At 62.5% G+C, this 55,333-nt stretch carries 61 protein-coding genes (1 of these 61 cut by a window edge); 28 read left to right on the forward strand and 33 right to left on the reverse strand.

From position 1 onward, the window contains the following. Positions 1-295 precede the first annotated feature (295 nt). From RF638_RS09095 to RF638_RS09120, 6 genes are all read right to left on the reverse strand, one after another. Positions 296-1,216, reverse strand: coding sequence for a sulfite exporter TauE/SafE family protein (locus RF638_RS09095; RefSeq protein ID WP_095797071.1), 921 nt, complete (start codon positions 1,214-1,216; stop codon positions 296-298). Between the two features lie 220 nt (positions 1,217-1,436). Next, the gene (locus RF638_RS09100; RefSeq protein ID WP_368841820.1) at positions 1,437-3,302 is read right to left on the reverse strand and encodes a DNA/RNA non-specific endonuclease; all 1,866 of its coding nucleotides are present in this window, start codon (positions 3,300-3,302) and stop codon (positions 1,437-1,439) included. 170 nt (positions 3,303-3,472) lie between these two features. Beyond that, positions 3,473-5,692, reverse strand: coding sequence for a catalase (locus RF638_RS09105; RefSeq protein WP_368841821.1), 2,220 nt, complete (start codon positions 5,690-5,692; stop codon positions 3,473-3,475). Positions 5,693-5,765: 73 nt separating this feature from the next. Continuing rightward, positions 5,766-6,425 carry a hypothetical protein gene (locus RF638_RS09110; RefSeq protein WP_368841822.1) on the reverse strand — a complete coding sequence of 220 codons (660 nt, stop codon included), beginning with the start codon at positions 6,423-6,425 and terminating at the stop codon, positions 5,766-5,768. Positions 6,426-6,451: 26 nt separating this feature from the next. After that, positions 6,452-7,201, reverse strand: coding sequence for an alpha/beta fold hydrolase (locus tag RF638_RS09115; protein ID WP_095797066.1), 750 nt, complete (start codon positions 7,199-7,201; stop codon positions 6,452-6,454). 87 nt (positions 7,202-7,288) lie between these two features. Next, the gene (locus tag RF638_RS09120) at positions 7,289-8,266 is read right to left on the reverse strand and encodes a GlxA family transcriptional regulator (RefSeq protein WP_259915820.1); all 978 of its coding nucleotides are present in this window, start codon (positions 8,264-8,266) and stop codon (positions 7,289-7,291) included. Positions 8,267-8,368: 102 nt separating this feature from the next. On the opposite strand from RF638_RS09120, the gene RF638_RS09125 reads away from it, so the two are divergent. Both RF638_RS09125 and RF638_RS09130 read left to right on the forward strand, forming a co-directional pair. Beyond that, a complete protein-coding gene (locus RF638_RS09125) occupies positions 8,369-8,986 on the forward strand; it encodes a hypothetical protein (RefSeq protein ID WP_143469933.1) in 618 nt (205 codons plus the stop codon). Between the two features lie 161 nt (positions 8,987-9,147). Beyond that, on the forward strand, positions 9,148-9,726 hold the full coding sequence (locus RF638_RS09130) for a dihydrofolate reductase family protein (protein WP_368841823.1): 579 nt from the start codon (positions 9,148-9,150) through the stop codon (positions 9,724-9,726). Here RF638_RS09130 and RF638_RS09135 read toward each other — a convergent pair. Continuing rightward, on the reverse strand, positions 9,710-10,027 hold the full coding sequence (locus RF638_RS09135; protein ID WP_368841824.1) for a helix-turn-helix domain-containing protein: 318 nt from the start codon (positions 10,025-10,027) through the stop codon (positions 9,710-9,712). The two genes, RF638_RS09130 and RF638_RS09135, sit on opposite strands and share 17 nt — an antisense overlap. Before the next feature lie 39 nt (positions 10,028-10,066). Next, entirely contained in the window at positions 10,067-10,573 is a 507-nt protein-coding gene (locus RF638_RS09140; RefSeq protein ID WP_368841825.1) for a hypothetical protein, read from the reverse strand. 87 nt (positions 10,574-10,660) lie between these two features. On the opposite strand from RF638_RS09140, the gene RF638_RS09145 reads away from it, so the two are divergent. Both RF638_RS09145 and RF638_RS09150 read left to right on the forward strand, forming a co-directional pair. Continuing rightward, a complete protein-coding gene (locus RF638_RS09145; RefSeq protein ID WP_315277625.1) occupies positions 10,661-11,242 on the forward strand; it encodes a dihydrofolate reductase family protein in 582 nt (193 codons plus the stop codon). A 160-nt stretch (positions 11,243-11,402) separates the two neighbouring features. Then, positions 11,403-12,197 (forward strand): hypothetical protein, encoded by a 795-nt coding sequence (locus RF638_RS09150; RefSeq protein WP_368841827.1) that lies wholly within the window; start codon positions 11,403-11,405, stop codon positions 12,195-12,197. 40 nt (positions 12,198-12,237) lie between these two features. Here RF638_RS09150 and RF638_RS09155 read toward each other — a convergent pair whose 3' ends face one another. From RF638_RS09155 to RF638_RS09170, 4 genes are read right to left on the reverse strand one after another with little or no spacing between them, the layout of a single operon-like run. Next, positions 12,238-12,909 (reverse strand): GNAT family N-acetyltransferase, encoded by a 672-nt coding sequence (locus RF638_RS09155; RefSeq protein ID WP_368841828.1) that lies wholly within the window; start codon positions 12,907-12,909, stop codon positions 12,238-12,240. After that, positions 12,906-13,829, reverse strand: a complete 924-nt coding sequence (locus RF638_RS09160; RefSeq protein ID WP_368841829.1) for a phosphotransferase family protein — start codon at positions 13,827-13,829, stop codon at positions 12,906-12,908. The genes RF638_RS09155 and RF638_RS09160 overlap by 4 nt, the downstream gene beginning before the upstream one ends. A 19-nt stretch (positions 13,830-13,848) precedes the next feature. Next, positions 13,849-14,508 (reverse strand): response regulator, encoded by a 660-nt coding sequence (locus RF638_RS09165; protein WP_368841830.1) that lies wholly within the window; start codon positions 14,506-14,508, stop codon positions 13,849-13,851. After that, positions 14,505-15,698 carry a sensor histidine kinase gene (locus tag RF638_RS09170; RefSeq protein ID WP_368841831.1) on the reverse strand — a complete coding sequence of 398 codons (1,194 nt, stop codon included), beginning with the start codon at positions 15,696-15,698 and terminating at the stop codon, positions 14,505-14,507. Before RF638_RS09170 ends, RF638_RS09165 begins: the two co-directional genes overlap by 4 nt. A 154-nt stretch (positions 15,699-15,852) precedes the next feature. Between RF638_RS09170 and RF638_RS09175 the strand changes: the two genes are divergently transcribed. From RF638_RS09175 to RF638_RS09195, 5 genes are all read left to right on the forward strand, one after another. Next, the gene (locus RF638_RS09175) at positions 15,853-16,275 is read left to right on the forward strand and encodes a hypothetical protein (protein WP_368841832.1); all 423 of its coding nucleotides are present in this window, start codon (positions 15,853-15,855) and stop codon (positions 16,273-16,275) included. 146 nt (positions 16,276-16,421) lie between these two features. Then, positions 16,422-17,774 (forward strand): multicopper oxidase family protein, encoded by a 1,353-nt coding sequence (locus tag RF638_RS09180; RefSeq protein WP_368841833.1) that lies wholly within the window; start codon positions 16,422-16,424, stop codon positions 17,772-17,774. A gap of 50 nt (positions 17,775-17,824) precedes the next feature. Then, positions 17,825-18,373 (forward strand): hypothetical protein, encoded by a 549-nt coding sequence (locus RF638_RS09185; RefSeq protein ID WP_368841834.1) that lies wholly within the window; start codon positions 17,825-17,827, stop codon positions 18,371-18,373. A 65-nt stretch (positions 18,374-18,438) separates the two neighbouring features. Beyond that, positions 18,439-18,933, forward strand: coding sequence for an SRPBCC family protein (locus RF638_RS09190; RefSeq protein ID WP_368841836.1), 495 nt, complete (start codon positions 18,439-18,441; stop codon positions 18,931-18,933). A gap of 167 nt (positions 18,934-19,100) precedes the next feature. Then, positions 19,101-19,268, forward strand: a complete 168-nt coding sequence (locus tag RF638_RS09195; RefSeq protein ID WP_016995665.1) for a hypothetical protein — start codon at positions 19,101-19,103, stop codon at positions 19,266-19,268. Between the two features lie 87 nt (positions 19,269-19,355). On the opposite strand, the gene RF638_RS09200 is transcribed toward RF638_RS09195, so the two are convergent. The 6 genes from RF638_RS09200 to RF638_RS09225 form a co-directional block, all read right to left on the reverse strand. Further along, positions 19,356-19,613: a type II toxin-antitoxin system RelE/ParE family toxin gene (locus RF638_RS09200; RefSeq protein WP_016995664.1), complete on the reverse strand. Its 258-nt coding sequence runs from the start codon at positions 19,611-19,613 to the stop codon at positions 19,356-19,358. After that, the gene (locus RF638_RS09205) at positions 19,610-19,873 is read right to left on the reverse strand and encodes a type II toxin-antitoxin system Phd/YefM family antitoxin (RefSeq protein ID WP_095797058.1); all 264 of its coding nucleotides are present in this window, start codon (positions 19,871-19,873) and stop codon (positions 19,610-19,612) included. The genes RF638_RS09200 and RF638_RS09205 overlap by 4 nt, the downstream gene beginning before the upstream one ends. A gap of 78 nt (positions 19,874-19,951) precedes the next feature. After that, positions 19,952-20,569, reverse strand: coding sequence for a bifunctional 2-polyprenyl-6-hydroxyphenol methylase/3-demethylubiquinol 3-O-methyltransferase UbiG (locus tag RF638_RS09210; RefSeq protein ID WP_095797057.1), 618 nt, complete (start codon positions 20,567-20,569; stop codon positions 19,952-19,954). A gap of 109 nt (positions 20,570-20,678) precedes the next feature. Further along, complete coding sequence (locus RF638_RS09215; protein ID WP_259915826.1) at positions 20,679-21,239, reverse strand: dihydrofolate reductase family protein; 561 nt, start codon at positions 21,237-21,239, stop codon at positions 20,679-20,681. Between the two features lie 123 nt (positions 21,240-21,362). Then, positions 21,363-21,875 carry a nucleoside deaminase gene (locus RF638_RS09220; RefSeq protein WP_368841838.1) on the reverse strand — a complete coding sequence of 171 codons (513 nt, stop codon included), beginning with the start codon at positions 21,873-21,875 and terminating at the stop codon, positions 21,363-21,365. A gap of 42 nt (positions 21,876-21,917) precedes the next feature. Next, positions 21,918-23,486 carry a nucleobase:cation symporter-2 family protein gene (locus RF638_RS09225; RefSeq protein ID WP_238663194.1) on the reverse strand — a complete coding sequence of 523 codons (1,569 nt, stop codon included), beginning with the start codon at positions 23,484-23,486 and terminating at the stop codon, positions 21,918-21,920. A gap of 397 nt (positions 23,487-23,883) precedes the next feature. On the opposite strand from RF638_RS09225, the gene RF638_RS09230 reads away from it, so the two are divergent. Together RF638_RS09230 and RF638_RS09235 are read left to right on the forward strand one after the other, a co-directional pair. Beyond that, positions 23,884-25,311 carry an 8-oxoguanine deaminase gene (locus RF638_RS09230; protein ID WP_095797054.1) on the forward strand — a complete coding sequence of 476 codons (1,428 nt, stop codon included), beginning with the start codon at positions 23,884-23,886 and terminating at the stop codon, positions 25,309-25,311. A 121-nt stretch (positions 25,312-25,432) separates the two neighbouring features. Then, on the forward strand, positions 25,433-25,687 hold the full coding sequence (locus tag RF638_RS09235; protein WP_368841839.1) for a hypothetical protein: 255 nt from the start codon (positions 25,433-25,435) through the stop codon (positions 25,685-25,687). Positions 25,688-25,725: 38 nt separating this feature from the next. Here RF638_RS09235 and RF638_RS09240 read toward each other — a convergent pair whose 3' ends face one another. Then, on the reverse strand, positions 25,726-26,334 hold the full coding sequence (locus RF638_RS09240; protein WP_368841840.1) for a DinB family protein: 609 nt from the start codon (positions 26,332-26,334) through the stop codon (positions 25,726-25,728). A 44-nt stretch (positions 26,335-26,378) separates the two neighbouring features. Here RF638_RS09240 and RF638_RS09245 point away from each other — a divergent pair, with 44 nt between their 5' ends. After that, a complete protein-coding gene (locus RF638_RS09245) occupies positions 26,379-27,338 on the forward strand; it encodes a helix-turn-helix transcriptional regulator (protein ID WP_368841841.1) in 960 nt (319 codons plus the stop codon). 30 nt (positions 27,339-27,368) lie between these two features. Here RF638_RS09245 and RF638_RS09250 read toward each other — a convergent pair whose 3' ends face one another. The 3 genes from RF638_RS09250 to RF638_RS09260 all read right to left on the reverse strand — a co-directional run bounded on the left by RF638_RS09250 (position 27,369) and on the right by RF638_RS09260 (position 29,623). Continuing rightward, entirely contained in the window at positions 27,369-27,863 is a 495-nt protein-coding gene (locus tag RF638_RS09250; RefSeq protein ID WP_368841842.1) for a methylated-DNA--[protein]-cysteine S-methyltransferase, read from the reverse strand. Then, entirely contained in the window at positions 27,860-29,353 is a 1,494-nt protein-coding gene (locus tag RF638_RS09255; RefSeq protein WP_368841843.1) for an Ada metal-binding domain-containing protein, read from the reverse strand. Before RF638_RS09255 ends, RF638_RS09250 begins: the two co-directional genes overlap by 4 nt. Before the next feature lie 69 nt (positions 29,354-29,422). Then, positions 29,423-29,623, reverse strand: coding sequence for a hypothetical protein (locus tag RF638_RS09260; protein ID WP_095797280.1), 201 nt, complete (start codon positions 29,621-29,623; stop codon positions 29,423-29,425). A gap of 161 nt (positions 29,624-29,784) precedes the next feature. Here RF638_RS09260 and RF638_RS09265 point away from each other — a divergent pair, with 161 nt between their 5' ends. After that, positions 29,785-30,798 carry an NADP-dependent oxidoreductase gene (locus tag RF638_RS09265; protein ID WP_368841845.1) on the forward strand — a complete coding sequence of 338 codons (1,014 nt, stop codon included), beginning with the start codon at positions 29,785-29,787 and terminating at the stop codon, positions 30,796-30,798. A gap of 56 nt (positions 30,799-30,854) precedes the next feature. Here the strand turns inward: RF638_RS09265 and RF638_RS09270 are convergent, their stop codons facing one another. The 4 genes from RF638_RS09270 to RF638_RS09285 all read right to left on the reverse strand — a co-directional run bounded on the left by RF638_RS09270 (position 30,855) and on the right by RF638_RS09285 (position 33,276). Beyond that, positions 30,855-31,406, reverse strand: coding sequence for a TspO/MBR family protein (locus tag RF638_RS09270; protein WP_368841846.1), 552 nt, complete (start codon positions 31,404-31,406; stop codon positions 30,855-30,857). A gap of 50 nt (positions 31,407-31,456) precedes the next feature. Beyond that, complete coding sequence (locus tag RF638_RS09275; RefSeq protein WP_368841847.1) at positions 31,457-31,945, reverse strand: hypothetical protein; 489 nt, start codon at positions 31,943-31,945, stop codon at positions 31,457-31,459. A gap of 34 nt (positions 31,946-31,979) precedes the next feature. Further along, entirely contained in the window at positions 31,980-32,717 is a 738-nt protein-coding gene (locus RF638_RS09280; protein ID WP_368841849.1) for a glycosyltransferase family A protein, read from the reverse strand. A 106-nt stretch (positions 32,718-32,823) separates the two neighbouring features. Beyond that, on the reverse strand, positions 32,824-33,276 hold the full coding sequence (locus RF638_RS09285) for a pyrimidine dimer DNA glycosylase/endonuclease V (RefSeq protein WP_344225191.1): 453 nt from the start codon (positions 33,274-33,276) through the stop codon (positions 32,824-32,826). A 115-nt stretch (positions 33,277-33,391) separates the two neighbouring features. Between RF638_RS09285 and RF638_RS09290 the strand changes: the two genes are divergently transcribed. The 3 genes from RF638_RS09290 to RF638_RS09300 all read left to right on the forward strand — a co-directional run bounded on the left by RF638_RS09290 (position 33,392) and on the right by RF638_RS09300 (position 35,248). Further along, the gene (locus tag RF638_RS09290; RefSeq protein WP_368841911.1) at positions 33,392-34,060 is read left to right on the forward strand and encodes a DedA family protein; all 669 of its coding nucleotides are present in this window, start codon (positions 33,392-33,394) and stop codon (positions 34,058-34,060) included. A gap of 55 nt (positions 34,061-34,115) precedes the next feature. Then, positions 34,116-34,511 carry an SdpI family protein gene (locus RF638_RS09295; RefSeq protein ID WP_368841850.1) on the forward strand — a complete coding sequence of 132 codons (396 nt, stop codon included), beginning with the start codon at positions 34,116-34,118 and terminating at the stop codon, positions 34,509-34,511. 119 nt (positions 34,512-34,630) lie between these two features. Then, a complete protein-coding gene (locus RF638_RS09300; RefSeq protein WP_368841851.1) occupies positions 34,631-35,248 on the forward strand; it encodes a TetR/AcrR family transcriptional regulator in 618 nt (205 codons plus the stop codon). A 16-nt stretch (positions 35,249-35,264) separates the two neighbouring features. Here RF638_RS09300 and RF638_RS09305 read toward each other — a convergent pair whose 3' ends face one another. Next, the gene (locus RF638_RS09305) at positions 35,265-36,803 is read right to left on the reverse strand and encodes a PTS ascorbate transporter subunit IIC (RefSeq protein ID WP_368841852.1); all 1,539 of its coding nucleotides are present in this window, start codon (positions 36,801-36,803) and stop codon (positions 35,265-35,267) included. An 18-nt stretch (positions 36,804-36,821) separates the two neighbouring features. Further along, a complete protein-coding gene (locus tag RF638_RS09310) occupies positions 36,822-37,643 on the reverse strand; it encodes a PTS sugar transporter subunit IIA (RefSeq protein WP_368841853.1) in 822 nt (273 codons plus the stop codon). 96 nt (positions 37,644-37,739) lie between these two features. Between RF638_RS09310 and RF638_RS09315 the strand changes: the two genes are divergently transcribed. The 8 genes from RF638_RS09315 (at position 37,740) to RF638_RS09350 (ending at position 47,898) form a co-directional block, all read left to right on the forward strand. After that, complete coding sequence (locus tag RF638_RS09315; protein ID WP_368841854.1) at positions 37,740-38,933, forward strand: PLP-dependent aminotransferase family protein; 1,194 nt, start codon at positions 37,740-37,742, stop codon at positions 38,931-38,933. Positions 38,934-38,992: 59 nt separating this feature from the next. Further along, positions 38,993-39,817: a MerR family transcriptional regulator gene (locus RF638_RS09320; RefSeq protein ID WP_368841855.1), complete on the forward strand. Its 825-nt coding sequence runs from the start codon at positions 38,993-38,995 to the stop codon at positions 39,815-39,817. 161 nt (positions 39,818-39,978) lie between these two features. Next, on the forward strand, positions 39,979-41,691 hold the full coding sequence (locus RF638_RS09325) for a choline/carnitine O-acyltransferase (RefSeq protein WP_368841856.1): 1,713 nt from the start codon (positions 39,979-39,981) through the stop codon (positions 41,689-41,691). A 50-nt stretch (positions 41,692-41,741) separates the two neighbouring features. Next, positions 41,742-42,710 carry a LysR substrate-binding domain-containing protein gene (locus RF638_RS09330; protein WP_368841857.1) on the forward strand — a complete coding sequence of 323 codons (969 nt, stop codon included), beginning with the start codon at positions 41,742-41,744 and terminating at the stop codon, positions 42,708-42,710. 131 nt (positions 42,711-42,841) lie between these two features. Further along, positions 42,842-44,227, forward strand: coding sequence for an MFS transporter (locus RF638_RS09335; protein WP_368841858.1), 1,386 nt, complete (start codon positions 42,842-42,844; stop codon positions 44,225-44,227). A gap of 18 nt (positions 44,228-44,245) precedes the next feature. Continuing rightward, on the forward strand, positions 44,246-46,000 hold the full coding sequence (locus RF638_RS09340; RefSeq protein ID WP_368841859.1) for an amidohydrolase: 1,755 nt from the start codon (positions 44,246-44,248) through the stop codon (positions 45,998-46,000). Then, positions 45,993-46,793, forward strand: coding sequence for an SDR family NAD(P)-dependent oxidoreductase (locus tag RF638_RS09345; RefSeq protein ID WP_368841860.1), 801 nt, complete (start codon positions 45,993-45,995; stop codon positions 46,791-46,793). The genes RF638_RS09340 and RF638_RS09345 overlap by 8 nt, the downstream gene beginning before the upstream one ends. Before the next feature lie 112 nt (positions 46,794-46,905). Then, complete coding sequence (locus tag RF638_RS09350; protein WP_368841861.1) at positions 46,906-47,898, forward strand: DUF368 domain-containing protein; 993 nt, start codon at positions 46,906-46,908, stop codon at positions 47,896-47,898. Here RF638_RS09350 and RF638_RS09355 read toward each other — a convergent pair. Together RF638_RS09355 and RF638_RS09360 are read right to left on the reverse strand one after the other, a co-directional pair. Continuing rightward, complete coding sequence (locus RF638_RS09355) at positions 47,895-48,332, reverse strand: PaaI family thioesterase (RefSeq protein WP_368841862.1); 438 nt, start codon at positions 48,330-48,332, stop codon at positions 47,895-47,897. The two genes, RF638_RS09350 and RF638_RS09355, sit on opposite strands and share 4 nt — an antisense overlap. A gap of 147 nt (positions 48,333-48,479) precedes the next feature. Further along, entirely contained in the window at positions 48,480-48,638 is a 159-nt protein-coding gene (locus RF638_RS09360) for a hypothetical protein (RefSeq protein WP_368841863.1), read from the reverse strand. Between the two features lie 420 nt (positions 48,639-49,058). Here RF638_RS09360 and mgtE point away from each other — a divergent pair, with 420 nt between their 5' ends. Both mgtE and RF638_RS09370 read left to right on the forward strand, forming a co-directional pair. Next, a complete protein-coding gene (gene mgtE / locus RF638_RS09365) occupies positions 49,059-50,420 on the forward strand; it encodes a magnesium transporter (RefSeq protein ID WP_238663199.1) in 1,362 nt (453 codons plus the stop codon). A gap of 113 nt (positions 50,421-50,533) precedes the next feature. Then, positions 50,534-51,610, forward strand: coding sequence for a 2,3-butanediol dehydrogenase (locus RF638_RS09370; protein WP_368841912.1), 1,077 nt, complete (start codon positions 50,534-50,536; stop codon positions 51,608-51,610). 57 nt (positions 51,611-51,667) lie between these two features. Here the strand turns inward: RF638_RS09370 and RF638_RS09375 are convergent, their stop codons facing one another. Continuing rightward, positions 51,668-52,624 (reverse strand): MFS transporter, encoded by a 957-nt coding sequence (locus tag RF638_RS09375; protein WP_368841864.1) that lies wholly within the window; start codon positions 52,622-52,624, stop codon positions 51,668-51,670. A gap of 121 nt (positions 52,625-52,745) precedes the next feature. On the opposite strand from RF638_RS09375, the gene RF638_RS09380 reads away from it, so the two are divergent. Together RF638_RS09380 and RF638_RS09385 are read left to right on the forward strand one after the other, a co-directional pair. Continuing rightward, entirely contained in the window at positions 52,746-53,351 is a 606-nt protein-coding gene (locus tag RF638_RS09380; protein ID WP_368841865.1) for a TetR family transcriptional regulator, read from the forward strand. Positions 53,352-53,456: 105 nt separating this feature from the next. Then, positions 53,457-54,422 (forward strand): helix-turn-helix domain-containing protein, encoded by a 966-nt coding sequence (locus tag RF638_RS09385; protein WP_016996083.1) that lies wholly within the window; start codon positions 53,457-53,459, stop codon positions 54,420-54,422. Between the two features lie 37 nt (positions 54,423-54,459). On the opposite strand, the gene RF638_RS09390 is transcribed toward RF638_RS09385, so the two are convergent. After that, positions 54,460-54,834, reverse strand: a complete 375-nt coding sequence (locus RF638_RS09390) for an FAD-dependent oxidoreductase (RefSeq protein WP_368841866.1) — start codon at positions 54,832-54,834, stop codon at positions 54,460-54,462. Then, positions 54,780-55,333, reverse strand: the 3' portion of a protein-coding gene (locus RF638_RS09395) for an NAD(P)/FAD-dependent oxidoreductase (RefSeq protein ID WP_368841867.1). It continues 457 nt past the right edge of the window; 554 of the gene's 1,011 nt are visible here — the last part of the coding sequence; its start codon lies beyond the right edge, outside the window; it ends in the stop codon at positions 54,780-54,782. Before RF638_RS09395 ends, RF638_RS09390 begins: the two co-directional genes overlap by 55 nt.

The raw sequence follows: 55,333 nt of genomic DNA on the forward strand, positions 1-55,333 counted from the left end.
CGCATCATTGGCTATGCGCCCCGACCGATCGCGGCGTGAACACCCAGCACCACGCTCAAAGTTGAAGAGCCCCAATGCCTACTGCGACTGCCTGAGCCAATCTACTGGTGTTGATGCGCATGATGACGACTCCTTGATGGATTGCCTGTGGACTTCCATCAGGCCCCAACCACACGGAAGTAGCAATCTTTCTTGCCGAGCCAGCAAGAAAGATGGCTCAGAGGCGTGGCCCTCATACAGCCGCGACTGGCCGAGGGAAGCGTGGTTCCCTCTCAGCCGAGCGGCGTCGTTGGCCTTACTGGTTGACCAGCACCTTCTCCGGCTCGTCGGGGGAGCGCTCGGCCTTGCGGTCGGCCAGCTCGCGGCGAACCACCCACACCATGCCGGCGATCCACAGTGCGGCCAGCGCACCCAGGATCGAGTAATCGGCGCCGGCCCCGGGGAGGACGGACTGCACGGCGTCGAGCCCCAAGAGCGTGCGAACGTTCGTGAAGATGATCAGGCCGCCCGCGGCGATCGCCAGAATGCGCGGGGCGAGCAGGCGCACGAGATACGCGGCGATCGGCGCGGCCAGCACTCCCCCGATCAGCAGTGCGATCACGAAACCGAAATCAATGCCCTGGCTACCCAGTGCCAACAGGAAGCCCGCGGACGCGCCCAGGCTCACCACGAACTCGGACGTATCGATAGAGCCGATGACCTTGCGCGGAGCGATCTTCCCCGAGGCCAACAGCGTGGGGGTACCCACCGGACCCCAACCGCCACCGCCGATCGCGTCCATGAAGCCCGCGACCGTGGCCAGCGGGATCAACAGGAAGCCGGGAACCTTGCCCTTGAAGTCCGGGCGACGGTCCGGGATGGTCAGGAAGCGCCACACCACAAAGATGCCCAGGGCTAGCAGCACCATGGACATCACCGGCGCCGCGGCAGCTCCCGAAAGGGTGAGCACGTGAGCCCCGAAGAACGCTGCGATGCCGCCGGGCACCGCCATGAACCCGACCACGCGCCAGTCGATGTTGCCGAACTTCCAGTGCGATACACCCGAGGCGAGCGTGGTGCCCACCTCAGCCAGGTGTACCGTGGCCGAGACCGAGGCGGGAGCCAAACCCACGGCGAGAAGCAGCGTGGATGAGGTCACGCCGTAGGCCATGCCCAGGGACCCGTCCACGAGCTGCGCCCCGAATCCCACGAGGGCGAGCAAGATGAGTGTTCGCACGGAAGCTCCTGCCGCGAAAAAGATGAGTTGGCTCCATCCAAAACCCCCACGTCAGCTCACTCAATATTTGTTGAGAAGTGCGTCCTCGCATGTAGAACCGTGACAATCACTTGACTTGGACGGCCCCGGGGTGCGTGGTCCGCGCCACAGCCCGTTCGGCGCGGTTTCCTGCCCGGTGCCGACGAATCGACGACGCCGCTCGGTCACCACACGACGTCGGTCACCACACGACGTCGCTGGGGGACTCCACGACCCGCGGTTCCGCCAGCGCCTCGGGAGCCGGCTGCTCCGTGAGCGCGGGAGCAAACTGCACGCCCGTGCGCTCGGTCAACTCATCCAGGGTCAACTGGTAAGTCTTGAACTCTTGCAGGTCCAGTGTCTCCAACCGGTCCAAGTTCTGGGTCAGCAGGAACGCCTTGGTGGTGAGCTGCCCGTCGGTCGTGTAGGCCAGGACCTTCCAGAACTCTCGAGGGACGCGCACGCCGCGGTATTCGCGGTCGTCATCGTGGAACACCGGCCCGCCGAAGACGCTCAGTCGCAGTCGGTCCACTTCGACCTGGTCGTAGACGGTGTCCTCGAGGCGGCCCCACAGGCCGCCGCGTGAGGATTGATTGAAGCTGTTGATCTGCGGGGAAATGTTGGTGAAGTAGAACGAGTCCTCGTTGGCTTGCTGCGCCTCCGCTCGCGGGCCCCAGGTGAGGTCCGCACGGCGCGCGAGGTGCCCGCGGTCCAGGTCGTTGGCCTTGTACACTTCGTCGCCCATCTGGTGCTCGGCATCGATCTGCGGGTCCAGCTGGAATTTGATGGAGCTGCGGGAGAGCTTCTTGAGTGACTCCTCATCGATGTTCCACGCAACCCACCGTGCCAGCCGTCGTGACGCACTCATGGTCAGAGAGAAGTGCGTGTGGTGAACGACCTCGCTACCGTCCTTGACCGGTGCGATGTCATCCGCGAGATCGGCGCTCAGGGTGGGCAGAGCGACGTCGTCCCCCAGGAAACTCGAATCGAAACCATGGCCGGGGGCGGCCGCGGCCTCCGCGCGGACCGTTTCGTACGTGATGGGGCTCAGGCTGATGTCGAGCTTCTCGAAGACCGAGGCCGGGAGGCACGCGATGGCGGATTCCGCGCCGCCGCCGGCGTCACCCGCGAAGTGCAGGCCGGCCATCACACGGGAGGTGCGACCATTGCCGCTGCGGAACATCCACACAGAGCCGGAATCGCCGCCCTCGCTCAGTTCCAACTCCTCGCCGCGGGAGGAGTCGGGGCCGATCTCGAAACCGCCGATGTTCCGTTCGCCGAAACCCTCGCCGTAATCGAGTTTGGTGAGCACGTCCACGCGCCGGACCACGCCGTACGTGACGCCGCTGGTGCGCCCGGATTTGACCACTTTGTCACCGAGCTCGGGATCGCCGATCTCCTCAGGGATCACGTCCGGCTCCAGGATGGTCGGGTCGAAGCGACGATCGGTGAGTGACGTGATGGCGCAGTCACCGGCCGGCCCCAGGTGGGAGCGCACGAGCTCGCCCAGAGCGTTTTGGCCCACGCGGTTGTCGTCAAAGGTGCCCGGCTGAACCGTGCGCGCACCGATCTGGCTACCCGGACCGTGCAACACATGCCAGTTGCTCAGTGCATAAGGAGTGCCGTCCTCGCGGCCGTAGACGATCGCGCCCAGGGTGCCCGCGGATGTGGTCACATTGCTGATGCTCACGCCCGGTACCACCGGATCGTGCCGCCGGGTCCTGATCTTGGGCGCGACCTCCGGCACCAGCACGTAGCTCGGGACGTAGCTGACCTCGAGCACATCGGTGGGCACGGTCAGCTGTTCCACCTCGATGCTGTCCGGGAGGGCATGCGTGCCTTGCCGCGCCAGCTCATCCATCGGCAGTTTGCGATGCACCGTGAACTGCACCGCGATCTGATCGGTGGTCTTACCGTCCACCACCTTGTATCCGACCCCGATCGAACTGACATTGGGGTCCTTCAAATACGCCTGGCCGCGCACCCGAATGAACTCGCGCAGAGTCCTGGTGTCCTTGGCCGAAAGGTTTCCGAGTTTCCGCTCTCCGGCGGGCTGTGAATTCGACATGCAGACACTGTGCCTCCACAGCCTGACAGTCGGGTGACTAGGAGCTTAACGGGACGACGGCGCTCGCGGGATGTCGCACGGTTGTCACCTTCCACGGGCAGAAAGTTGCCGCCCCACTGCATGCGCAGGGAGGCGGCAACTGTCTTCACTAGCTCAGGTCAGGCGGCTGTTTAGGCCAAACGACCCGTGGTCGGGAAGCGGTCCCAGGCGCGGTGCTGGCTGAGCAGTTCCATGATGGTCTTGAAGACCTCCACGGGGTCGCTGCCCGTTTCCACGCCGACGCTGTCATCGAGCTTGAGGGTGGTCAGCACATCGCTGCCCGAACCCCATGCGCCCAGTGCCTTGGCCTGACGCCACACTTCCTGCAGGAGCAGGGCAACGCGGGGGTCGAGACCTTCGGGCCCGGCTGCGGCGGCCTTGGCGTCCAAACCGTGGTGGGCGTCGTCGCCGGGGGCCGCGTTGGAGGCGACCAGAACGGCGTCGAACTCGATGGAACGCGCGGTCAGGTAGGTGCGCTGGGCAACCACGCCGCCCCCGACCTCGCCACCGGTGGGCGCGATGACCAGCGGCACCATGTCCGCCTCGTCCACGGCAATGATGAGGCTCTTGAGCGCGGCCACGTCAACGTCCGGACCCACGACAATGCCGATCTGACGGCCCTCGGTGGGCCAGGTCTTGCCCACCTGGGTGAACGCGGCGGAGGGCTCCACGTCCTTGGCCGGAGCTTCGGTGGGCTCCGGCTCGGGCAGACCGAGCATCGTGGCCACGTTGCGACCCAGGTCCGGATCGATCGCGGCCAAGTGACGGAGCTGGCGCACACGAATGTTCTCGTCCCAGCACTTGCCGAGTTCGAAAGCGTAGGCCTGCGCCGTGTGCTCACGTTCGACTTCGGACAGCGACAGCCAGAACAGGCGCGGGTGGCTGAAGTGATCCTCGAAGGACTGCGGGCGCTTGCGTTCCTTGACGGATGCGGCCACCGGCTGCGGGTAGTCAATGAACGGGCGGGCGTCCGCGGGAGTCTCGAACGGGTTACCGCCGTCCAGCGAATTGGGACGGTAAGGGGCCACGCCACCGTGCACCGCGGTCTGGTGCATGCCGTCGCGCAGCATGTCGTTGACCGGGGCGTGCGAACGGTTGATGGGTAACTGGTTCCAGTTGGGGCCGCCCAAACGGGTGATCTGGGTGTCCAGGTAGGAGAACAAGCGGCCCTGCAGCAGCGGGTCGTTGGTGACGTCGATGCCGGGGACCAGGTTGTTCGGGTTGAACGCGATCTGTTCGGTCTCGGCGAAGTAGTTCGTGGGGTTCTTGTCCAGCGTCATCAGGCCGATCGGTTCCACCGGAACGAGTTCCTCGGGCACGATCTTGGTGGGATCCAGCAGGTCGATGCCCTGGAAGGTCTGGTCATCGTTGTCCTCGAACACCTGCACGCCCAATTCCCACTGCGGGAAGGCGCCGGCCTCGATGGCATCAGCCAGATCGCGGCGGTGGAAATCGGGGTCCGCGCCGTTGATGAGCTGAGCTTCTTCCCAGGTCACGGAGTGCACGCCCAAGCGCGGCTTCCAGTGGAACTTCACCAGCACGGTTTCCCCGCCCTCGGCGATGAGGCGGAAGGTGTGCACACCGAAGCCCTCCATCATGCGGAAGGAGCGCGGGATGCCGCGGTCGGACATGTTCCACAGCGTGTGGTGCTGGGCCTCGGTGTGGAGGGACACGAAATCCCAGAACGTGTCGTGGGCGGACTGAGCCTGCGGGATCTCGCGATCCGGTTGGGGTTTGGCGGCGTGCACGACGTCCGGGAACTTAATGGCGTCCTGGATGAAAAACACGGGCATGTTGTTGCCCACCAGGTCCCAGTTGCCCTCGTCCGTGTAGAACTTGGTGGCGAAACCGCGGGTGTCACGGGCCAGGTCGCCCGAGCCGCGGGAGCCGAGAACCGTGGAAAAGCGCACGAAAACCGGAGTTTCCTTGTCCTTGGCGAACAGACCGGCCTGGCTGATCTTGGATGCTGTGCCGTAGCCGCGGAACGTTCCGTGGGCGCCGGCACCGCGGGCGTGCACCACGCGCTCGGGGATGCGCTCGTGGTCGAAGTGGGAGATCTTCTCGCGGAAGTGGTGATCCTGCAGCAGGATCGGGCCGCGGGCCCCGGCCTTCAAGGACTGGTCGGAGTTGGTCAAACGAGCGCCGTGAGCGGTGGTGAGGTACTCACCCTGCTGGGCATTCGCGGTCTTCGGCACACCGGTCTTCGCGCCGGTGGGTGTGACCGTTTCCGGGCCGGACTGATCGGCCTTGGGGGGAAGCGGCGGGCGGGGAGTCGTGGGTTCTTCAACGGATGCCGGTTCGACGCCGGGGACACCGGGGACCTGCGGAATGTTGTTCTCGTTCGTGGACAAAACAGACCTCCTAGGACTGAAAAGGATCAGTACCTTTTGTCTACCAGGTTCCGGCTGCGATTTGGCAGGGTGCTTATGGAATTTGCGGATTATTCCCAGGGCGGACGTGGACGCGCACAGTGCTCGTCAAAGCCGTGAGGCTCGGTTTCCGTGGCGTTGAGCTGAACCCGAAGTCCGGTGGCGGCGTCATGTCCGTCATGGCGCCCAGAGGTGCGCCGTCCCAGGTTGCGGTCGACTCGCTCAACCCGTGGAGGTCACTGGCGGAGTACCACTCGAGCCGGTCGTTACCCGCGGTTCCCAGCGTCCGCACGCCGGGCATGATCCGGCGGGCGACGACGTCGCTGGCTCGAGTGAACGTCAACGTCCGGCCGATCGGGGCGGGCACGGCCCGCAGGACATATCCCAGGAGATCCCGCGGACCCACGGTGAAGTCCCAGGTGAGGGGCCCGGCAGCCACGTGCCACATTGAGTTCTGAGCGGTGCCGGTGCGTTGGGCGTGTACGGGCAGGATCCGAACGTCGTCGAACTCGTAGGTGCCGGCCACGAAGTCCGCGACCCATTCGTCCGGGGCGAGCAGTTCACGCCGACCGTCCGGGTGGGCGACCATGACGTCAGCGAACGGGCCGTGGGGTGTGCGGGTCCAGCAGCCGAGGACCAGGCGGGTGCCGCCGGAGGTGCCGGCTCCGGCAATGTGGCCGTGAAAACGGTGGCGGGTGGAGCGGATATGGGTCATGGGGCCAGCGTAGGGGCAGCGGGTGGTCAGTCGAGCGACTCGACGAGCTCGGTGATCAGCTCGATGACGTCCCGGGGGCGTTCTAGCATGGGCCAATGCCCGGAGTCCATGATGCGGATGTCCCACGTGGCCGCGTCCGGTGTTCGCAGGACGGCCGGGATGTTGGTCGCCGCAGAGGCTACGAACAGCGCTTTCTGCTGGGTGACGGGATGGTCCAGGCGGGCGGGGTCGAGCACGGTGTGTCCGGGGTGCGGGGTGAACCGTTCCAGGAGGAACTCTCGGTCCTGCGGAATGAGCCCCGGTTCGAGCTCCAGCGCTTGCCGGGGCGGCGGTGCCCAGTGGAAGGGGTAACCGGTGCCGTTCTCGATGTCGGATCGTTCCCGGGCGCGCTCGGCCGGGTCCGAACCCCAGTCGTCGATCAGGCTGCGCCCGTTGACCGGTAGGAAACTGTCGAAATGAATGGACGAGATCACGCGGTCCGGCAGGCGGTCAGCCACGTGGCCGACAACTATCCCGGAATAGGAATGGCCCACCAGAACCACGGACTGGTCCGGCCATTCGAGAATCACATTGGCGACCTGGGTGACATGTTTTTCGAGCCGAACGGAGCCGACATGGTGAGCCACGGCCCCGGGTTCCAGGCCATCCAGAGTGAGGGACGCTGCCTCCAACCCTTGGGCACGGAGTTGGTCGACCGTGGGCTCCCAGATCCACCCGCCCATCCAGGCTCCGGGGATCAGGAGAATACGGGGTGCGGAGTTGTTGTGGGTGCTCATGTTTGAAGATTAGATCCGTGAATCAGGTGACCGGGCGGTAGCCAGTCGGTCCGTCCAGATTCCTGGGGCACATGTCCAACCGGCCCATCAGTGTTCGGCTAGCGGTCGTCCGACACGGTCCCGATACGCACTGGGTGAGGTGTCGTACTGACTCACGAAACTCTGGCGCAGGGCTTCCACGGACCCGAAACCGCAACGGCGTGCGATCTCGGAGATGGGTAAGGCGCTGGTGTCGAGGAGTCTCGCGGCGGCGTCGTTGCGTATCCGGCGCACAAAACGCGCCGGTGAATCGCCCAGGTGCGCATCGAAAAGGCGCGCAAGGTGCCGTGGGCTCACGCCCACGTGATCGGCGACGGCCGTGATGGTCAGATCCTCGTCCAGGTGGGTGGTGATGAAGGCGACCGCCGCGTGGACGATCTCGCTGCCCTCACCGGACGTGGCCGTGAACATGCTCATTTGTGCTTGATTGCCCGGCCGCTGCAGATAGGTCACCAGGTCACGGGCGACCTGACTCGCGAGACCGACACCGTGGTCCTCCTCGATGAAGGCCAGCGTCAGATCCAGCGCGCTGGTGACCCCGGCGGCGGTTGCCACTGAGCCGTCGCGAATGAAGATGGGATCGGGGTCCACCGTGACCTGCGGGTATTTGCGCACCAGGTCGGCGGCGAATCGCCAATGCGTGGTGGCTCGCTTGCCGTCCAAAAGACCGGCCGCGGCCAGAACGGTGGCACCCGTGCACACTGAGGCGACCCGGCGGCTCGAATCAGCCAACCTCCGGACGTGCCGCAGCAACGGTTCACTGTCGGCGGCGCGCAAATGCCCCACGCCGCCGGCCACGATCAAAGTATCGAGTGGGCCCAGCAGATGCTCGACGGCGCCGTGCGCTTGCAAGGTCAGGCCGGTATCGCACCTGATGGGCGCCCCGTGAAGACTGACAACCTGCACCTGGTACGGATTGCTGGGCCGGCCGATGAGATTGGCCAGGTACAACGGCGTGGTGATGCAGGCGACGTCCAGAAGTTCGGTGTGGTCGTAGGTGATCACTGCTGTCTTACGATCGGCCATCAGATTCCCCCGTCCGAAGCCGTAGGACGAGTATCCCAGGATTCCGGACCGGATATAAGAGCTACCGGCCGGTCACCGTCCGCACGCTCCTAACCTCCAAGCATGAACATGCATACCGTTACCGCTCGTACCGATCGGCGTTCCGATACGCCGACGACGCCCTGGCCAGTTCAGCTGGCACGCACCGTTGTTAGGCGCTGGCCTTTGCTGTTGGGCGTGGCTTTCGCGGTCTTCAACTTGGTGACCGACGACAACTCCAACGCGCTCGGCGCACTCATGGTGCTGCTGGTGGCGACCACGGCCTATGTGGTCATCGCGGCCCTCGACAAGCCCAGTTGGTCCTGGTCGGTCCTGGGAGTTCTCGTGGTTGTTGTCGTCGCTCTTCGATTGCTGTCCGACAACGTGGCCCTCGAAATGGGGGTGTTCGCCTTGGTGATTGTTGGCTCCATCATTGCGGGGTTGATCCGAGGCCTGTGGAAACGGTCTGGGGCCTACCGCTGGCAGCCGTTTGCCGCCGTCGGATTTCTCGCCGTGGGATTGATTGCGCTGTGGCTTGACCCTGTTGGCGGTCGCGTACTCGTGGGTGTCGGGCTGATCGGCCACGCCATCTGGGATGTGGTCCATTGGCGGCGCCACGCGGTCGTATCGCGGTCCCTGGCCGAATGGTGCGCTGCTCTGGATCTGACCCTCGGGGCCGGAATCCTGCTGATGCTCGCGTGAGCGGGCATCCATTGTTCTGAGCAGAACATCATGATGTCACCCGTCACCACCGACCTCGCCCTCATGGATCACCGTGAGCGACTGATCACCGCGGAACGTATTCGCCAAGTCCGGATTGCCCGGGCCCTCCGCCTCAGCCACAAGAACAACGAGGAATCGTCATGGGAAAGATCGTCGTCAGCAGCCTCGTCAGCTTGGACGGGTACACCGAAGGACCCGGCGGAGACGTAATGGCCATGCCCATGGACATGGCCTTCGGCAACCAGAACGCCGAGCGGATGGCCGCGGCCAGCTCGCTCCTGTTCGGGGCCACCACCTTCCGTGGCATGGTCAGTTACTGGCCCCATCAGGTCGACAATCCCGACGCAGGCGAAGACGACCGGTTCATTGCCCGACGATATGCGGACGGCATTCCGATCACGGTTGTTTCCGATTCGCTGACTCCGGAAGAGACCGAGCCTTATCGCGAGCAGACGACCATTGTTCCGCGTTCGGGTCTCGCTCAGCGGGTTGCTGAGCTGCGAGAACAAGAGGGCGAGGCGCTCGTCTTCGGCAGTCGAACGGTCTGGACGGAACTCATGGCCCAGGGACTCGTGGACGTCCTGTATTTGATGGTCGGTCCCAAGATCGTCGCGGGAGACCACCGGGTGTTTGAAGGGGTTCCCGAAACCAACGCGCACCTGCTGGACGCTCGACGCTTGCCTGGATCAGAAATCGTTCTGCTCACGTATGGTTTCTAAGCGCATATCCGAAGTCACCGGGTTGCACCCCGAGGGCGGTGAAGGCCGTGGGGCGCCGAGACGTGGACAACGACAGTGGGGTTTCCCCTGAAAACTGCAATACCTCGCGGCACAAATGACTTTGATCCGATAGCCCGTGACGCTGTGCGACGTCACTGAGTTGCCAGGCGCCAAGCTCCGCGTGAATGTGTTCGAAGCGGATCAACCGTGCTACCTCCTTGAGAGAAACACCGGTTACTGTCTTGAATAACTGACCGAGATGGCGCACGCTCCAGCCCGAGCGTTGCGCGAGTTCGCCCACTCGAACCTGCCCGCCAGAGAGCTGGAGTTCATTCCAGGCCTACGTCACCAACGGGGCGGCAGCGAACCCGATCCCAGCGTGGCGGACGAGTTCACGATCTACCGCCGCGAACCGTTGTGGCCAGTTAGTAAAGTCTGTCATTCTATCGGCCAAGTCGTGGGCCCACTGCGGAACCAGTTCATCAGCAGACGCCACGATCCTCGCTGTTTCGGTGCCCGGAATGCCTAGCAGCTGATAAGCACCCATCGGAGACAGGTAGATCTGAATTGACGTGTGGCGGCCAAAAAATACCGTCTGCACCGGGGCAGTGCTGAGCCCCGCCAAAAACGTGCGGTGAGCGACGTCGGCATCTAAACCCGCGTGCAATGGGCGGATATGCAGTGGCGAAGTGAGCGAGATTTCGAGAATCAACAAGCTGCTGGCTGGTTGTATCCGTGCACGCCCGCCAGGGGGAGCTACGTCGTCGTGTCCCACGATGCCCACAATCACCCCGCGAAGTGAGGGCGGAACCTGATGTCGGACGATCGTGGGTTGGTCCACGTTCATGCCCGCCTACTTTCCGTGCCGATTTATGCAATACCACGGGGGAGGCGCGTTCCTACCGTGGAAGTACAACGACGAAAGGATGCTGTCATGGGCAATCTGATGTTAATTGAGTTTCTAACGGTCGACGGGGTCATGCAAGGCCTCGGCTCTCCGCAGGAAGACACGGAGGGTGGCTTCACCCACGGGGGATGGGGTGCTCCGTTCGCCGAGAGCATCCATCAGGTCGTGGCACCCTCAGGCTTGGGCAATACGTCCAGCTATCTGTTCGGTCGTAAGACCTACGAGAAAATGGCTGCCTTCTGGCCGTTCCAACCGGACGACAATCCGATGGCCGCTCACCTGAACGCGACGCCCAAATACGTGGCCTCCCGCACCCTTCATGACGTTGCGTGGGCCGGTACAACCGTTCTGTCGTCCGATTTCAGCGCTGCCGTACGGGAACTCAAGGAAACGGAAGCCGGAGAGATCGCTGTGTTGGGGAGCGGGAATCTCTGTCGTCAGTTGTTGGCCGAGAACCTGGTCGACGAGCTGCGCCTCTTCATCCATCCCCTCCTGCTGGGAGCCGGCAAGCGCCTGTTCGGCGAGCTCCCAATGCCCAAAAACCTTGAACTGAAGTCCGTGGCCCAGACCGATCTGGGAACCATTGCGCTGGTTTACGGGGTTCAGTGAGTTGCTTCGACACTGAGTGATGAAGGTGCTCGCGGCGTTGTTTCGGTCGCTCAGCAGAACCACCCATTGTCGAATTCGACCGTAAGGTCTAAAATTTGACCAAGCGGTCAGTTCCGTTCAGAAAGGGCCGACCCCGCGCATCCGTTAGGGATGATCCGTGATGAGTTCACTTTCCGATTCACCGCAATATCTCATTGGTCCTCAGCTGTATCCCGCCTTCGTCAGACTCGCGCGTTGGATGCTTCCCATGGCGCTGGTTGTTGCGGCGGTGGTGAACGCCGCGGTGTACCTGGCCGTTGAGCCCACACCCGTGATCGGCGAATTGATCGCGGTCGCGGCGGCGAAGGCCATCATGGCGACCCTACTCACCGTGGCGATCTTGGCAGCACTGTTCGCACTTCTTGAGCGAGTGCTATCGCCGGAGCAACTGGCCCGGATCGTGCCAGCGGAATCGTCCAAGGTTCGAGGTGACCACGGCCGTGGTGTATTTCTACACACCACGCATCCCGGACTCACCGAGACTGTCGGGTCATTGGTTTTCATCGTGTTTCTCGCGCTCATCCCGGTGATCCCCACATCATTCGTTTACGCGGGCCAGCTCAATGACGGCGGCAGCTTCCTCAACCCTGACCTCTGGAACGTCTGGCTACCGGTGTACTACGGCTTCCTCGTGGTCTTCGCCGCTGCAGAAGTATGGAAACTTCGAGCGCGGAAATCGACCGCGGCCATGCGAGTCGTGAATCTCGTAGCGACCCTCGCCTTCGCCGCGTTCCTCACCGCCGCTGTCCTCACCATGGACATTGTGGATCCAGTCATTCTCGACGACGCCGCCTGGTCACGTTCCTCGTGGGCGGACCCCGCGTTGGTGGTCGTGATCTGGGCCGTCACGTTGTGGAGCGTGATCACTGCGGCTCGTACCCGGGGAGTCTCCGACAAGCGGCTAAGTCTGAGGTGAGGAACGTGTTGATGGTCGGCTGACCCTCAGCGGGTTCGTTTCACGGGACTATTGGTGATCTCCGCATGAACCAATTGGGAACTCCGAGCACGGGGCCCTCATCCACGATTTCGTAACCCAGGCGGCGGTAGAAATCGACATTGACCAACTTGTCTGTCTCCAAGTAACCCACCAGCCGTGACTGATCCAAAAGTTGGCAGTGCTCTCGGACGACTATTGATCCGAAACCGTTCCCTTGCAGACTCGGTTCCACTGCAACCGGGCCGAGATGGACATGGTCCTCCGTGGGATCGTGTCTTGCCCAATTTTGGATCCACCTTTGTACGCGTACAGCTGTTCTTGGGCCCAACATTGCTACTTGGGGCCCTGCTCGAAGTATTTGTCCCGGCGTCATCTGACATGTCCCCACCGCGGCCTCCCCAGCCACGGCGAGTAGGGTGTCCTGCTGCTTGACGCCAAAGAGGCGCAGGGTTGGTTTCGTGTTCAATAGCGCACCGATCAACCGAGCGTGACAGGCCAAGCGACGCGCTGGATCAGTTCCATAGGCCGCAACATGGAGTGGATTGTCACGCATCCCTCGTGCGACAAGCTCGACCACGGCCGGGAACTCCGCCCTTTTCAACTCAACAATCTTTATTCCATGTGACTCTCGTGGGTCGGGGTGGTCATTCGGGGTAGATGGAATGTTCATTTGACGCACCTTCAGCTTCATGACTTGAGTGGATCTTGTCCCTCAAGCGAACCGATACAGGCAGGAGGCACCGGGTCTTCTCCCGTGGGACGAATAACCTGGTCGAAACACTGGCGTGCTTCCGACCAGGTGGTCCTACCGACTTCGAAATGGTCTGTGAGCGAGTACACGCTGTACCACTCCCAGTACGTCCACGCGCGATCCAAGAACGTCGAGTCTTTCGGACCGGCGTACTTGGAGTAGACAGCTTCCACCATGCTCGGGCCGAACTCGAACAGCCTGGAGAAGTCCATCGCCGGCTCTCCGATACACATGTCACTGAAATCTATGACTCCCAAGCGCGACGTGGTGGAATCCCATAGCAAGTGCGAGCTGTACAAGTCATTGTGAATAAGAACCGATATGTGGTTCTTGGGTTGAATCTCTTCAACGTCATGAAGTATTCGATCAATAGTCGCGAGCTCGAACGGCGTCATTTTGAGACGCAAATGCTTGCGCACCAAGTTAAGAACATCTTGCCGATCTTGTGCGAGATCTGTGGGCGGCACCCGCCCCAGAGGTGTTCCCTGAATGGGCAAAGAGTGCAGAGATGACAGAAAATCGGCCAGTTGGTCTGACGCCGCAACTGTGGCTTCTGGCGTCAACGAAGCAATTTCAGCGACAGTCAGCGGACGCCCCGGTAGCAGGGGGTACCCGGCGAACGAGTGATCAGGTGCAACCCAGTTGTATCGGGGGATTCTGGCCGTGAGGCGATCCGCTAGAAAATTCAGTACGTCGATTTCTGTCCGAAGAGAATGTAGGTAGGCCGGATCTATGGGAAAGCGGAAAACGAGCGCCCCATCCAGAATGACCACAACGTGGTCCCAACCGTCCGTGATTCGTTGCGTGCGAGTCCACGACAGATCTGGGAATACTTCTGAAATTATCTGGAGCTCTCTCATCGTGGAAGACCTTTCCTACTCAGTCACCTGGGGTGATGAGTCCGGATTCGTACGCGAGTATCACTAATTGCGACCGATCGCGGGCATCGAGCTTGGCGAGGAGCCTGGAGACGTAAGTCCGAGACGTGGATGGTGAGAGAAACAACTTTCGAGCGATTTCCTCATTGGAGAGTCCCCTCCCTACTTCTAAGAGCACTTCACGCTCACGCTCGCTCAGGGATTGCAAGGGGGTGTCGTCGAGAACGGTCTCCGGGCGAGCCGCAATTCTGCTCAAGACGGTGCGTGTCACCGCAGGTGAGAGCAGTGCCTCACCATGAGCCACCAGACGGATAGCCTGCCGCAATTCCGCGGGCGAGACGTCTTTGAGTAAGTACCCGGCCGCGCCAGAGTGGATGGCCTCGAAAACGTGTTCGTCTTCGTCGAATGTAGTGAGAACTAGCACCCGAACATCTCGTAAGGCAGTGTCCGCGACGATGGCGCGCGTGGCTGTCAGCCCGTCCATCTCTGGCATGCGGATGTCCATGAGGACTACATCTGGGTGGAGCTCTCGAACTCGAGAAAGCCCAGACCGGCCGTTCGCAGCCTCGCCCACAACGGTAATGTCGCCGTCTCTTTCGGCTAGCGCGCGCAACCCGGTGCGAACTAGTTCCTGGTCATCTACCAACACCACGTTGATCACGTGTTCAGCCTCCTGGGTAGTGTGGCGCGTACTTGGAAGCCACCCTCTATCCGGTTACCCACCGTGACGTTGCCACCCAGTAAGTTGGCGCGCTCGCTCATTCCCCGCAGGCCACGTCCTCGTGACTCTTGTGAACGGCTATCGGTCACGCCTTGACCGTCATCTGTGACTGTGAGTTCGAGGGCATCGTCCCGCAACAAGGCTTCGACGGTCACTTCGGCAGCGGCCGAATGACGCATGACATTGGTTAGAGCTTCCTGAGCGATTCTGAACGCGGCCGCGTCAATGGTCGCGTCCAGGTCGCCAGGGCTCAGGTCGATATGGGCCGTGACATTCACCCCGGTATTGCGCACCTGGGAGACTAGCTGAGAAATGCTAGTCATTCCGATGCCGCTTCGCTCTGTTGATTCTGTTTCGGGCCCCCGCAGCACCTTGACCGTGTTTCTCAGCTCACGCAACGTCGCAGAGTTTGCCGCCTGGATCTGTTCAATGGCACGCATCACGGCGTCGTCGTTGCGGCCCACTGCCTCGGAAGCCACGTTGCTGTGCACAGCAATCACGGACAATGTGTGCCCGATGGTGTCATGAAGATCTCGAGCGATCCCTGCCATCTCAGCATGCAGGCGGACCTCGGCATCCTGTCGCTCACGGGCAGCTGTGAGCGCACGTAGCTTCTCCTGATGAGATCTGATTTCACGCCGGGAACGGACACTCACCCCGAGAGCAATAGCCGCAGCCACAAGTGCGATATTTGTGAGCATCTCGTAGCTGTACAGAAAATCAGTCGGAAGCCCATCCCTGATACGGGCGTAAGCGGATACGGATACCAATACCCCGCCGGTCGCGATGGCGGATCGAGTGCAGCCGGCTTCCGCGGCGGAGTACAAAGCGGCCGCGGCAGGAAGGGCCAGGCCAATGGGTGGCAACTGGAACGGATAGTAAAGAAAAATCCCGAGAACGGTCAGCACTAACACCAATCGGGGTGCCCGGCGGCGTGCCAAAAGTATGACTCCGAATCCCACCGCGAACGTGTAGGCCAAAGGCCCTGCTCGACCGGTTCTCTCCAAATCGGCCGCGACCACCACCATGATGATCACGGTTACTGCTGCCGCGAGTACTCCATCGAGAAGTCGAGGATTGATTTTCTCACCGTTCGACTCGTAGGCGGGGTCGGCAGCAGTGCTGGACATGTTTTGAAGTCTAGCCACGGCCCTCTCTGAGGCCGATCGTTCCAGAGCGACTTCCCATGTCAGCGAAAAGCGATGCCGACCGTCATTCCACGGTGATCGGAGAGACGATTTCAGCCCGATGTTTGCGGTGCAGCTTCTCCGTAGCGTCACATGCATGCAGACCACATCAGAATTCTCAGTCAATAAGCGCCCCGCCGTGAGCTGGCTGCTCATCCTCGGACTCGGGGCGTTGGCTCTCCTGCAGGGTCTGGGTAGACACTTGGGCCTGTCGAACCTTCTCGGTGCCGGCACGGCAGCATTTTTGCTCATCGCGGTGGTCACGGTGGCGTGGATTTCCGTTGTCGGATGGGGCCGGGTTCCTCGCCCGATTCTCACACTGACTTTGACCGGATTGACCGCAAGCTTTTATGTGATCGTACTCAGCGCAGTTCTTTCACCCGTACTGACCGGCGCTTTACAAGGCCCTCTGGCTTACCCCATAGCCATTATTCCCGTGGTGATCATCCATACCGGCTGGGGTTTTCTGGCTGGCGTGCTTGCGGCGCTGCTGCAAAAGCTTCGAGGTGTCAGACAATGAGAAGGAATAACAACTTTTCGGTGTCCCGTCGTCAATTGTTGATGAGTGCCGGTGCACTTCTCATCTTGTCGGGGTGCTCGGGACAACCTGCCGGTATACGGCCTTCTAACCCTGCCGTGTTCGAAAATCTCCTTAAGATCCCTCCCTTGGCAGAGTTTCAAGTTGATGCGGACGGCACGCGAGTCTTTGAACTCGAAGCCAGGCCGGGCAGTAGCGACTTTCTGCCCGGTGTTCAGACTCCTACGTGGGGTTACAACGGGGATTTTCTTGGGCCGACCCTCCGCGCAGAACGTGGCCAGAGGATTGCGATTGCAGTCACCAACTCACTCGATGAGGTCACTACGGTGCACTGGCACGGTATGCATTTGCCTGCCGCCATGGACGGTGGCCCACATCAGGTAATTGCTCCTGGCGATACGTGGCGTCCCACCTGGGAGATCAATCAGCCAGCGGCAACTCTTTGGTATCACCCGCATCCTCACGGGCGGACTGAGGAACACGTCTACCGAGGGTTAGCGGGGATGTTCTATGTGGACGATCCCAGTGAAGCCCCCGCGTTGCCCAATAGATATGGCGTGGACGATATCCCAGTGGTTGTTCAGGACAAGGAGTTCACCGACGCCGGGGAACTGACCATGGGGGAGAGGCAAGCCGAGCCAGGTGTTCTCGGTTCCACCGTGATGACCAACGGAGTGATCGGGGCCTATTTTGAGGTCTCGACCGAAATGATCCGATTGCGTTTGCTCAACGGTTCCACGGCCCGAACGTATGACTTCGGGTTCGAAGACAATCGAAACTTTGACCTGGTTGCCACCGATGGGGGTCTACTTGCGGAGCCGTATTCAACGACTCGGATTCGGCTCTCTCCCGCGGAGCGGGCCGAAATCATAGTCACTTTGACACCCGGTGACATCGCCATGTTGCGCTCCTATCCACCGGAGTTGGGTGACGTAGCGTCTTCATTCGCCTTTGGTGGTGAAGACACATTCGATGTTCTGCAGCTGCGCGCAAATGATTATCTGAGGCCCTCATCCGCAGTGCCAGCGATATTGCACAATCACGTGCGGCTGCAGGAAGCAGACGCCACCGTGCACCGTGAGTTCACGATGGCTGCACGAATGATCAATGGCGCCCAGATGGATATGAACAGGATCGATGAGGTTGTCATTGAGGGGACCACGGAAATATGGGAGATCCGTAGCACTGACCGGCTTACTCACAATTTCCACATTCATGATGTGCAGTTCTATGTGCTCAGTATCGACGGGGTTGCGCCACCGACGGAATTAGCTGGGCGAAAAGACACCATATACGTCGAGCCAGGTCGCAGGTATCGGCTGATTATGCAATTCGGAAAGTACGTCGATCCAGAAGCCGCCTACATGTACCACTGCCACCTGTTACGACACGAGGACGAAGGCTTGATGGGGCAGTTCGTGGTGGTGGGGACCAATGATCCTCAGCCTTCCTCACTTAGTGGGTTAAACCACCAGCACTGAGATAGCCATCAAGTATCACGTTGTGAAAATCAATCTCGAAAGGAAATTTCATGTCAAAAATGAAAAAAATGACTGTCCCCATTCTGGCGATCTACCTGTGGGTCTTGATGACCATATTCGGAGCCATTGTGCTGGAGACGTTCATGATCTACCCGAACATTTTTCATAATCCGCCTCAGTCGCTGGAATTGTCCATGGAATTCTTCGTCGAAGCCGGTCCCTCGGATTTCTTTCCACCCTTGGGATTTGCATCCTGGGTTCTCGGTGCCCTGGCTCTGATCCTCACTTGGAAGATCCCCAGGGCCCGGTGGTGGATCGTGCTCAGTCTGGCAATGATGGTCGGTGAAGGGCTGGCTTCCATGCTGTACTTCTGGCCGCGCAACGACATTATGTTCATTGAAGGGTCTGCCGTGCATTCTGACGAGTATCTGCGTCAGGTAGCGAATGAGTTCGTGACGTGGCACGCGCGTTCACGCATGGTCTTCAACACAGTTGCAGCTGTGGCTGCGTTTGTCGCCTTCCTTGCCGCCTACCGACAGAGGGTCGTAACTGCCCGAGCTGGCCGGGAACCTCGGGTCTCAGCAGTACCCAACTCCTGAATGCCATCAGTACTTCGTCCAGGGTTCAGGGAGCCCAGGTGCTGGCCCATCAGTATTTTCGGCTCATGACCGAGGATCCAGAGAAGCAGTGGCAACACAGCGATTCCATCGACATCGTCGTGGAACCAGAGGTGCTCTATGACATGGTGACCAACCTCCAGCACATTCGGGAGTGGTCACCCATTTGTCGCGGCGGGGAGTGGAAAAACAGCGGTACCGGCAAAGTGGGAGATGTGTTCACCGGTCGCAACGTGGTCGGTGACGTCGAATGGACCACGATCTCCGAAGTTCTCGTGGCCGATCACCCGCGTGAATTCGCTTGGCTTGTGGCGCCTGACCTCGGTGGTGTGGCTCGGTGGAGCTACATCATTGAACCCACCGATAACGGCTCCCGTCTGACCGAGACCTGGCACGTACTCCCTACGGGGCGTGAATGGTTGCGAAAGAACAGGGGCGAGGATGCGCCCGATAAGCGTCGCGAAGCCGCTCGTCGGGGCATCCCGGAAACACTGGCCGCGATCAAGCGAGTTGCTGAGAATGAGGCGGCAAACGGCTGCTGAACGGCTGTCTCAATGGGGGTGCTGCTCCTAGCTCAAATCAACCCATGCGGGTGATTGACAGGCCACTTAGTGCCGGGGGAAGCTCGGGGGACAAGGGCTTTTGCGGGCCGGCACCCCATCTGTCGGTCGTTGCCGCAGAGGTTTGAGGACACGCGAAGGAGCACCCCATGCAGTCGCAGAACAACGGTAAACCCGGCGAAGACTCGATCAAGATGAGCGCCGAAGAAGAGCGCGAAGAACTGAGCAGCCGCACCGAAGCCGACGCCGAACCCGCCGATGAGGGTGTTGGTGCCATGACCGACAACAAGGACGAAGACCCGGCCACGGAGAACTGACAACGGGTGGCCCTGCTACGGTCCCGTCATGACCAACGTTTTGGTACTTGGCGGGACCGGCTTTTTGGGCGCGCATCTTGTAGGAGGCTAGCGATAGATCTCTCGCCTGTGTCCCGCGGCCAAGACCAGGACCATCAAGACTCCGTCATCGATCTCGTAGATAACGCGGTAATTGCCCGTGCGTACCCGCCACTCTCCTTTGCCGCCCACGAGCTTTTTAGCGCCGTGAGGTCGGGGATTATCGGCCAAAAGTTCAATTGCGGCCTGAATTCGTAACCGTGCGGGCTTGTCGAGTTTCCTGATCTGGCGCAACGCTGCCGGTGCTAGTTCAATCCGGTAGGTCATGAAAGGCCAAGATCAGATTTGACCTGGTCCCATGGGATGGCATCCTCGCCGTCATCCATTTCCTTCCGGGCAGCCTGGGCAGCCTGAATGTCTGCCAGGTCCTCGGCTGCTGACATAAGTTTCTCTAAGTCGCCAGCATCCACAACTGCGGCAATGCGGTGTCCGCGCCGTGTTAGGAAGACGGGTTTGTGGCCAACTCGTGCGGTGTCCACTACGTCGGCTAGTCGGGCCCGAGCGTCACTTACGGTCATGTCACTCATGCACTCAGAATACAGGCATTCTTGACGCTTTTGTACAAAACCGCGGTTATAGCGTGAAGGTCTGAGTGCGGCCGTAAATTACATCGGTCTTCGCATCACAATCACCCGGTCCTGAGAATGGTGGGCTCCGGCACCACCGGAGACACGGCGCTCGCGGACTTCGTCCACCAGGAAATCCCAGCCAGCGTGCGCAAAGTACTGGGCAATGTCCCCCGGCATGACATAGTCCGCTGGGTCGAATCCGTGAGGGCCGTCGTCCATGACGTGATGGACGAACATGAGCAGTCCGCCGGGCTTCACGGCCTGGGCGAAGTGCAGTTCTACCTCATGGTCGCCGACCTTGGGGATGGCCGGGTACTGGGCGGACACCAGATCAAAATCGATAAACGGCGCGTCAAGGAAACCCTGAACCAACCATCTGACCTCCACTCCGGCGGCATCCGCAGCGGTGCGGGCACGCTCCACGGCAACGGTGGAAACGTCCACACCCGTGACGGACCAACCCCGTTGAGCGAGCCACACGGCATCCGCGCCCTCACCGCAGCCGACGTCCAATGCGGATCCGGGCGTGAGCGATGAAGCCTCGGCCACCAGCGCGCCGTTCGGGTTGCCACTCCAGATGTGCTCGGTGTCGTAGCGGGCATCCCACTCTTGGGCGGTGACGGGTGCCTTGTGCTCCGGGTGTTCGTGCGTCATGGCTTCAGGGTGACACGACTAGAAGCTTATTGCGAACGATTCCGCGTAGGGCGAGCGGCAGAGACGGGTCGGCAGCGCCTACCAGCACACGACCGCCGGCAAAGATGCCCTATGCGCTGGGACTCGGGTTCACGACGTCGTAGGTAATCTCCACGAACTGGCCGACCGTCCGCGCGCCCTTGAGGGTCAAGCGGTCGGGATACACAGTGCGCGGAAGTAACGGCTTTCCGCTGGCAAGGAACGCGGGCGCGAGCGTCATGATGATGCGGTCGAGAGCACCGGCATCCAGGAACTGGCCGACCAGGTCGCCACCGCCCATGACCCACACGACGCCCTCGCCAGCGGTTTCCGTGATCGTGGGAAGCGCGTCGGGAACGGAGCTGTTCAAGAACCGGACATCCACGCCGGGCGGCACGGGAAGGTCCCGGCTCGTGAACACGTAGCTGGGCCGGTCGCCGAAGAATCCGGTCCACTTCTCCGGGTGCTCGAGCATGTTCTCGGTGTTGAGCAACCATTCATAGGTTGACGAACCCATCACGAACACGGAGACGGTCTGGGTGAAGGGCTCCATATCCGGTGCCTCGCTCTTGACCTGGAACAGCCATTCGAGTGAGTTGTTGGGATCGGCCAGGAAGCCGTTGGCCGTGGTGGCTGTGTTGAAGATGAACATGGGACCAAACCTCCGAAAGGAGCGGTGTGTGGGCCTTTAGTGTGCGCCCATGCTCAGACACGCATAACCCCCGCCGGGCGCCCGCCGGAGACGCACCCCTCGCGGTCCAGTGACAGAAATGGGTCAGTACTCGGCGCGCTCCGCGTTGGCCGCCCAGGATTCGAAGGGCGCCTTCCGGCTGTCCACGGCAACGTGGCGGACCGGGACCAGCTTGTCTCGCTCCTCCGGGGTGGCCGTGAAGAACTCGTAGAACACGGCGTCGTCGAAACCGCCGTCGGCGGCGTCGTACCGATCGGCCGCGAAGTAGACCGCGTCCAGGCGCGCCCATAGGGAGGACGAGAGGCACATGGGGCACGGTTCGCAACTGGTGTAGAGCACAGCGCCGGTCAGGTCATGCGTGCCCAGGGCCTTACAGGTTGCGCGGATGGCCGACACCTCTGCGTGGGCCGTTGGGTCGTGATCTGCGGTGACGCGGTTGACCGCAACGAACTCCTGGCCGTCGGCCGTGACGACCACCGCTCCGAATGGGCCGCCGTCCACGGATGCGTTCTGGGCGGCCGCCTCAATGGCGGTTTGCAGGTGTTTCTGGACGTCAGCGTCGGAGGGCGTCTTTGCCGGCGCGGAATCGGTTGTCATGGTGTTTTCTTCCTGTTGTTTCGGGTGAGGATGGCGGGAAAATCAGAGGCCGTCGCGCTTGTACACGCGGTGTATTTGGCCGGTGTCGGTGAGCTCGCCAGTCTCCACGCGGCGTCGGGCTTCGTCCACCAGATGGTCATCGACCACGGCGATCTCCTGGCCGTCCGCGCCGATCAGGCGCCCGTTGACCAAGGTGTCGCCTTCTTGCAGGCCCTGAAGTATGGACTTGGGGAACACGCGCGGTGGGTATGCGGCGAGCTCGGACGAGCCGGGGCGCGATCCAAACCTGAGCTCGTTGAACAGGATGTTGAGCAGCACGGCGGTGAGCGCGGCCGCGCTGATGCCCGACCCCAGAACTACCTGCACCCAGGACGGGAACTGGTCGTAGAAGGTCGGCGAGACCACGGGGATCAGACCCATGGCCATCGAGACGGCCACGACGATCAGGTTGAGACCCGACCGGTAATCGACGCCCGCCAGGGTTCGGATTCCCGACGCCGCCACGGTCCCGAACAGCACGATGCCCGCACCTCCCAGCACGGGAGAGGGCACTGCCGCGACCACGCGGCCGAGCACCGGGAGCAGCCCCAGCACCACCATGATCACGCCGGCCCCGGCCACCACGAAGCGGCTGCGAATCCCCGTGATCGCCACCAAGCCCACGTTCTGAGCGAAGGCGGTCTGGGTGAACGTGTTGAACAGTGGAGCCACCGTGGAGGACAGCATGTCCGCGCGCAAACCGTTGGCGATGCGCTTGGAGTCCACTCCAGTTTCGGCGATTTCACCTACGGCCACGATGTCCGCTGTGGTCTCGGTCATCGTCACGATGATCACGATGAACATGCCCAGGATGGCCGAGGCCACGAACAGCGGCGTGCCGAACTCGAAGGGGGTGGGGAAGCCGATCACGGGACCTTCGCCCACACCGGAGAAGTTGGCGCGACCCAACAGGGCTGCCGCGATCGTGCCGATCACGATGGCCAGCAGGATGGACAAGCGTGAGATCGCGGCCGAACCCACCTTGGAGAGCAACAGGACCATGAGGAGAGTGAAGGCGGCCAGCCCGATGTTGGCCACTGACCCGTGGGCCGGATCGCCCTCGGGACCCAGGGACCAGCCCGCGGCCACTGGCATCAGCGTCACGCCAATGGTCGTGATGACCACCCCGGAGACGACCGGTGGGAAGAACCGAATGATCTTCGCGAAGAACGGCGCCAGGATGAAACCGAGCGCGGAGGCAACTAGCACTGCTCCGAAGATGACGCGGAGGCCTTCCTCGCCGGGTGTTCCCTGCAGGATGGTCAGCATGGTGGCCACGCCAGCGAAAGACACGCCCTGCACGAGTGGCAACTGGGCGCCTAAGAAGGGAACACCGATGCTCTGCAGGATGGTGGCAAGGCCACCAATGAAGAGTGCGGCGGCAACCAGGATGCCGGTCTCGGTCGCGTCCAGTCCGGCGGCGGTTCCGATGATCAGCGGCACGGCAATCACGCCGCCGTACATGGTCAGGACGTGTTGCAGGCCGTAGGCCAAGGATCGCCCGACACCCAGGTACTCGTCCTCGGGGCGTTGCGGTGTGGTGGCGTCGACTGACGCGGGGCGCTTTTTCACGATGCTCTCCGGATCACGGGTTTTGTCTTGTCGGTGCTGAGGCAGCCCGCAAAGCGCACGAGACCCGGAATACACGGGCCCATGTACTCGCCTTGCAGCTCGCGTTGTACTGGATTCGTGCCCGGTAGATAGCCCTGAAAGGGCCCGCCGTGGCGGTTGTGCTGTCGAGCGTAGCCTTGCCAGACTGTGACGGGCAACACTTTTTATTTCCGGAATGTTAATTATGATTTCCGGAATATGAAATCGCACCGGGACGGTCGCGCCTTCAGCGTTGGCCCGTGCGGCGTTGGCCTCCGCGAACCCTGCGGCACCTGGATCGGCAGACAGGAACACTGAGCCGGCTCGGTGGCATGCCGAGCTCATCACGGGTGACGGCGGTTGCCCGGAAAGGTGCGCCATGACCCTCGAACGTCCCACCCAAGACCCGACCACGCAGCCGAACGGCAGTCTGCTTTGGATCAAGGATCCGGCCGGTATCCACACGTCCTCCCGCGACAATGCTTACGCGAGTCGCGGCCTGGTGGTCGACACCGGCACCGGGGTCATCACGGAGATGGTGGGCGCGGGATCGGAGCCGACACGGTACGACAGGGTTTTCGACGCCGCCGCCCACGTGGTGCTGCCCGGCCTGATCAACACGCATCACCACTTCTACCAAACGCTCACGCGCGCCTGGGCGCCGGTGGCGGACGCTGAACTCTTCCCCTGGTTGCAGGGCCTCTACCCTGTGTGGGCGCGGCTTACTCCGGACGCTCTGGAGTCCGCCGTGACGGTGGCGGTGGCCGAACTGTTGTTGTCCGGGTGCACCACGGCGGCCGACCACCACTACGTGTTCCCCGCGGGCATGGAGGAGTCCGTGGACATCGAGGTTGACGTGGTGCAACGTCTGGGCGCTCGCGCAATGCTCACCCGTGGATCCATGTCACTGGGCCAGGACGACGGCGGCCTGCCACCCCAGTCCACGGTGCAGGATCACGACACCATCCTGGCCGATTCCCAACGGGTCGTGGAGAAGTATCACCAGGGCGGGGAGGACGCCAGAATCCGGGTGGCCTTGGCGCCCTGCTCCCCGTTCTCCGTCACCCGAGAACTCATGCGGGATACAGCAGCGCTGGCCACCGACCTGGATGTTCGGCTGCACACCCACCTGGCCGAAACCATTGACGAGGAAGACTTCTGCCGCGAACGTTTTGGCCTGCGAACCGTGGACTATCTGGAATCCGTGGGCTGGCTCAGCTCGCGCACGTGGTTGGGGCACGCGATCCACCTGGACGACTCCGAAATCGCACGTTTGGGTGCGGCAGGAGTGGGTGTGGCCCACTGCGCAACGTCGAACATGCGGTTGGGATCGGGGACGTGTCGAGCCCTGGAGCTTGAGGAAGCAGGTTCGCCGGTGGGGTTGGGCGTGGACGGGTCCGCATCCAATGACGGGTCCAACATGATCGAGGAAGTTCGTGCGGCCTTGAACATTCAGCGGCTGTCCGCGGGGCCTTCGCGTGTGCCCGTTTCGCGGGCTCTGAACTGGGCTACTTGCGGGTCCGCGGGAGCACTCGGCTGGGACAACATCGGTGTCCTGGAGCCCGGAGCCAGGGCGGATCTCGCCATGTTCACGCGCGATGAGTTGCGGTTCGCGGGCTCCCACGATCCCGTCGCATCCCTGGTGCTGTGCGGTGCGCACCGGGCGGATCGGGTCATGGTGGACGGCCGATGGGTTGTTGAGGGCGGATCCCTGCCGGGCGTGGATCTCGAGCGCGTCATCGCGCGGCAGGGTGAGCAGGCGAGGCTCTTGATGCGGGACGAATCCAACCCCGCAGTTCTAGGATGAACCCATGTCTAAGACCCCCGCGGAAAAGCTGCTGATCAAGCCCGGTTCCTCCGTCTACTAGGCCGGGGATACCCCGGAAACGCGCGATCTCCTGGAACCGCTGCCGGAGGACGCGGTCTACGTGGAGCACGCCAATAACGCGGACGTTGCTGTGCTGTTCGCCATGAGTCGCGCCAACCTGGACGACCTGTTGGAAGCAAACCTCGAAGACCTCCGGGGTACCCGCGCAGCGTGGATCGGCTACCTCAAGGGCGGCCGATCCAACATCAATCGGGACACCATTTGGACCCGCGTGAACGAGTTGAACTGGACGCTCAACGCCAACGTGGCCATCTCCGAGAAATGGTCCGCCGTGCGGCTCAAGGCCCTGGACTGATTCGCTCAGGAGCTTGGAGCGCCCAGCTAGCCTAACCCTCACCACTCCCGATTCGGATCCAGCCCGTCGACCAGGTCGTTGAGCTCGTACGATCCCTTGCCGTCAATCGACTCTCGGATGATGTCTGCGTGCCCCACATGGCGCGCGAGCTCGCCGACGATGTGGGTCAACGCCCAGCGAGCCTCCCAGGATTCGAGTTCGGGCGGGTACCACGGCGCGTCCGGGACGGGCATGGGGGCGCTTAAATCGGTGATGGACTCCATCTGCTCGGACGCGTAGGACACGCATCGGTCGAAGAACTCGAGCGTCTCGTCCAGGGTTGCTGGGTGGGCCACGCAATCCTCCATGTACATGTCCTCGCCGATGTCCTCCGGAACATCAGGAACATTGGTCTGCTGCGCAGCCATGTTGGACCATCCCGCAGCCACGAGCGCGCAATGCCGCAACAACCCCGTGAGATTCAGTGAGGATGCGGACGGCACGGAATGCGCCTGCTCGTTGGTGAGTCCGTACACCGTGGTGCGCACTTGCGCGAGGTGATACAGGACGTGGGTGATCAGAACGTCTTTTTCGCCGTGTGCTTGGGGAACGAGGAAACCCATGATCTTGCCTCTCTCGAGTGCTTCGATTGCTGATAGGAGCATCATGAACCCCATTGCGGACAGATCCTGTCCGCAGTCACACTGGGTGCGTGACGGATCCGACTTCGCGCGCCCTGAAACTACTGAGCTTGCTCGGCCACCGCCCCGTGTGGCCCGGGCCCGAGCTCGCCGCGGAACTGGGCGTGACGCCGCGAACGCTGCGCCGCGACGTCGACCGCTTGCGAAATCTCGGGTACACCGTGGATGCCGAGCCGGGCCAGGGTGGCGGGTACGCGTTGCGTCGTGGCCAGGCACTGCCCGCGCTATCGCTCGACGAGGACGAGGCACTCGCGGTCAATGTCGCCCTCGCCGCCGCGGCTGGGTACCTCACCGACGCACACGCGGGCCAGCGGGCGCTCGCCAAGATCGACGCCGTCCTGCCGCCCGCCGCTCGGGCCCGTGCGCAGGAAACCCGTGCGGCCACGGATCTGAGCGGTGCGGGGATGGCGGTCGATTCCGCGATTCTGGCTGCGTGCGCGGACGGGACCAGGCGCCGCCGTCGGCTGCGGTTCAGCTACGTGGACCGTCGCGGGCGGCATTCGGAGCGATGGGTCGAACCGCACCAGGTCTCGTGCCGCGGGCAGGTTTGGTACTTAGCCGCGTACGACGTCGCTCGCGAGGCTTGGCGTTCCTTTCGCCTCGATCGCATGGCTGAGGTGCGCGTGGGCGACTGGGTGTTTCGTCGCAGGCCCGACGCGGCCGAAGCGCTGGAACGAACGCTCGATCCCGTGCCGTTGGAGGCCTACGAACACGAGGTGGTGCTGCACGTGCGATGTCCGATCGAGAGCGCACCGGACTTCATGACCTGGGACGGCGCGATCCTCCGCGAGCTCGAACCGGGTCTGTGCGAGTACGTCACGGGGACGGATGATCCTGAGGAAGCGGCGTCGTGGTTGACCGGGATCGAGTACGAATTCACGGTGATCGAGAACCCGGAGGTCCGAGAGGCCGTCGCAGAGCTGGGGGAGCGGTTGCTCCGGGCGGCCGGTGGCGCACGACGCGAGGTATGAACAAATGCGTCAAGGTGCAGGCCCGGTGCTTCACGCGCGAGCCTCGCGGTCCAAGAGGCTCTGCTTGATGTCGAGCCCCCACGCGAACCCGCCCAGTGACCCGTCCGTGCGCAGTACACGGTGGCACGGTACGAACAGGGCTGCGGGGTTGCGGGCGCAAATGGATGCTGCCGCGCGCACGGCAGATGGGCTCCACAGGGCACGAGCGAACTGCGAGTAGTTCAGCGGTTGTCCTGGTTTGATCTGGCGGAGCGTCGCCCACCCGGCGAGTTGGCCGTCGGTGCCGTGCAGCTCGACCTCCACAGCATCGAGGGCGTGCGCGTCCCCTGCGTAGTAGGCCTCCACAGCCGACGCCGCGTCCACGGTTCCTTCCGTGACGTCGGTCGGGCGGTGAGTGGCGCGAACTCTTGAGATGGCGTCCTCCACGGACGAGGTCCACCCAGAGGCCATGACTTTTCCCACGTCGTTGGTGATCACCGTGAACGGTCCGTCCGAGGTGTCGATGGTCTGGAATGTGGCGGTCATGAGGGGTCTCCTTGTTGCGACTGCACGGGCGCGGCGGGCGCCCTCCACAGGTGGGTGGTCAGGTAACTGCGCCACGGCGAGGCCTGGGCCGACCAGGCGAGTAGCTCGGACTTGTCCGCCGGCAAACCGGCGCGGCGTGCTCCGGCGCGCAGAGCGCCGTCGTCGATCAGGAACACGTCCGGGTCGCCGGTGACGCGCATACGCACGTGGTCGGCGGTCCAGGGGCCCACGCCTTTCAGGGCGAGCAAGGCCCTGCGCTGTTCGGCGGGGTCGTCGCCGAACCCGAGACGTAGCTCGCCTTTCGCAATGGATTCGGCCGCATTGACGACGGCGTTCTGGCGGGCTTTGAGGCCCCGCAAGACTGTGCCGCCTCGCTCCGCGATGGCGTCCATGGTGGGAAACAAGTGAGTGAGTCCGGGCGCGAAGTCGGGGGCGGGCTCGCCCAATCCGGTGGTGATCCGGGTGAGGATCGTGCGGGCGGCGGCTACCGAGATTTGCTGACCAATTATGGTGCGGATCAAAAGTTCGTGCGGATCCATGCAGCCGGCTACGCGCACGCCGGGCAGGGCAGCGACGAGCGACTGAATGGCTGGCAAAGAGGCGAGGGCCGTGTCGACGGCGACCGGATCGGCGTCGAGATCGAACAACCGGCGGACGCGGGACATGAGAACGGGGAGGTCTTGCAACTCGGTGACCCGGGCCTGGAGGCGTAGGTCCCCGCTTGGATTCGGCGAGCTGTAAATCCTGAACCACGCGGGTCCACCGGGTAATTGGATGGACCGTTCGTAGGAGGAATCGTTCGCGAATTCGAGGCCGGGAATGGCGCGTGCGGCTAACCAGGCGAACAACCCGGGAAGGTCGATGGGCTCCCGAAAGCTCAGGGAGAGGTCCACCGTGGCGGTATCGGCCTGTGCAGTGCGGTGACCGTGCGCTCGAACCTGCTGGGGTGAGAGTTCATACACCTCGCGAATCGTGTCATTGAACTGGCGGATGCTGCTGAACCCTGCCGAGAACGCGATGTCAGAAATCGGTATGGCTGTTTGCGTGAGGAGGACCCGGGCCGTTTGGGCGCGGTGGGCCCGGGCGAGCGCGAGCGGTCCGGCGCCCGTTTCCTCGCGGAGGATGCGGGTGAGGTGGCGGGTCGAATAACCGAGTTGCTGCGCTAGGCCCGAAACGCCCTGCTGGTCGATCACACCATCATTGATCAGCCGCATGGCTCGCCCGGCAATGTCTCCTTGAAGGTTCCATTCGGGGGAGCCGGGGACGGCCTCCGGCAAGCAACGTTTGCAGGCCCGGAACCCAGCGGCGTGGGCTGCGGCACTCGCGCGGAAGAACTGTACGTTCTCGGCTTTGGGAGTGCGCGCCGGACAGCTGGGCCGGCAGTAAATCCCGGTGGTTTTCACGCCCAGCACGAACTGACCGTCAAAGCGATGATCGCGCGCTTGAACCGCGCGATACCGCTGGTCGAAAGTCATGTTCTGGAAGGTCATGTCACTAGAGTGACACGCTTCCGTGTGTTGAACTAGCGGTTTTCGGACATGACAGTTGGCCGTGCGCGGTTAGGTGCGGGGACGGCGTTCGGCCGGGGTGCGGGCCCCTCGTGCGCCGTCTTGTCCGAAGACACCGACCGCGATCCACGAAACAGTCACCAGGGCCGCACCAAGCACTGCATAGGCCCGACCGGTGTCGAACGCCGCGAAGCCGACCCCGTAGAAGATGGTGATGGCGAGAGCAATGAATGCCAATGTTTGCCGTTTCATGACTTGAGTGTGCCAGCCCCGGAATCGGCGGGCTACTGACATTTGTCACGATTCGGACGCGGTTTCCGATCAGCGCTCAGCGCAAGCCCTCACAGGCCACCCGATGACACGCATAGGCTCTTAACTCCGAAAACCACCGAATCGGAGAATCTATGCGAGCGATGACCTTTACCCAATACGGCGGCCCAGATGTCATGAAGCTTCAAGACATGCCGCGACCGGTGCCGGAAGCAAATCAGGTGCTGATCCGCACGGTTGCCGCGGGGCTGAATCCCGTGGACGCGCTGCAGCGGCGGGGTACGTTCAAGATGGTTCAGCCCTACACCTTTCCCAAGATTGCTGGCAACGAGTTGAGCGGAGTGGTCGAATCCGTTGGATCGCTCGTCCGAGATTTCCAGCCGGGAGATCACGTGATGGCCCGCACTGGCTCCGAGCAATTGAGTGCCCTGGCTGAATATGTCGCCGTGGACCAGGACTTCGTCGCGAGGGCACCCCAGAACATCCCGCTGTCGGACGCCGCAGCCATCCCCCTGGCGGGGCTGACCGCCCAACAGGCTCTGGGCCCGGAACACCTCGACCTGCAAGCGGGCGAACGGTTGCTGATCACGGGCGGCGCCGGCGGTGTCGGCTTGTTGGCCATCCAGCTCGCCAAGGTGATGGGCGCGCACGTGACGACCACGGCGTCGTCGGCGGGCGAAAAGCTGGTGCGCGACGCTGGTGCGGATCACGTGATCAACTACCGCGACCGGAAAATTTCCGATGGCAAGGAGCGCTTCACCAAGGTCTTGGACCTCGTGGGCGGCGAGACCGTGGCTGATCTGATGTCCACTGTGGAACGTGGGGGAGCCGTGGTGAGCGTTGCGGGCCCGCCAACTCCCGGCAGCTTGGCCGAGGACACCGACCTTTCCAAGCCCAAGGCGGCGCTGGTTCGCGCTGTTGAGGAACTCATGAGCTTCAAAATCCGCCGCCTTGCCAAGAAAGCCGGAGTGACGTTCGAGTTCTTCCTCATGCACCCGGACGGCGCCGGCCTCGCCAAGCTGGCTTCGCTAGTGGATGAAGGCGCGTTGCGCGTCACGATCGACAGCCGCTATCCGCTCGATCAGTTCAGGGATGCCTTCGAGCAGTTGGAATCGCGGCGCTCCAAAGGCAAAGTTCTGGTCGAGATTTCGGCGTAGTTCGCATCAGAACGACGACGCCGCGTGGGGCACCCACCGCTGGATGCCCCACGTAGCTACTTGCCCGGATTTAATGCGGCGATCGCCCCGCTGAGGGCCGTGGCGCCGCTGGTCCACACGGCGTTCGGGGACAGGAGCAGGCCGAGGCCCGGGTGGGATTTACCCGCGCGGCGAACCAGGTCGATGGAGCTCACGGCCAGGGCGCCGGCCTCGATGGTCGATACGACCGGGCGCTCCCCGCGGAAGAACAATCCGCACCACGCTGCGTTGAGGGCCAGGTTGGTGCCGAGTGCACGCGAGTAGCTCTTGAACTCAGCGGTATCGTTGCGCGCGTGAGCATCGGCCAACACCTTGTAGGAAACGTAGGCGATATCCACGTACAAGGCCGTCCACACAATGGGGAATGCCGCAGCAGGCGGCTGCCAATCCGGCTTGCGGAGGGACTTGTACCAGCTGTTCTCGGGATCTGTGAGGAGAGTACCCACGGCGGCGCAAGCACCCACGGCGGCCGCAGTCCCGAGGGCGATCTTGCGACGATCCCGCCGGCTCTGGCGCGTGCGCTCCCGCCGGGTAGAAGATTTCTTGCTGCGACTGACGTGGGACTTCACGGGGACCTCTTCCCTGGATGACCTGGTGGGCAGTATGCTTCCCACTCTTTCTATCGGGATTTCTTGTGAAGTGCCACTAAGGCAGCGCCCAGAACGCCCACGATGACATCGCTAATGGTGTCCAGCGGCGGAATGTGAATGTCCGGAGTGACTAAAAGGAATCCGAGAAGCTCCATGACCTCCCAGACGACAGCCAGCACAAGACCCATGAGGGAACAGATAGCCAGGCGCTGTCGAGCGAGTAGGCGCCCTCGTGAGGGCGACTTCCGGAGCGCATAATTCCAGGCAATCCATACGAGCACGTACAGACACAAGAAATGGATCACCAGATCCCACCACCAGATGCTGCTGTACACCTGCTCTGCAGCACTCACGCCGGCAATCAACATGACCAGGCTGGTTGCCCCGCGTGCGTATCCGTTACGGAAACACAGGAACGCGACTACTTGTCCGAGTCCCACCAGTAGCAGAACAGCCACGTCGATCCAGCGTTCCTGGAGCCCGTAAATGAGAGCTACCAGGAGAGCGGAGAAACACATACTCGATGCGACATATTGACTTGCGGGGCGGCGATTATTCACGCGGCGCCGTCCAGCGGGCCCGCATGCGCTCCCACGGTTTTTGCTCCGCCCAATTGATCTGCATGGTCATGGCTGCCATGCGCAACTGCCGCTCGATTCGAGATGGTGAGGCTGCGGCCCGCCAGGACACCAGCATCACATTCCGGTGATCCAGCACGACCTTCTGGTGAGGGCCCACCTGGAAGCTGAGGTCGTAATCGTCATGGACATCGGGGGATAAGTGCACATGGTCTCTGACGGAATGCCACCATGTCGCGGACATCGCCATATTGGATCCCCACAGCGCCACGTGTCCCAATGCCAAACCGCCCACGAGCCGGTAAGCGTAGGAATACAAAGCCCCAGAGATCCGTCCTAGCCCTGAGTGCTGGGGTCCGAATCGAGCGATCCCGGTGATGGCGACAACTTCAACTTTGCCCTTGCGAGATAACTGCCACTCCAGGGCCGTCACCATGTGTTCGACCCACCCCTTGGATGGGATGCTGTCCGCGTCGCACCGCAGGATGATCGGATGCTGGGCGGCGTCGTATCCCGAGCGCACGGCATATGCCACACCGGGGATGTCTTCCCGGAAACAGGTTACGTCGGGAAACTCGCGCAGCACGGCCGCAATATCATCGGTGGAGCCGTTGTCCACCACGATGATCTCGTCGGGTTGGCGCGTCTGCTGGTCCAAAGCGCGCAAGCAGCGATGCAAGTACGCGGAGTCATTGCGTGTGGGTAAAACCACGCTGCACTTCATGGGTCTCCGAACCGGTGGGAAGGGGGATACTGAAACTTTACGTGGGATCGCCCCCGGTGCCCATGTGATGACTACGTCGTTCGCTCAGCGCGGGTTACCCAGCGAGGGGTTTGACGCGCTCCCAGGATTCAATGGGCCCGTCGACCACGGCGAACAGTGGATGCGGGGTGGGGGTCTCCACGGCGTCCAGATGAGAGCGGCCCCATTCCGGGTCGCGCCCCTCAACCTTCTGACGAAGGAACGCGAGCTCGTACTCGAGCTGCCCCGCGGTCACGTTGATGGTGCTGGGCGTGGTTGAACGATCGACTGAGATCCGGCCGCGATCAAAGTTGTAACCGCGTCGGTCGGCCTCGTCAGCCATGGCATGCAAGTAATCCGCGATGTCTTGTAGCGGATCGGGGCGGTCGCGGAAGCGTTCGAGTTGGGGATGCCGGGTGTATCCCTTGGTCTCACCGCGCAGGACTTTCTGGGCCAAGAGCGTCTCACGCCACCCGGCTACGAGCGCCCGTCGATCCAACAGCGTGGGATGCAACGACCAGATTCTCATGAGGCCATTGTGCCCTCAGTCTCTCCAAGCCCCGTGGGGAATTGCAGTAGGGAATCTCTAAGCGGGCTGACGTATCATGAGCCCGTTCCTGAACCCCACACAAAGCGAATACGTGATGTCCCTAGCCTCTGTCCTCCTACCCGCCCAAGCAGCCGGTGGTGCTGAACTCGACGGTGTTGCAGGGTGGGTGGTCGACGTCATGGAGGCCATCGGAGCTCCGGGCGCTGGCCTGCTGGTCGCACTGGAAAACCTGTTCCCGCCGCTGCCCTCGGAGGTCATCCTTCCACTGGCCGGTTTCACCGCCAGCCAGGGCAATTTCAGCCTCTTCGGCGCGATCTTCTGGACCACACTAGGTTCCGTGATCGGTGCCATCGCGCTGTACTGGATCGGCGTGGCGCTGGGCCGCCGTCGGCTTCGCGTGATTGTGGACAAGATGCCCCTGGTCGACCTCCATGACTTGGACCGCACGGAAGCGTGGTTCGAGCGCCATGGCAAGGCCACTGTGTTCTTCGGGCGGATGGTTCCCATCTTCAGATCATTGATCTCCATTCCGGCCGGTATCGAAAAGATGTCTTTCCCGCTGTTCGTTGTGTTGACCGCAGCTGGTTCGCTGATTTGGAACAGCATTTTTGTTGTTGCGGGATATTTCCTGGGTGAGAACTGGTATATTGCGGAGCAGTACGCCGGCGTCTTCTCCCGAGTTGTAGCGATAGCCGTAGTGGTATTCGTGATCTGGTGGGTCGTCCGCCGTGTGCAGCGCAACCGGAAGAAGCGCGAGGCGTAAGCCTTCATACTTATGGGCCAGGGTCGGTCAGAAAGCGAGTGAGGCAATGAATCTCATGGACATTCTGGGAGGCCTGGGTCTTGTTATGGTCGGCGGCTCTTATCTCGTGGTCGCCAAACAGGGTGCGGTCGGCTTGATCGGGCGCAACGGCTCGGTGGGAATTCGCACCAGAAAAACTCAAGCGTCCGACGCCGCTTGGGATGCTGCTCATCATGCCGCTGCGCCGCTGGTACGCACTATGGGGATGACATCCCTTGTCTTGGGTGCGGCGCTTGTAGTTTCAGGATTCGTGTGGCGGCAAGAAAATCCGCACGTGGTCACCGCAGTCCTCTTTGCTCTGGGCTACGGTGTGGTGCTCGTGGGGTGGATCCCCATAGTGCTCAAGACGAATGCAGCCGCGACCAGGGCACATGCGGCCCGGGACCAATCGGTCCTGTCCGAACGTCGTTGAGATAGGCCGCAGCGGGATGCCCCCAAGTCATCCCGCGGCGATCCATATTCTCAGGATGTATGGACACGTCCATACATATATAACACCGTTATTGCCGTACACGCCAGTACCATTGCGGGGTGGCCAAACCCAGGAAGTTCGACGACGAAACGCGCGCGGCACTGATTCGCGACACCGCCGACCAGATTGTGACCGGCGGAGTCGAGTCAGTGTCATTACGCCCCTTGGCGGCCAAACACGGCTGCTCCACCACCGCGATCTACACGATGTTCGGTAGCCGCGATGCCCTCATCGAGGCTGTCGTCTACGAATCCGTGGAAAGCTTTACCCGATCGCAGGAGAGCGTTCCAATTACTGGAGATCCGCTCGAAGACCTCTGGGAGCTCGGCAGGGCTTACCGCCAATGGGCTCTCAAGTACCCCGCTCTGTACGTGGTCATGATTGGCCGGGGCGGAAAGCGCCCGGATATTTCCCCGGAGGAATTCACGGAAAATTCTCCCCGAATGATTGCCGCGAAAAAGGCCATCGAGACACTTTTTCGGCGAGTGGCCGAATGCGCGGCACACGGAATTCTGGGTAACTACCCCATCGAAGAAATGGGTAACTCGATTTGGGCGAGCGTTCACGGCTGGGTCTCTATCGAGGCAACCCGCCCCGTGATGATGGGACAAGACCCCGACGAGGCATACGACCGCTACATGCAGTCGCTCGTTCGTGCGTGGGCGCCTTCCGCATAGGACACCTTCAGCCGCGTCACTGCATCGGCGGCGGAGGCGCTGGCGCACCTTGCGGGGGAGGAATCTTTCCGTAGCTCCTGCCGGTATTGACTGAACTGGTTGGCTTATCCGGTGTGGTTGTCTGAGTTGCGCGTGACGAGGCAGGATCCCAATGCCCGTCGACGGCCTTTTTCTGGAACAAGATGGCCAGCGCCAGGATGGCCAGGCCGATGAGCAGGACCACGATGATTCCACCGACGGCGCCCAATTTGGCAGCTGAGCCGACCAAGATTCCGAACCAGCCAAAGTCCGCGTCGCCAAACGTAGTGTTCTCCGAGCCGAAGGTCCCAAGAACGGACAGCAGGAACGCTGGCAGGAATGTAATGATCAGACCGTTGACCAAGCCTCCAGCCATCGCGCCCCGACGCCCACCCGTGGCGTTGCCGTAGACGCCAGCCGCGCCACCGGTGAAGAAGTGCGGGACCAATCCGGGCAGGATGAGTGCGATGCCGAACGCCGGATTGAGCCACACACTGAGTACTGCGAGACCGAGAAGACCTCCGATGAAACTGAAGATGAAGCCCAAGAGGACGGCATTCTGCGCGTACGGGAAAACAATGGGTGCATCCAACGCTGGAACGGCTCCCGGCACCACTTTGGATGCGATGCCCTGGAAGGCGGGAACTAGCTCACCCAAGATGGTTCGCACGCCGAAGAGAATCACCGCTACCGCTACACCGAACTGCAACCCTTGAGTGACCGACTGCATGATGTAGTTACCAACGCTGGTCGCGCCGCCCTCGAACGCTGTAAACGCTTCCTCCGTGCCGGCGCGCACCATGAACAGGATGGCCATGACGACGTACATGAGGGCCATTGACAGGGCGGTGGCGACCATTGAATCTCTCAGGAACCGTAATCCTTCGGGGAGTTTCAGGTCCTCCGAGGACGGGCTGTTTTTACCCACGGCGCGTCCGGCTGCACCTGCAGCGATATAGCCGGCGGTTCCGAAGTGGCCGATGGCCACACTGTCATCGCCCGTGATTTTTCGAGTCCAGGGGTGGGCGAAAGCGGGCATGGAGACCATCAGTATTCCCAGCAGCAGCGCACCAAGCAGGACGGTCACGGTTCCGTTATAGCCTGCGGTAGCCAAGATGATAGTCAGCATGGTCGCCATGAAGAGCACATGGTGGCCGGTCAGAAAAACGTACCGGAGCGGAGTAAAGCGTGCCAGGATCAGGCTGACAACGAAGCCCAGGATCATCAACCAGGCGACTTGGGCGCCGTACTGTTCCTGGGCAATTCCAGCAATGGCTTCGTTTGTAGGTATGACGCCCTGGGCCCCGGTAGCTCCCAAGATCATGCTTCCCAAGGGGTCCAAGGATGCGACGACCAGAGTCGCGCCGGCCCCGATGAGTAAGAAGCCAAGCGTTGCTTTGATGGCACCGCCAACTACTTGCCCGGAGGACTTTCGAAGGGCGATGAGCCCGATGGCCGTGATGATACCGATAAGAAATGCGGGTACGGCAAGAATCTCGTTGACCAAGAATTCTGCGGCGCTGACTAGCCAGTCCATGAGGAATCTACTTTCGCGCTAGACGTCGTAAGAATCGCGCAGGACAGCGTCGAGCTCTGTCGTGCTGGTGAAGTTTTCAATGACTTTAACTGGAGTTCCAAGGTCACCCAGGGTTCGTGCGATTTCCCCTGAAGTAAGAATCAAGTCGGCCTCTTTGGCTTTGCCCTTGGCGGAGATCGTGTCAGTGGCTTCCACCGTGATGTACGAGCCCCACCCCCAATGCTCAAGGACCTGTTCAAGCGTGTTCTTGAGGAACAGACTGGTTCCTAAGCCATTGCCGCACACCGTCAGGATCTTATTTGTGGTGGTTTGGGTCTGCTGACCGGAGGCTGAATTCGAACCGGCAGTCGACTCATCCTGGCTGTCTAGGTTGCCAGGTGACCGGGCCATAGAGTTCCCACCAAGAATGGCGAGGATTTCGTCGGCGGTGGAAGCTTCGTCGAGAGCTGCACGCTTTTTAGGTGCTCCCAGTACCTTGGCCAATTGCTGCATCGCTTGAGTGTGTGCCGTGTCGTCGTGAGCGGCTAACGCCACCACCAGAGTTACGGGGTCATTCTTGGCGTGGCCGAACTTAACCGGGGATTTCAGACGTACCCACGACATTGCCGTGCGCTGGACGGCCTCGGAAGGGCGTGCGTGGGCAAAGGCGAATCCCGGAGCCACGACAATGTAGGGGCCGTTTTGCTCGACGTTGTCGATCATTGACTGCGTGTAATGATCGGTGCAGGCCGACGAGCTTTCAAGGAGGGAGCCGGCATACCGTATGGCCTCGCGCCAATCCTGGGCGTGGTGGTCCAGGGCAATTGCAGAGCTGTCTAATAACTCAACGATTTCCGGCATGGTGTCAGGCTAGCCCCGAGAGTCTTGCGTCGGAAGGATTCTGACCTTGATTGGATGGTCGAGGCGCCCCGATGACGTCGTGAAATACTCGCCTGTATGAGTGCACAGGGTGAGTTCAGATTCCGCTTGGCCGATCGCTTGGACGGGGTGGATTCCTCGCCGGTCCGTGACCTGTTGGATGCGGTCTCCAAAGAGGGCGTGATCTCCTTTGCCGGTGGCGTGCCGGACCCGGCATATTTCGAGGTCGAGGATATTCGCGCCGCCTATGACTGGGTTTTCGAGAACCACGCCGAGCGGGCCCTTCAATACGCGTCGAGCGAGGGCGAGTTCGAGTTGCGGGAACAAGCTGCTTTTCGGCTCGAACGCTATATGGAGACCACTCCCGAGCAGATTCAGGTCACCACCGGCTCCCAGGAGGGTTTGTTCGTCGTCGCGCAAGCGCTGGTGAATCCAGGAGATGTAGTGCTCGTGGAGCGCCCCACTTACCTGGCGGCAGTTCAAGCTTTCGAACTCAACGGTGCTCGCTTGATCGGGGTTCCCACCGACGAGAACGGCGTGATTCCGCACGAGCTCGAGAAGCTCATCGCCGAGCACTCGCCCAAATTCGTGTACCTGATTCCGTCCTTCCAGAACCCCTCGGGCGTGTGCATGTCGATGGAGCGTCGCGCGGCGGTCGCGGATGTTCTGCTGCGTACCGGCACGGCACTTGTGGAGGACGATCCGTACGGTGAACTGTGCTTCGAGGGCGAACCGTTCCCGCCCATTGCTTCGCATCCGGGTATGTCCACACAGACCATTCTGTTGAACTCGGTCTCCAAGATCATCGCGCCCGGTGTGCGCGTCGGGTGGATGCGCTCGGAGGGCCCCATTCAGTTCACGCTCACCGTGGCCAAACAGGCGATCGGGCTGCAGTCTCCGGTCACGGACCAGCTCGCGGTCGCGCGATACCTGGCCACCGCCGACGTCGAAGCCCACCTGGACAAGGTCCGCCCCGTCTACGCTCAGCGCGCCAAAGCCATGTACCAGAGTCTGCAGCGAGTCCTCCCCGGCGGCGCGGAGGTCACCCAGCCGGACGGCGGCATGTTCCTGTGGGCCCGCCTGGGGCACGGGATCGATACTGCTCGGTTGCTGGAGATTGCGCTCGACGAAGGTGTGGCTTTCGTGCCCGGTGCCTCATTCTTCGCCCATGATCCGGACCGCTCGACCATGCGGTTGTCGTTCGTGACCCACTCACCCGAGGTGATCGACGAAGGGCTGGACCGCCTGGGCCGCGCGCTGGCCAAGTACTAGGGCTTGACCCTCACGCGACGTCAGGGCGAACAGTAGGGATCGTGAGAGATGCTGAAGCCATGACGCAAGACCCCGAGGCACCCGGAAACCCAACGGGAGATGAGCTGCTGACGGTGGGAGCGGCGTCGTCGTTGATTGGCGTGAGCGTGCGGACGCTGCATCACTGGGACCATATCGGCCTGGTGAGCCCCAGCGGCCGCACGAGCACGGGATATCGCCTGTATTCGGCGGACGACGTGGCGCGGATCCACCGTGTGCTCATTTACCGGGAGCTGGGGTTTTCGCTGACAGAAGTGGGCAAGATTCTGGACGACCCGTCCGTGAACGAGAGCGCACACCTCGAGAAGCAGCGAAAACTGCTGGCCGAACGCATTGATCACCTGCAGCAGATGGTCTGCGCAGTAGATCAGATGATGGAGGCGCGAGCCGTGAACAAGAAACTCACTCCACAGGAGCAAAGCGAGATTTTCGGTCAGGACTGGAACCCCGAGTACCAGCGTGAGGCCGAGGAGCGCTGGGGCGATACCCACCAGTGGGAACAGTCGCAACAGCGGGCCGCCGGGATGTCCAAGGACGACTGGCAGCGCACCAAGGCCGAGAGCGATCAGCTCAACCAGGAACTGGCTCAAGCCGCCCGGGATGGAATCGAACCGGGGTCGGAACAGGCCAATCAGCTGGCGGAACGGCACCGTGCATCCATTGGGCAGTTCTACGACTGTACCCATTCGATGCAGGTGTGCCTGGCGACCATGTACACCCAGGATCCGCGATTCACGGAGTACTACGACAACCTCGAACCGGGGTTGGCCGACTGGTTGTACCGTACGGTGGCCGAGAATGCTCGGGCGAACGGGGCGGACCCGGACAACGCCACGTGGGAGTAACCGAATCACCCCGTGGGCAGCGCATGTGACGGATGACGCGCGGCCCACGGGGTGATTTCTCAGCCCACATTGCAGTGTTCTCCGGCAAGATAGAGGGTGAATCCGCACCCGGGACCTGGCGCATTCGCACGCCCCGGTGAGCCGCGCTGAGAGGATCCCGCATGTCCGTGAAGCCCCTGCCCGTTCCCGAGTTGGACGCAACCCTCGATCGTTTCCTGGCCACGGCCCGTCCGTTGCTGGATGACGCCACGTACGAGGAGACCGTGCAGGCCACCCGTGATTTCCGGGAGCAGCAGGGTAGTGAGGTGCATGCCGGCCTCGAAGAATTTGCCCGCGACGAGAACGCCGCCGGCAACAGCTGGCTGTCCGAGGACTGGCTCAGCGGCTACCTGATGACCCGCACCTCCTTGCCGCTCACGAGCAATGTGGGTTTCCAGATCACGGGTGACTTCGGGGCCCCGGGCCTGGGCCGGGCGGCCGAGTTCGTGTACCGAGCGGCGTCGGTGCATCTGCAGCAGGTGCGCGGCGAGACCCCGCAAGAAGTGGATCCGCGCGGCAACGAGATCAGCATGGAGCAGTGGCGGTGTCTGGAGGGCGGGCTGCGTCACCCGGCCGAGGAAGTCGACGAGGTCATCCGTCCGGAACTCTCCGCTGCGGATCGCGAGATCGGCGTGATTCACCGGGGCCGCCTGTTCGCGGTGCCCGTGAGCGACCAGGACGGCCAGCCGCTGTCGCTGCGCACCGTGGCCGAATCATTGCGTTCGGTGGTCGACGGCGCTGAGGCCGCCACGGAGCCCGAGCTCCCGTTCGGCACGCTGTCCTACCTGGGCAGTGAGAAGGCCGCGCCGCTGCTGGAGGAGCTGACCGAGAACCCTCACAATGCGGAGATCTACGACCGGATCACCCGCATGATCTTCATGGCCAACGTGCTGGACGCCCAGGCCGAGGTCATCGAACACCTCGAACACTCTGCCTTCGAAGTGGGTCACGCGTGGGCCTATAAGCCGCTGACCTACGAGGTGTGCCTGGCCGATGATTGGCTGGCCGTTCACGTGGAACACAGCACGGTGGACGGCGCCACGATCCTGGCTGCCGTGGCACGCATGCAGGAGGTGGCCATCCCGGAGCAGCCGGCCGCCACGGGGATTGCGTCACCGGAGCCGCTGACGTGGGACCTGAGCGATTCCCTGCGCTCGACCTTGCTGGATGAACTCGCCGACTACCGCCGCGCGGCGGCGCTGCACGGCGTACACCGGGTGTTCGTGCCCCGGCCGCACAAGGCTGAACTTCCGTTCCGCATCAGCGACGACGCCGCTCAGCAACTGATCATGCTCTACGCCCAGTTGGCCACCTACAACCGGGTGCGCAGCGTGTACGAGGCTGTGGACATGCGCGAGTACCAGGCCGGTCGCACGGAATGCCTGCGCCCGGTGACTGCGGAGGCGGTGGGGTTCGTTGCGGCATTGCAGGCGGGGGAGGCGACCCTCGAGCAGTTCCAGGCCGCCCTTGATGCTCACCGCGGCTGGGTCAAGGCGTGCAAATCTGCTCAGGGCATCGACCGTCATCTGCTCGGCCTGCAGTACGTGGCCGAACGGAACGGTATGGACACGTCGTTCTTCGCCAACCCGGGTCTGACAACCATGCGGCGCGATTTCCTGTCCACCACGTCCATCGGTGGGCCAGAACAGATCGTGCGCTACGCCTTTGCCCCGACCACCCCCGAAGGTTTCGGCATGACCTACACGCGCCTGTCCGACGGGTACGAGTTCTGCATCAACTACCGCCGGGATACTTCCGAGGACCTCGAGGGGTTCGCGCGCAACCTCACGGTTGCTGCTGAGAAGTTGTGGGAGTTTGTGAAGCGGGTGGGTTAGGGCTCAACGGGAACGAAACAAGTGGCGCGGTCACCTGCCACACTGACCCCATGGCTGATATGAGTTTTCGCCGGGTCAAGTACTTCCTGGCCGCGGTGGATGCGGGGACTATGACGGCGGCGGCGCAGTCGCTGCGGATGGCCCAACCGGCGTTGAACCGGCAGATCAAGTTGTTCGAGCAAGACCTCGGTCTGACCCTGTTCCGACCCAAAGGCAACCGGTTGGTGCTCACCACCGCGGGGGAGCGGTTGGTGCCCATGGCGCGCAGACTCATGGGCGAGGTGGATCGGTTCGAGCGCGGTGCGGCCACTTTGAGCACCGGTCGGGCGTCGACCCTCACGGTGGGCACCACGGAGGCCACGCTGCGTAATCTCCTGGCGCCGTTCATCGCCACGCTCGGCCCGGACGACCCCTTGGTCAACGCCCGCACGGTGATCCAGGCGAACATACCAGTGGCCCTGCGCGAAGGTTGCGATGCCGCGATCTCCACTGCCCCCATGCAGGGTGAATTGGTGTCCGAGACCCTGGGGTCAGCCCCAATCTACGCGTGTGTGTCCGCGCGTCACCCGATGGCAATCGCGGGCGTCGTCGAAGCGCCCATTGAAGACTTCGCCGATCACGCGGTAGTCCTCCCCACCCACCGCAACGCGAGTCGTTACCTCCTGGACTTTGCGCTCTCCGCAGCCGGCATCCGCTTCCCCTCCGTCATGGAATCCGACGACGGCCAAGCCATCATGGCGCTCGCCGCCTCCGGGACCGCCACGGGCTTCACGTCCGAGCTCCCGCGATTCGGGGTACATCCCATCCGCGTGCTTGTTCCGACCACGCGCGCTCCAAGCGGGGATCTCGATGACGACGCCGCTCGCGAACCTCTCGCGATCGAGCTTCACCTCGTGTGGCCGCGAGGGCACTACGCCCACGAACAACTGCTCGAGCTGGCTGGAAGGCTGTCGCATTTCCTGGACCGATGGGCCGCTGCGGATTGGGCTGGCATGGACGAGCCCTGGAACTATGCCTAAGGGGCATGAACAGACTGCTCGTTCGGTATTTGACGCCTTGCGATCCGGGTCACATAGTGAGTATTTAACACTCTCTGTGCCCTGAATCATGCAGTTTTGGGGCTCGCACCACCGTTCTTTCGAGGTTTCCCATGTCCAGTACTTCAGCTTCCCCGGCTGGTGGCGTCGATCCCACGCCCACCGAGCGGGTCCATGATCCGAAGAAGGCCCGCCGCGCCCTGTGGGGTGCGTACATGGGTACGTCCCTCGAGTGGTACGACTTCTTCCTGTTCGGCACCACGTCCGCCATTGTGTTCGCCCCGCTGTTCTTCGGCGGCGACGATCCCGCCTTGGCCACCATCAGCTCGTTCCTGCTCTTCGGCGTCGGCTTCATTGCTCGCCCGGTGGGTGCCTTGCTCGCGGGTCACTTCGGCGACCGCATTGGCCGCCGCACCATCTTGATGATCACCATCGTGGCCATGGGCGTCGCATCCACCTTGATCGGCTTGCTGCCCACCTATGAAACCGCGGGCATCGTGGCACCCATCCTGCTGGGCGTACTGCGTTTCGTGCAGGGCATGGCCGCCGGCGGTGAGTGGGGCGGTGCCACGCTCATGGCCGTGGAGAACGCACCCGAGAACAAGCGTGGGTTCTACGGCTCCGTGGTGCAGCTGGGTTCACCCACCGGCACCATCCTCTCCAGCGTGATCGTGGCTGCTGTGGTTGCCGCGTCCGGTGAACAGTTCCTCGAGGGTGCTTGGCGTATTCCCTACCTCATCTCCCTCCTGCTGGTTGCCGTGGGTGTGTGGATCCGGCTCAAGGTTGACGAGACGGATGACTTCAAGGAAGCGGAAGCCGCCAAGGCCGCCTCACCCATCGAGAAGGAAAGCGCACCGGTTGTCGAAATCATTCGCACGGTTCCGGGTCGTTTGCTCGTGGGTATCGGTACCTACCTGTTCGGCAACGCAGGCTTCTTCATGCTGACCACGTTCATGATCAGCTATGTAACGGATGAGCTCGGTCTGCCGTCCACCACTATCCTCAACGCCATCACATGGGGTGCCGTGGCCCAGATCGTCTGCATGTTCGTGGCCGGCAAGGTCGCGGACAAGACGAGCCCCTCCGCCGTGGTGGTTGTCGGCTATGTGATCGCCGCACTCGTGGCCTTCCCGATCTTCTGGCTCATGGACACCCGCTCCACCGGCATGATCACCGTGGCGCTGATCCTCGGCTTGGGCTTCGCATCTATTGCCTACGCCCCCGTGGGTACCGTGCTGACCCAGCTGTTCCCCGTCAAGGTCCGCTACTCGGCGATTGCCCTGTCCGCCAACTTGGCGGGCATCGTGGCGGGCTTCATGCCGGCCTTGGCCGCCACCATTCTTGTCGCAACCGGCGGTGGCTCGACCGGCCCGGCCATCCTGCTGTTCGTCATCGCTGTCATCTCCCTGGGGTCCTCCATCATCGCCCGCATTCTCATCCGGCGTGATGATAGACAGGGCGTCGACCAGATCGGCGGGGAGCTGCTCAACCGCAAGTAACCGCATGAGGAGTCACGCATGAAGCGTCCCACCCGCAACCTCACCGTCATCAATGCCGTGGTGTACGACCCCGGCAGCGCGTACGACACTGCACCACGCGGCGTCGTCGTCACCGATGGTGTGATCACCTTTGTGGGCAGTTCGGAACAAGCTCGCGAGCGCAGCGCTCCGGACGCCCAGGTGATCGACGCGGGTGGGCGTTTTCTTATGCCGGGGCTCATTGAATCGCATGGCCATCCGGGCATGTATGCCAAGAGCCTGCTCCAGGTGGATTGCCGCCCGGCCGTGACGCCCACGGTCAAGGACATTGTCGAGGCCCTGCAGGAAGCTGCGGGACAGGCTGAACCCGGCGAATGGATTGCCGGGTGGGGTCACGACGAGCACCGCATGGACGGCCCCGGCCCCACGCTGGAAGATCTGGATCGGGCGGCGCCCGAGCACCCCGTCTTCCTGAGGCGTACGTGCGCGCACATGGCGCTGGTGAATACCGCGGCGCTGGAGCGGGTTGGGATCACCGATGACACCCCGGATCCGTCCGGTGGCTGCATTGTGCGGGACCCGGACTCGGGGCAGGCCACGGGTCTGCTGCAGGAAAAGGCGATGTCCCTGGTCGACCTCCCCGCGGATACACCTGAAGGCATGACCGAGGGCATGCGCCTCGCCCTCGATGACCTGGCGAGCAAGGGTGTCACCACGGTCCACGACATGAGCTCCGGCCCCACCGAGATGGGTGTCTACCAAACCCTGCTTGCCGAGGGGGCGCTTTCGGTGCGGTTCCGGCCGTGGTACTTCGCGCTCGCGCAGGGTGAGTTCCCGGGCAGTTACGACGCCGTTCTGGGCACCGGTCTGCGCAGCGGTTTCGGTAACGACATGCTGCGGTACCAGGGCCTCAAGTTCGTTCTCGACGGTTCCGTGGGCGGACGCACCGCCGCGGTGTCCGAGCCGTTCGAGGGCAGCAGCTCACGCGGAATTCTGTACTACGACACCTCCGAGATCGAACCGCTCGTGGCCAGGGCCGTTGCCTCGGGGCAGCGGGTGGCCGTGCACGGGATCGGTGAGCGTGCTGTGACGCAGGCATTGGATCTAATCGAAGCGGGTGGCCGGGACGCGGCGGCAATCTCGGGCGGGGATGGTTCCTCCGAGGCGGAGCCGGGCCACACGGATCAGCGTGAGACCACGGCTCAGGAGCACCACGACTCCACGGATCACGATGCCCAGGAGCACTACGACACCGTGGTCCGTTCGCGGCGCCACCGCGTGGAGCATTGCGGGCTACCCAATGAGGAAGAACTGGACCGGTTGCGGGACGGCAACATCATTGCCGCGGCATCCACGGCGTTCCTTTACGAGCTGGGCGACAGCTACCTGAACAACTTGGGTCCGGACCGGATTGCGCGCACTTACCCGATGCGCACGTTTATCGATCACGGGATCGAGGCACCCATCAATTCGGACTTCCCGGTGACCACACCCAATCCATGGTTGGGTATCTACGCCGCGGTGGCCAGGCGAACTTCCTCGGGGAGACTCCTGGACACAGTTCAGAACATCTCCGTGGCAGAAGCCATTGCCGCGTTCACCACTGTGGCAGCCCGCGCGTCCTTCGAGGAAGACCGACTGGGCCGGATCGCGGAGGGGTACCTGGGGGACCTGGTGCTCATGGGCCGCGACCCGTTTAGTGTTGAGACCGAGGATCTCAAGGACCTCCGACCGGTTCTCACCGTGTGTGACGGGCGGGTCGTCTACCACGCTGAAGGGGAGAGCAATGACTGAAAACCCGGCAATGCCCACCATGTTGAATCCAGAGTGGGAAGAACGGATCGTGCCCGAGCGGTTCGCCGGTCAGACGGTGATCGTCACGGGCGCAGGTGCGGGCATCGGCTTGGCCACGACCTCCCGCATTCTCCGAGAAGGCGGACGCGTTATCGCTGTGGACCTGAATACTGACGGCCTGGGCGATCTCTATCGCGAGTTCTCGGAGTCCCTGGTGCTCGTCACCGCGGACCTCACTGATCCTGACGCGATCCCCGGCATCCTGTCGGCCGCAGACAATCGCGTGGACGCTCTGGTCAACAACGCCGGTGTGATGGATAACTTCGCCCCGCTGCACGAGGTCACGGACGAGACGTGGCAGCGTGTGTTTGCCGTGAACGTTGACGGCATGATGCGCCTGACCCGCGCCGTCATTCCCCTCATGCTCGATGCGGGCCAGGGCAGCGTGGTCAACCTGACCTCGGGGGCCGGCCTACGCGGTTCCGCCGCGGGTGTCGCCTACACCGCGTCCAAGCACGCCGTGGTGGGTCTGACGGTGAGCTCCGCCTTCATGTATGCCACTCAGGGCATCCGGTTCAACGCTGTGGCGCCGGGTGGTGTGGCCACCGGCATCAAGCTCCCGGCGGACATGTCCGAATCCGGCGCGGTCCGTTTGGGTGTGGTCAACGCCAATATGCCGGGTCTGGCTCAAGCGGCACATCTCGCTGCCAGCATCACGTTCTTGGCGTCCAAGGACAGCGTGAACATCAACGGCGCCATCCTGCCCTCGGACGGCGGCTGGTCCGCGGTCTGACATCGGCCCTGATCCGTGATGGCGGCCGGAGCATGGCTTGCCACCACGGGTTGATCGGTTCTGGGCGGCTCGCGCGGATGCGCCGTACCTGCCGCCCCGGTACCGTTGATCCTTGAGCCACGAGCAAGGGGAACACCGAATGAGCGTCAACGCGCAACCGACTACCGACCAGCATCAGGTCACCCAACATCGCAACGTCCCGGCGAACGTTCTCCGCGGAGCCTTGATCGGCACGGTGGAAACCATCCCGGGCGTTTCCGGCGGCACCGTCGCCTTGGTCGTGGGTATCTACGACGAACTCATCGACTCGGCCTCCCATGTGGTGAGCGCGGGAAAGCGGGCCATCCTGGGCCCGGATCGCGTGGCGGGGGTCAAGGAGAACCTGGCCAAGGTGCACTGGCGCATGATCGTCCCGGTCCTGCTGGGCATGGTCCTGGCCGTGTTCACGATCGCGGGTCCCATGTCCCAAGCGGTGGAGGATCACCCGGAGGTCATGCGGGCCCTGTTCTTAGGGATGGTGCTGGTCTCCGTGGCGGTTCCGTTGCGTATGGCGGGGCGCAATTGGCGTGCGCTGGACTGGGTGCTGGGTCTTGCCGCGTGTCTTTTCGCGTTCTTCGTGGTCTCGATTCCGCCCACCACGGTGGAACCGAACCCCGTGATCATTGTCCTCGCGGCAGCCATCGCGGTCTCCGCTCTGCTGCTTCCGGGACTGTCCGGGTCGTTCATACTGCTCACCATCGGCCTCTACCACCCCACGCTCAAGGCCGTGGATGAGCTGGACCTCGGATACCTGGGTCTCTTCTTAGTGGGCGCGATCATGGGCATGGCCGTACTGGTGAAGGGTCTGCAGTGGTTGCTGGCCTACCGCTATCGACCCACCATGGTGGTCCTGGCCGGCCTGATGCTCGGAGCGCTACGCGCGCTGTGGCCGTGGCAGGTGGACGATCGCACCCTCGAAGCTCCCGGTGACAACTGGCCCATGCTGCTTCTGGTGGCCGCCGTGGGCGGCATCGTTGTGGGGATCCTGATTTACGTGAACGTCAAGATGGCCACGCGGCGCGCGCAGTTGGAGGCAACCCGGGTCGATGCGGATGAGGCTCGCTAGGACTTGTTCTCACGCGGCGGCGGGGGCGTGGTTCCCTGCCCCGTGAAGTAGGCGACCACGCGCCCGTCGGCCTCCAGAACGACGTCGCAGATCTGGTTCCTGCCAAAGCTCACCCGGCGCGTAGCGGTCGCCGTCACGATCTGGCCGGCGTGGGCCGGCGAGATGAACGTGATGTCCGCGTTGCGGGTGACAATGCGCGTACCCGCGGTCGCGCAGCAGTAGGCGAAAGTCGTGTCGGCCAGGGTGAACAGGTAACCGCCGTGGCTCATACCGTGGCTGTTGGCCATGTGATCGGCGATGGGCATGGTCATGACCACGCGTCCCTGGTCGATGTCCCCCAATTGGATGCCCAGGTGCAGTGGGGCGGGATCATTCCGCAAAATCTCGTGAAGCATTTCGCGGATTGCGGGCATGTCATTCGGGTCGGCGTTCATGCGGGTCCTCCGAGGGGAGCAGAAATAGCAAAACTTTTTACTACCTTAGGTGCCCGCTGGTGATTTGAGGAGTGCCCGGCGCAAAAGAACGTGCCCCGCACCAGAAGGTGCGGGGCACGTTCACTAGGAAATCAGTGAAACGGAACCTCAGTGCTTGAAGCTGAAGATCTTGTGGAACAGACCCAGCTTGAAGTCGATGACGTCCTTGACGAAGTTGATCTTGTGACCGAACAGGCCGCCCAGGATGTCCTTGCCGCCGGTGTGACCACCGGTGTGGCCGCCGCCGGTGCTGCCGCCTCCTTGCAAGGGTCATAAGTGGAGCAGGAGGTTACGGGGTGGCTGGGAGCCGGGTGGAAGAAGGTGGCCTGTGCCGGAGCGACAGAACCGAAGGTCAGGGCGCCGAAAGCTGCGATGGCGGTACCGGTCTTGACGATATTCTTTTTTACGGGTTTCCTCCAGATATTTGATGCGCCTGCCCCCGCAGGCGTCGAACTAAGAAGCCCATGTCGCGAGTGTCGGTTAGGTTCCCCCAAACCTTCTCCCTGACCTGGACGTAACCAACGTAACAACCGAGAATCACCCGTGGATGAATGTGATTGCCCACACTTGCGACCGGCTTCTTGTGAGTTCATGGAGCCTACTGACTAGGAACAACGCGGAGAATGGTGGGGAGAGCTCCGCGGTGACCCTGGCGGGTTTGAAGGACGTAACAACGAGGGAGATGCAGTGGATCGCAAAGCCGAACCGGTGACCGGCCGGCAGCTTCAGGATGTTGAATCCGCAGTCTCGAAACGGGACTTCGACCGGGTGACGAGCTCGATCGACGCCATGCCCTCGGGCCAGGTGGTCGAGCTCCTGGAACGACTGAGCGTGCGTGATCGGGCACTGGTGTATCGCATGCTTCCCAAGGACCGTGCGTCCGTGGTGTTCGAACGTTTGGATGCGCCGCTCCAAAAAGAACTGGTCGTGGGGTTGCAGGACGAGGACGTCGCCGCGATCTTCGCGGGGTTGACTCCAGATGACCGTGCCCGCCTGGTTGATGAGCTCCCCGCCACCGTGGCTACCCGATTGCTGCGGGACCTCCCGGACGACGAGCGGGAGCTCACCTCCGTGGTGCTGGGCTACCCGGAGCGCTCCATTGGGCGTCGGATGAACCCCGAGTGCGTGACCACCCACCCGCACCTCACCGCCGGAGAGAGCTTGCAGCGCATCCGTCACGGACTGCAGCGTGCGGAGACGATCTACACGATTCCCGTGACCGATGACTCCCGGAAGCTGGTGGGCGTTGTGGGGCTGCGCCAGGTGATGGGTGCCGATCCCGAAACTCCCGTGGCTGAGCTGATGAGCGAGGCGGATTCCGCGACCGCGACCGAACCTGCGGAGGAGGCGGCACGCCGCTGCGCGGGGTTGCGATTGTTGGCCATGCCCGTGGTGGATCACGAGGATCGGCTCGTGGGCATCCTGACCGTGGACGACGCCCTGGACATCCTCGAGAACGCCGAATCCGAGGATCAGGCGCGCATCAGCGGTTCCGAGCCCCTGCGTCGTCCGTATTTGTCCACTCCGGTGCGCACTCTCGTGCAAGCCCGCGTGGTCTGGCTGCTCGTGCTGGCGATCGGTGCGACCCTCACAGTCCAGGTGCTCGAGGTCTTTGAATCCACGCTCGAGCAAATGGTGGTGCTATCCGTGTTCATCCCGCTGCTCATCGGCACGGGCGGCAATACGGGTAATCAGGCGGCCACATCCATCACGCGTGCACTCGCCCTGGGTGATGTTCGCCCGCGAGACGTGGCCAAGGTGGCCCTGCGGGAACTGCGCGTGGGCGTGAGCTTGGGCCTACTCCTGGGAGCTGCGGGCTTTGTCATCGCCGGAATCATCTACGGGGCCTCGATCGGCGCGGTCATCGGCCTGACCTTGGCTGCGATCTGTACCTTGGCTGCCACGGTGGGTGGCCTTATGCCCCTGATCGCCCGCGCCATCAAAGTGGACCCTGCGGTTTTCTCCAACCCTTTCATCACCACGTTCGTGGACGCGACCGGCCTGGTGGTCTACTTCTTCATTGCTCGCGCCATTCTGGGATTGGGCTAGAAATGTGTTCCATGCTTCCCTGGGTCTTTATTTTTAGACCCCATCGTGCTTATGGTCAGACCACAGGGATCGAGTCTCCATTCCCGGTCCCATGAGTGATCCGGAGGTTCATGATGAAGGCAGCACGGTTTTACGACCGAGGCGACATTCGTATTGAAGAGATTCCCGAGCCCACGGTGGCCCCGGGCGAGGTGGGAATCAAAGTGGCCTGGTGCGGCATCTGTGGCACTGACCTGCATGAGTACAAGGACGGGCCCGTTTTCTGCCCCACCCACGACACCCCGCACTCCATCTCGGGTGAGACTGCTCCGGTGACTCTCGGGCACGAGTTCTCCGGAGTGATCGATGAACTCGGTGAAGGCGTGGAAGATCTCGAGGTCGGTCAGCACGTGGTGGTCGAGCCTTACATCATTGGTGACGAGGTGGACACCGGCCCTGAATCCAAGGATTACCACCTGTCTCCGAACATGAACTTCATCGGTCTCGCCGGACGCGGCGGCGGCCTGGGGGGGCGCATTGCCGTCAAGCGCCGCTGGGTGCACCCGATTTCGGACTCCGTGAGCTTGGACGAGGCCGCCCTGATCGAGCCACTATCTGTGGGATATCACGCCGTCGAGCGCTCCGGGGCCAAAGCCGGGGACGTAGCAGTGGTGGGTGGTGCCGGCCCCATCGGTTTGCTGACCGCCGCCGTGCTCAAGGCCCTTGGTATCACCGTGGTGGTGTCGGAGCTCTCCTCCCTGCGTCGCGAGAAAGCTCTGGAGACCGGCGTGGCAGATTATGCGCTGGATCCACGGGAAGTGGACGTGGTGAAGGAAGTTCAGAAGATTACCGGCGGTAAAGGTGCGGATGTCGCATTCGAGTGCACGTCGGTTCAGGTGGTGCTGGACACCTTGATGGATGCCCTGCGACCCACTGGCGTGCTGGTCGTCGTATCGATCTGGGCGGAACGGTCCAACTTCGATATCCATAAGTTGGTCATGAAGGAGATCGACCTGCGCGGCACCATTGCATATGTGAATTCCCACCCCGCCACCATCGAGCTCGTGGAGTCCGGCAAGATTGATCTCAAGCCGTTCATCACCGGCAAGATCGGGTTGGAAGGTCTTGTGGATGAGGGGTTCGATACGCTCATCCACCGCAACGAGACTGCGGTCAAGATTCTCGTCTCCCCCTCGGGTGAAGGACTGTAAGTAGTCCTCGGCAGGCTCTAGATGGTTGCGAAAATCCCGGCTTGGCTCGCGATCGAGTCAGGCCGGGATTTTCGACGTCGCAGGGATCAGTCCACGGTCACTCGGACGGGCACCGGGGGTAGCTTCTTCACGAACGGAGCGCACATCCAGGAGGGCGACGTCCGTTGCGCGCTGGAGGCGCACCTGGCGGATGGTGAACAGCGCAAGGGCGACTGCGCCGACCGCCAGGGCGAGCACAGGAAGCAGCGAACCCTGGAACAAAGCGCTCATGGATCCCAGGCCGTAAACGATGCCTCCGAAGGCGAAGACCGAGAGCAGCACGGAGAAGGCGTCCAGGGGAATCTTGCGGGTCTCACCGGTCGTCTTGATGAGCACCAGACCCAGGAGCAGCACGAGCATCCCGACCGGAAGCATCAGGCCGAAGACCCAGCGCCAGTTCAGGGCATTGACGATCATGCCGGAGATGGTCGGGCCAATGGCCGGAGCCACTGAGATCACCACGGAGTTGAGTCCCATGATGGTGCCGCGGTGGGCCGGGGGAACGTAGGTGAGGGTGGTGGTCATCAACAGCGGCAGGATGATGGCCGTGCCGCCGGCCTGCACAATCCGACCCAGAAGGACCACGGCGAAGCTTGGTGCGAACGCAGCCATGGCGGTACCGATCACGAACAACAGCAGGGCCGCGGTGAACAGGCCCTTGGTGGTGAAACGCTGGAGCATCCATCCGGTCGTGGGGATCACCACGGCCATGGTCAGCATGAATCCTGTGGTCAGCCACTGGGCCGTGGCCGCCGTAATGCTGAAGTCGACCATCAGGTTGGGCAGGGCCACCGTCAGGACTGTTTCGTTCAGAATCATGATCAGAGCGGAGGTCACCAGCACGGAGATCACGGCAACGATGTGCTTGGTGGCGGGGCGCTCCGGTTCGAGGTCGAGAGCGGATCGGGCGGCCGTATCGGCTACCGCTTGGAATTGGCCGGTGGTCGGCTCATCCTGAATGTGGGCATGGGACATGCAAGTACCTGTTTCTCAGAGGGGATTACACTCAATAATGGCACTGACTGCCACTTTGGCATAAGTGACATGAAGCCGTGGGGTTGGTCACAATGGGGTGCCGAGCGTCAGGGAGGGCGTCATGGAGCATGAACCGCAGGCGGGGCTGAGGGCTCGTCGAAAACTGGAAACGCAGTGCGAGATCCATCAGGCTGCACTGGAACTTTTCGAAGCACACGGGGTGCGGGAGACCACGGTCCACCAGATTGCCGAACGCGCCGGGGTTTCACCGCGCACGTTCTTCCGCTATTTCTCGACCAAGGAGCAAGCGGCACTGCCCGGTCAGCGGCGAATGCTGCGAGCCATCGATTCGCTTGAGATCACTGATCCAGCTCCCGCGGCGGTACTCCGTGCGGTGGAAACCATGGCGGAAACGGTCATGGGTGCGGACAATGATCCCGAACTCGATGAACACCGGCGCGTGGCCAAACTGCTGGCGCGGGACGCGGATCTGCAGTCTCTGGCAGCATCGCAAGAGTTGGTCCTCCCGGTGCGCCTGCGTGCACGTCTGGCCGAGCAACTACCGGAGGCAGACCCGGCCACGCTGCTGCTGATCTCCGAAACAGCGGTGGCGGTGTGGCGGGTCAGTTGGATCCGCTGGGGCGAGTTGGCCACGCGTGGCGAGACCGCCGACCCCGTTGCGGTCTACCGAGAATGCCGGGCCCGGTTACGCAGCGCCGTCGGATAGCCACCGACGCCGCTCCGTCCCGCTAGCGAGGATCGGTCTCCTGGTGTCGGCCGCACCCGGATCTTCGTAGGATGCCGTCAACCGGGCAGCGAGGGAGAGAGGGACATGGCGACACCCCAGCAACCGTCTGTTGAACCTGCCGGTCTGTACACCGGCCTGACCATGCCGCAGTGGCGGGAAGTGATTCGTGGTTCGTTCTCGGCATTGGAAATCACTGCTCCCAATGAGGGCCAATTCCGCGCGAACTTACGCGTGGTGGAACTCGACGACGTGCATTTGTTCGATATGTCCACCGACGCTCACCGGGTGGTGCGCACTGCACAGCTGGTCGAGCAGGACCAGGGGGAGTACTTCAAGCTCAGCCTGCAGTTGGAAGGGGTGTGCACTCTCCGCCAGGACGGGCGTGAGTGCCAGTTGGAGCCCGGTGACCTGGGACTGTACGTAGCGTACCGGCCCTACGAGCTGGATTTTCGTGGTCCGCAGCACTCTATGGTTATGACGTTTCCTCGCTCCGTGGTTCACATGACTCCGGCTCAGGTGGAGATGGTCACCGCGCGGCGGATCACCCAGGACCATGGGCTGGGCCGGGTGGCCGCCCCCATGTTCCGTGATCTCGCCGAGAACATGGATCTACTTCACGGGCCCCACGCCATGCGTTTGGTCAGGAGCGCGCTGGGTATGCTTGTGAGCGTGCTGTCCTCGGACGTTCTGGAACTCAGCGAGGAGCAGCCGGGAGACCTGCTGGTCCAGCAGGCAGCGGCCTACATCGACGACCATCTGGGCGATTCTGAGTTGTCGCCGGGCACCATTGCTAAGGCGCTGTACGTTTCGGTTCGCCAGCTGCACAGCAGATTTGCGGCCCAGGACCTCACCGTGTCCTCGACCGTTCGTCTGAAGCGCTTGGAAGCGATCCGTGAAGATCTCTCAGATCCCGCGCTCGCGGACGAGACGGTGCACAGCGTGAGTTCTCGCTACGGCTTACTGGACGCAGCACACGTAAGTAAGAGCTTCAAAGCGGAGTATGGGGAGACGCCGTCGGCATATCGAAGACGCATCCTGGCCGGGGCCTGAGTATCCCGCCGGGCCCGGCCAGCATGCGTTATGACGGTTAGACCTTCAGCTCCTTGATCACGTTTCGCGCCGTGCTCAGCCCGGTTTCAATGGCGCCATCCACCACGACACCGCGCCAGCCCCGCGCCCAGTCCGCTCCCGCGAAATGCAGGCGGCTGTCGGTGGTGCGGAAGTGGTGCCAGCCGTTGGTGAACTGTCCCGAACGCAGCGTTGCCCAAGCCTGACCGCTCCACTTGTCCGCGACCCAGTCATGGCCGGTGGAGTCTACGACTTCCAGGTCAGGTCGCCATTGGTTGACGATCTCTTGCCCGTGTTTGGGGTCGTTGAGATTCACCTGATCGTGGTGGGGGCCGAACCCTACGCAAATGGTGGTGTCGTCGTCGAGAAAGAATTCGCTGCGGAAAATCGCCATCTTGGCGGGGTGGGGGCGTAACCAAGGATGCTGTGGTGGCCCTTGATCTTGACCCAGATCTTGCAGCCGGTGGAGTTCCACTTCTTATCGATGATGTTGCGCATGCCGTCTGGAAGTGTCGGGGTGAACTCGATGGTGGGCAACGCTCCCACGGGGACCGTGACGATCACGCTGTCGCAGGAGATGCTCTCACCATTCTCCAGGGTGACCGTGGCTCCGGCTGCTCGGTGGTCAATGGACTTGACCGGGGTGTTGAGCCTGATCGGGCAGTTGAGGTCGGCCGCGATGTTCTCGTAGATGCCCCGCATGCCATTCGTGAGTTTGTACCGAAGAGTCTGTTCTTCCATGAGGCTCATTCGGTGATCGGACAGTGCCGCCCATTGTTTGGCCATGAGCGGCGATCCCTGTTCCGGGTCACCGATGTAACCGGCGGCCCAAAAGGCGTTACAGAGGTCGATCTCTTCCTGGCTGAAGGACCCATCGCGGAGGCAGTCAAGAA

The sequence above is a fragment of the Kocuria sp. CPCC 205235 genome (assembly GCF_040980905.1).
GTDB lineage: Bacteria > Actinomycetota > Actinomycetes > Actinomycetales > Micrococcaceae > Kocuria > Kocuria carniphila.

What these genes read in the sequence shown, in the direction of transcription:
- RF638_RS09200 (WP_016995664.1), bottom strand. Translation starts at nt 19,613, where the DNA reads ATGACCTACCGGATTGAACTAGCACCGGCAGCGTTGCGCCAGATCAGG.
- RF638_RS09170 (WP_368841831.1), bottom strand. Translation starts at nt 15,698, where the DNA reads ATGTCCAGCACTGCTGCCGACCCCGCCTACGAGTCGAACGGTGAGAAA.
- RF638_RS09150 (WP_368841827.1), top strand. Translation starts at nt 11,403, where the DNA reads ATGAGTTCACTTTCCGATTCACCGCAATATCTCATTGGTCCTCAGCTG.
- RF638_RS09385 (WP_016996083.1), top strand. Translation starts at nt 53,457, where the DNA reads ATGGCGACACCCCAGCAACCGTCTGTTGAACCTGCCGGTCTGTACACC.
- RF638_RS09215 (WP_259915826.1), bottom strand. Translation starts at nt 21,239, where the DNA reads ATGTTCATCTTCAACACAGCCACCACGGCCAACGGCTTCCTGGCCGAT.
- RF638_RS09340 (WP_368841859.1), top strand. Translation starts at nt 44,246, where the DNA reads ATGAAGCGTCCCACCCGCAACCTCACCGTCATCAATGCCGTGGTGTAC.
- RF638_RS09205 (WP_095797058.1), bottom strand. Translation starts at nt 19,873, where the DNA reads ATGAGTGACATGACCGTAAGTGACGCTCGGGCCCGACTAGCCGACGTA.
- RF638_RS09315 (WP_368841854.1), top strand. Translation starts at nt 37,740, where the DNA reads ATGAGTGCACAGGGTGAGTTCAGATTCCGCTTGGCCGATCGCTTGGAC.
- RF638_RS09390 (WP_368841866.1), bottom strand. Translation starts at nt 54,834, where the DNA reads ATGGCGATTTTCCGCAGCGAATTCTTTCTCGACGACGACACCACCATT.
- RF638_RS09210 (WP_095797057.1), bottom strand. Translation starts at nt 20,569, where the DNA reads ATGACGCACGAACACCCGGAGCACAAGGCACCCGTCACCGCCCAAGAG.
- RF638_RS09310 (WP_368841853.1), bottom strand. Translation starts at nt 37,643, where the DNA reads ATGCCGGAAATCGTTGAGTTATTAGACAGCTCTGCAATTGCCCTGGAC.
- RF638_RS09155 (WP_368841828.1), bottom strand. Translation starts at nt 12,909, where the DNA reads ATGAAGCTGAAGGTGCGTCAAATGAACATTCCATCTACCCCGAATGAC.
- RF638_RS09345 (WP_368841860.1), top strand. Translation starts at nt 45,993, where the DNA reads ATGACTGAAAACCCGGCAATGCCCACCATGTTGAATCCAGAGTGGGAA.
- RF638_RS09100 (WP_368841820.1), bottom strand. Translation starts at nt 3,302, where the DNA reads ATGTCGAATTCACAGCCCGCCGGAGAGCGGAAACTCGGAAACCTTTCG.
- RF638_RS09220 (WP_368841838.1), bottom strand. Translation starts at nt 21,875, where the DNA reads ATGACAACCGATTCCGCGCCGGCAAAGACGCCCTCCGACGCTGACGTC.
- RF638_RS09125 (WP_143469933.1), top strand. Translation starts at nt 8,369, where the DNA reads ATGAACATGCATACCGTTACCGCTCGTACCGATCGGCGTTCCGATACG.
- RF638_RS09190 (WP_368841836.1), top strand. Translation starts at nt 18,439, where the DNA reads ATGACCGAGGATCCAGAGAAGCAGTGGCAACACAGCGATTCCATCGAC.
- RF638_RS09295 (WP_368841850.1), top strand. Translation starts at nt 34,116, where the DNA reads ATGGACATTCTGGGAGGCCTGGGTCTTGTTATGGTCGGCGGCTCTTAT.
- RF638_RS09335 (WP_368841858.1), top strand. Translation starts at nt 42,842, where the DNA reads ATGTCCAGTACTTCAGCTTCCCCGGCTGGTGGCGTCGATCCCACGCCC.
- RF638_RS09380 (WP_368841865.1), top strand. Translation starts at nt 52,746, where the DNA reads ATGGAGCATGAACCGCAGGCGGGGCTGAGGGCTCGTCGAAAACTGGAA.
- RF638_RS09330 (WP_368841857.1), top strand. Translation starts at nt 41,742, where the DNA reads ATGGCTGATATGAGTTTTCGCCGGGTCAAGTACTTCCTGGCCGCGGTG.
- RF638_RS09260 (WP_095797280.1), bottom strand. Translation starts at nt 29,623, where the DNA reads ATGAAACGGCAAACATTGGCATTCATTGCTCTCGCCATCACCATCTTC.
- RF638_RS09275 (WP_368841847.1), bottom strand. Translation starts at nt 31,945, where the DNA reads ATGTGTTTCTCCGCTCTCCTGGTAGCTCTCATTTACGGGCTCCAGGAA.
- RF638_RS09110 (WP_368841822.1), bottom strand. Translation starts at nt 6,425, where the DNA reads ATGACCCATATCCGCTCCACCCGCCACCGTTTTCACGGCCACATTGCC.
- RF638_RS09290 (WP_368841911.1), top strand. Translation starts at nt 33,392, where the DNA reads ATGTCCCTAGCCTCTGTCCTCCTACCCGCCCAAGCAGCCGGTGGTGCT.
- RF638_RS09140 (WP_368841825.1), bottom strand. Translation starts at nt 10,573, where the DNA reads ATGAACGTGGACCAACCCACGATCGTCCGACATCAGGTTCCGCCCTCA.
- RF638_RS09250 (WP_368841842.1), bottom strand. Translation starts at nt 27,863, where the DNA reads ATGACCGCCACATTCCAGACCATCGACACCTCGGACGGACCGTTCACG.
- RF638_RS09120 (WP_259915820.1), bottom strand. Translation starts at nt 8,266, where the DNA reads ATGGCCGATCGTAAGACAGCAGTGATCACCTACGACCACACCGAACTT.
- RF638_RS09230 (WP_095797054.1), top strand. Translation starts at nt 23,884, where the DNA reads ATGACCCTCGAACGTCCCACCCAAGACCCGACCACGCAGCCGAACGGC.
- RF638_RS09325 (WP_368841856.1), top strand. Translation starts at nt 39,979, where the DNA reads ATGTCCGTGAAGCCCCTGCCCGTTCCCGAGTTGGACGCAACCCTCGAT.
- RF638_RS09320 (WP_368841855.1), top strand. Translation starts at nt 38,993, where the DNA reads ATGACGCAAGACCCCGAGGCACCCGGAAACCCAACGGGAGATGAGCTG.
- RF638_RS09355 (WP_368841862.1), bottom strand. Translation starts at nt 48,332, where the DNA reads ATGAACGCCGACCCGAATGACATGCCCGCAATCCGCGAAATGCTTCAC.
- RF638_RS09305 (WP_368841852.1), bottom strand. Translation starts at nt 36,803, where the DNA reads ATGGACTGGCTAGTCAGCGCCGCAGAATTCTTGGTCAACGAGATTCTT.
- RF638_RS09115 (WP_095797066.1), bottom strand. Translation starts at nt 7,201, where the DNA reads ATGAGCACCCACAACAACTCCGCACCCCGTATTCTCCTGATCCCCGGA.
- RF638_RS09160 (WP_368841829.1), bottom strand. Translation starts at nt 13,829, where the DNA reads ATGAGAGAGCTCCAGATAATTTCAGAAGTATTCCCAGATCTGTCGTGG.
- RF638_RS09185 (WP_368841834.1), top strand. Translation starts at nt 17,825, where the DNA reads ATGTCAAAAATGAAAAAAATGACTGTCCCCATTCTGGCGATCTACCTG.
- RF638_RS09130 (WP_368841823.1), top strand. Translation starts at nt 9,148, where the DNA reads ATGGGAAAGATCGTCGTCAGCAGCCTCGTCAGCTTGGACGGGTACACC.
- RF638_RS09175 (WP_368841832.1), top strand. Translation starts at nt 15,853, where the DNA reads ATGCAGACCACATCAGAATTCTCAGTCAATAAGCGCCCCGCCGTGAGC.
- RF638_RS09195 (WP_016995665.1), top strand. Translation starts at nt 19,101, where the DNA reads ATGCAGTCGCAGAACAACGGTAAACCCGGCGAAGACTCGATCAAGATG.
- RF638_RS09375 (WP_368841864.1), bottom strand. Translation starts at nt 52,624, where the DNA reads ATGTCCCATGCCCACATTCAGGATGAGCCGACCACCGGCCAATTCCAA.
- RF638_RS09240 (WP_368841840.1), bottom strand. Translation starts at nt 26,334, where the DNA reads ATGATGCTCCTATCAGCAATCGAAGCACTCGAGAGAGGCAAGATCATG.
- RF638_RS09265 (WP_368841845.1), top strand. Translation starts at nt 29,785, where the DNA reads ATGACCTTTACCCAATACGGCGGCCCAGATGTCATGAAGCTTCAAGAC.
- RF638_RS09370 (WP_368841912.1), top strand. Translation starts at nt 50,534, where the DNA reads ATGAAGGCAGCACGGTTTTACGACCGAGGCGACATTCGTATTGAAGAG.
- RF638_RS09145 (WP_315277625.1), top strand. Translation starts at nt 10,661, where the DNA reads ATGGGCAATCTGATGTTAATTGAGTTTCTAACGGTCGACGGGGTCATG.
- RF638_RS09255 (WP_368841843.1), bottom strand. Translation starts at nt 29,353, where the DNA reads ATGACCTTCCAGAACATGACTTTCGACCAGCGGTATCGCGCGGTTCAA.
- RF638_RS09285 (WP_344225191.1), bottom strand. Translation starts at nt 33,276, where the DNA reads ATGAGAATCTGGTCGTTGCATCCCACGCTGTTGGATCGACGGGCGCTC.